This is a genomic window from Isoptericola sp. NPDC056578 (genome assembly GCF_042793275.1).
In the GTDB taxonomy this organism is placed as follows: Bacteria; Actinomycetota; Actinomycetes; order Actinomycetales; family Cellulomonadaceae; genus Isoptericola.
In genome coordinates this window covers 1-53,881 of sequence record NZ_JBHTVC010000032.1, presented here as the reverse complement: position 1 = coordinate 53,881, position 53,881 = coordinate 1, and the positions used below count along the sequence as shown (strand labels likewise).

Genomic DNA, 53,881 nt, shown 5'->3' with positions numbered 1-53,881 from the left:
TGGGCGTGCTGGTCGCTCATCGCGACCACCCTCGCCGAACGCGGGCGGCGGCGCCACCGTCCTCGCCGGTGGCGCCGCCGTCGCGGGTGTGACACCGCCCTCACGGACGGCGTCGGGCGTCAGGAGCGCACGGCGCGCAGCGTCGTCAGCGCGATCCCCGCGGCGACGAGCACCGCGACGAAGCCGATCGCGGACGTCACGACGACGCCGCTGCCGAACGCCGCGTGCGCGGAGTCCAGCAGCGCCTGCGCCTGGCCGGCCGGCAGGTCGGCCGCCACGCTCGTCGCGCCGCCGAGGGTCTCGGCGGCCGACGCCGCGTCCGCGGCGGGCACGCCCGACGGCACCACGACGTTCGCGTGGTACGACCCGGTGAGGATCCCGCCGAGGACGGCGGTGCCCAGCACCGCGCCGACCTCGTACGCGGTCTCGGAGATCGCCGAGGCGGCGCCCGCCCTGGCGGCGGGGACCGTCGAGACGATGAGGTCGTTGGAGACGGTCTCGGCCGACCCCACGCCGATCGCCAGGACGACGAACGCGAGCCCGAGCCAGCCGGCCTCGCCGCGCCCGGCGACGAGCGCCGTGACGAGGTAGCCGACGGCGGACAGCGCCAGCCCGGCCGCGACGACGTGCGACGGTCGCACGCGGCGCACGACCTTCACCACGGCCAGGCCGGCGACGACCATCGCCACGGTGCCCGGCAGCAGCACGAGCCCCGCCTGCACGGGCGAGAGCCCGATGACGAGCTGCAGGTCCTGCGACACGAAGAACAGGAAGCCGACCAGCGAGAACACCGACAGCAGGTTCACCAGCACGCTGCCGGTGAAGGCGGGCACCGCGAAGAGGCGCACGTCGAGCATCGGGTTCCGGCGGCGCAGCTGCCGGCGCACGAAGAGCACGCCCATGAGCAGCCCGACCGCGATCGACGCGAGGCCCAGGGAGGGCAGCGCGCCCTTGGCGAGCGTCTTGATGCCGAACACGACCGGGGTCATCGCCGCCATGACCAGGACGATCGAGACCGGGTCGACCGGGCCCGGGGCCGGGTCGCGCGACTCGGGCACGAAGACCGGCGCGAGCACGAGCAGCAGGGCCAGCACCGGCACGGCGAGGAGGAACACGGAGCCCCACCAGAAGTGCTCGAGCAGCAGGCCGCCGACGATCGGTCCCACGGCCGAGCCCGCCGCGAAGCCCGCGGCCCAGATCGCGATGGCGAGGCGACGCTCGTCGCGGTCGGTGAACACGTTGCGCAGCAGCGACAGCGTGGACGGCATGAGCATCGCACCGAAGAAGCCGAGGCCCGCGCGGCCGGCGATCAGCGCGCCCGCGGTCGGCGCGAAGGCCGCGACGGCGGACACGACGGCGAAGCCGACGGCCCCGATCAGGAGCAGGCGGCGGCGGCCGACGCGGTCGGCGACGGAGCCCATCGGCACGAGGAGGCCGGCGAGCACGAGCGGGTAGACGTCGACGATCCACAGCAGCTGCGTGCCGCCCGGGGCGAGTGCCTCCGAGATCTGCGGCAGGGCGAAGCTGAGGACCGTGTTGTCGATCGAGACGAGCAGCACCGGCAGCATCAGCACGGCGAGGGCCGCCCAGCGACGCCCGGCGCCGGCGGGGCGCGCGGGGGCGAGGCGGCTCGTGGCCGAGGGAGTGGGGTGCGTCGTCACCTGGGTCTGAGCCATGAACCTGAGGTGCCTTTCACACGCTGCGGACGGCCGGGGCGACATGGTGATGCCGAACTTCCGCACCGTCCAGCCGGTACAGTAACACCTCGCCACTAGGCTGTCGACATGCCTCCCGCCCCCGCCGCCCGAGCCAAGGTCCTGCGCGCGTTCGCCGAGCTCCTCGTCGAGTCCGGGGAGCGAGCCGCGACGCTCGACGCGGTGGCCGAGCGGGCCGGCGTGTCCAAGGGCGGCCTGCTCTACCACTTCCCCTCCAAGGACGCCCTCGTCGAAGGGCTGCTCGACCACCTGGCCGTCCTCACCGCCGCCGACGTCGACGCCATGCGCACCGCCCCCGAGGGCGCGACCGACTACCTGCTGCGCACCTCGACCGTCATCGGCGGCGAGTTCGAGGTCGTGTACCTCGCCGCGTCCCGGGTCGCGCAGGGCGCCTCCCCGCGCGCCCGCGCCGTCCTCGACGACGCGCAGACCGCCTGGACGGCCGCCGTCCAGGACGAGCTGGGCGACCCCGTGCTCGCGCGGGCCGTCTCCCTCATGGGCGAGGGCCTCTACACCCTCGCCTCCGTCGGCGCGACCGGCCCGGACGACCACGAGATCGACGAGCTGCTGACGCTCGTGCGCGAGATCGCCGCCGCCCGCGCCCCCGCCCGGGGCGCCCCGGCGTGACAGGGCGGGCTCAGCCCGTCTTGCGCTCCGCCGTCTTCGTCGTGGGCGTCTTCTTCGCGGGCGCCTTCTTGGCCGGGGCCTTCTTCGCGGGCGCCTTCTTCGCGGGCGCCTTCTTCGCCGCAGGCTTCGTCGCCGGGGCCTTCTTCTTCGCGGGGGCCTTCTCCTCCGCCTCGCCCTTCGACCCGCCCTTCGACCCGCCCTTCGACCCGCCCTTCGAACCCGAGACGCTCCGGCGCAGCGCCTCCATGAGGTCGATGACGTCCGCGTCCTCCTTCTCGGGCTGCTCGCCGAACGTCTCGGAGGTGTCGAGCGCGTCGCCCTGCTCGATCTTGGCGTCGATGAGCTGGCGCAGCTGCACCTGGTACTCGTCCTCGTACTCCTCGGGCGCGAAGTCGGCCTCGTAGCTCGCGACGAGCTGGCCGGACATCGCCAGCTCCTTGTCGGACACCGTCACGGACCCGTCGAGCGAGGGGAACGCGGCCTCGCGCACCTCGTCCGCCCACAGCAGGGTCTGCATCACCAGCACCTCGTCGCGCACGCGCATCGCCGCCAGCCGGGTGCGCTGGCGCAGCGCGAACTTCACGATCGCCGTGCGGTCCGTCTCCTCGAGCGTCCGGCGCAGCAGCACGTACGCCTTCGGGCTCTTGGAGTCCGGCTCGAGGTAGTAGGTGCGGTCGAGCATGATCGGGTCGATCTGGTCGCTCGGCACGAACTCGACGACCTCGATCTCCCGGTTCGCCTCCGCCGGCAGCGCCGCGAAGTCGTCCTTCGTGAGCACCACGGTCCGCTCGCCGTCGTCGTAGGCGCGGTCGATGTGCTGGTACGGCACCTCCTCGCCGTCCAGCTCGCACACCCGCCGGTAGCGGATGCGCCCTCCGTCCTCGTCGTGCACCTGGTGCAGCGGCACGTCGTGGTCCTCGGTCGCGCTGTACAGCTTGACCGGCACGTTGACCAGGCCGAAGGTCACAGCGCCCTTCCAGATCGCCCTCATGCGACCATCGTCACGCGAGCCGCCGGACCCCGCCAGCGTGCGCCGGCGCCGGCCGGGCGGATGTCGGACGCCGCGCCTACGGTCTCGCCATGGACACCGCCACGACGCGCGAGGTCGCGCACGCCTACGCCGCGACGCTGGAGCGCCGCGACTGGGCCGCCTTCGGCGCACTCCTCGACCCCGACGTCGTCTACGAGATGCCGCAGAGCCGCGAGCGGATCCGCGGCCGCGACGCGTACCTCCGTTTCAACCAGGAGTACCCCGGCGACTGGCACCTGACCGTGCGGCACGTGGTCGCGGACGGCGCCCGGGCCGCCCTGTGGCTCGACGCGCGCGTGGGCGACGAGCGGATGATCGCGAACGTCTGGCTCGACGTCTCCGACGACGGCCTGGTCCGGCGCGTCACCGACATCTGGCCCGAGCCGTCCGAGCCGCCGGCCGGGCGCGAGCACCTGGTCGAGCGGTACGACGCCGGCTGACGGGCCGGTCCGACCGGCCGGGGCGTCAGCCGACGAGGCCGAGCACGCCCACGACGCCCACCAGCAGGGCGAGCAGCATCGAGACGCCCACCAGCACGGCGTGCACGGTGAAGAACCGGGTAGGGCGACCGGCGTCGTCGCGGGCGCGGGGGTCCTTGGTCACGCGGCGCCAGAACGAGGGCCACACCGCCAGGTTCCACAGGGCGGCGACGAGCAGGACGACGGACCAGACGACGGGGATCTCCACGGTGTCGAGTATCGGCCACGACCCGTCCGGCGAGGAAACCCTCAGGCGAGCAGGCCGCCCTGCAGCGCCAGGAGCACCGCCCGGGTGCGGTCCTTGGCGCCGAGCTTGAGCAGCACGTTGGACACGTGGTTCTTCACGGTGCCTTCCGCGAGGTAGAGGGCGTCCGCGATCTCGCGGTTCGACCACCCCTGGGCCATGAGGCGCAGCACCTCCCGCTCCCGCCCGGTGAGCTCCGCCGGCGCGACGTCGGCCGGCGCGGGCCCGGAGCGGACCGCCCGCAGCAGGCGCGCCGTCACCGCGGGCTGCACCAGGGTGTCGCCCGCGGCCAGGGTCCGCACCGCGTCCGCGAGCTGCTCCAGCGTCACGTCCTTGAGCAGGTAGCCCCGCGCCCCCGCCTGCAGCGCACGCAGCACGAGAGCGTCGTCGTCGAACGTCGTCAGGACGAGGACCGCGACCTCCGGCCCGGCGGCGCGCAGCGTCTCCAGCGCCCAGATCCCGTCGCGGCCGGGCATCCGCAGGTCGAGCAGCAGCACGTCGGGCTCGTGCTCCCGGACCGCGTCGACCGCCGTCGCGCCGTCCTCGGCCTCCGCGACCACGTCGATGCCGCCCGCGATCTCCAGCAGGCTGCGGATGCCGTGCCGCACGAGCGTCTGGTCGTCGGCGAGCACGAGGCGCACGCGGTCGCGCGGCCCCCCGGGCGCGGGGCCCGCCGTCACGACGCCGCCCGCGCGGCGAGGCGTGCCCGCACCGTGAACCCCGCCGACGCGTCGAACGTCGCGCCCCCGCCCAGGGCCTCGGCCCGTTCGACGATGCCCGCGAGCCCGTGCCCGATCCGGACCGGCTCCGAGCCGAGGCCGTCGTCGCGGGCGACGAGGGTGAGGGCGCCGTCGTCGTCCGCCGCGACCTCGATCCGCAGCACCGTCGCCATCTCCGCGTGCCGCACGGCGTTGGTCACGACCTCCTGGGTGACGCGGACCAGGGCCGCCGTCTGTTCCTCGTCCGCGACGACGTCCTCGGCGACGTCGACCTCGACCCGCGGGGACGGCACGGCGGAGGCGACGGCGGCGAGGGCCTCGCGCAGGTCCGGCGCGCGGCGGCGCAGCTCGCCCACCGTGGCACGGACGTCGCCGAGGAGCTCGCGCGCCACGGTGCGGGCCCGCTCCACGTGCTCCGCCGCGCGCTCGGGCGGCAGGTGCGCCGCGGACTCGAGCTCCAGCGTCAGCACCGTGAGCTGGTGCCCGATGAGGTCGTGCAGCTCGCGGGAGATGCGCAGGCGCTCGGACGCGCGGGTCGCCTCCTCGCCCAGCACCGCCGCCGCGGCGAGCTCCGCGTGGGCGACGGTCAGCTCGGTGCGCATCCGTTGCTCGCGCTGCAGCGCCACGCTCACCGCCGCGCTGGCCACCTGCAGCAGGAGGTAGAGCCCGAGCGACAGCACGATCTCGAAGGGCCGCGCGTCCCCCGGGGCGAGCAGGAAGGCGACGAGCAGGGCCAGCGTGTTCGCCACGATCACGGCGACGACCACGCGCGTCGGACCGACGTACGTGCTCAGCGCGGCACCGAAGACCAGCAGGATGGGCAGCCAGCCGATCCCGGGCACCGTGATCACGAGGGCCGCGGTCAGCAGCGCCTGTGCCGCGAGACCGGCGTAGGCGGCGCGGGTGCGGGGCGGCCGCAGGACGACGACGACCGTCGCGGCGAGCCACGCGAGCGCCAGCAGCACCCAGACGGCGAGCGGCACGAGCATCCGGTCCGGCTCCGCCACGAAGGGCACGGGCACGACGACCGCCAGGCAGACGACGAGGATCGTCAGCCCGGACGTCTCCTCGGGTCCCAGCCGGCGCACGGTCCCCACGCTATCCGGCGAGGCGGGACGACGAGGAGTGCCGGAAGTCATGGGCGCAGGTCGTGACCGGCGGCACGCGCGACGGCGCCGGCCGCGTCCGTAGCGTCGCCGCCATGACCGCACTCGTGGCGCAGCACCTGCGCAAGACCTATCGCACCCGGGGCCGCGGCCGCCCACCGGTGGTCGCCCTCGACGACGTGAGCCTCTCCGTGGGACCGGGCGAGGTGGCCGGCGTGCTCGGCCGCAACGGCGCCGGCAAGTCCACCACCGTGGAGCTCCTGGCCGGCGCCCGGTCCCCGGACTCCGGGCGGGTGCGGGTGCTCGGGCTCGACCCGCGCACGGACCGCGGCCGGGTGCGCGGCGTGCTCGGCGTCCAGCTGCAGGGCGCGTACCTCCACGGCGCGCTGACGGTCCTCGAGCTCGTGCGCCTGTACCGGTCCTTCTACCCGCGCGGCCTGGACCCCGACCTGCTCGTCGAGCGCGTCGGCCTGGGCGCCTCGCGCGACGTCCGCTTCGAGAAGCTGTCGGGCGGGCAGCAGCAGCGGGTCTCGGTCGCGCTGGCCCTCGTGGGCGCGCCGCGGGCCGTCATCCTCGACGAGCTCACCACCGGCCTGGACCCCGAGGCGCGGCGCAGCATGTGGTCGCTGGTCGAGGACCTGCGGGCCGACGGCGTCACCGTCCTGCTCGTCAGCCACCTCATGGAGGAGGTGGAGCGGCTCTGCGACCACGTGACGATCCTCGACGCCGGCCGTGTCGTGGCGCGCGGCACCGCCGCCGAGCTGATCGACCTGGCCGGCCTGCGGCCCACCGTCACCCTGCGCACCGACGACCCCGGCGCCGCCGACCTCCTGACCCGGCTGCCCGTCGTCGAGCACGTCGACGCGACCGGCCCGCGGCTCGTCGTCGCCGGCGCCGCGGCGGCGGGGACGACGGCGGCGGACGATCCGTCCCGCGGCGACCTGCTGCACGCGGTGGGCGCAGCGCTCGCCGCCGCGGGCGTGGTCGCGACCGAGACGCAGCTGCGCCGGCCCACCCTCGACGACGCGTTCCTCGCCCTCACCGGAAGCCCCCTGGAGGCATCATGACCACCGCCCGCCATCCCACCACCCCCCGCGTGCTGGAGCTGCCCGAGCCGGGCGCTCCCTCGCGCCCGGTGCGGCCCGGTGCGGGGGCGTGGCTCGCGCTCACGGTCGCCGAGGCTCGGATGGTGGCCCGCGACACGGCCGGGCTCGTGATCCCGCTCGGGATGCCGTTGCTCATCCTCGTGATGAACGGGCTGGCGCCGGGCCTGGACCAGGTCGTCCCCGGGACGGGCGGGCGCACGCCGCTGGACGTCTACGTGATCCCGCTGACGCTGACGATGGTGGTCGCGACGGTCGGCGTGATCAACATGCCGAGCTTCCTCGCCTACTACCGCCGCTCCGGGATCCTCAAGCGCCTCGGCGTCACCCCGGCGTCCCCGGCGATGGTGCTCGGCGCGCAGGCCTTCGTCGGGGTGGTGCAGATCCTGCTGGGCATCGCCATCGCCCTCGGCGTCGCGTTCGTGTGGCTGGGCGCCTCGCCGCCGGCCGACCCGTGGGTGGCGGCGGGCGTGCTGGCGCTGGCGATCGCCGCGATGTACGCGGTCGGGATGTTCGTGGCCGCCGTCGCGCCGACGCCGGGTTCCGCGGTGGCGATCGGCCTCGTCGCGTTCTTCGGCCTCGCGGCGCTCGGCGGGATGTTCGGGTCGCGGGAGAACCTGCCCGACGCGCTCGCCACGCTGGGCGGCTGGCTCCCCTTCGGCGCCTCCGTCGACGCGCTCGGCGCGGCGTGGGCCGGCGTCGCGTTGCCGGGGTCCGCCCTCGTCGGGTTGGGGGCGACCACCGTCGTCGCGGGCGGCGCGGCGGCCGCGTGGTTCCGCTGGGAGTGACGGCCCCGGGCGGCGCACGCGCGGCCCGGGGCCGGTGGCCTCAGAGGCCGACCGCGTCCAGCTTCGCGGAGAGCTCGGCGTCCGTGGGCTCGACGAAGAACTCGCCGTCGGGGAAGACGACCACGGGGATGTTCTTGCGGCCGCTGATCGCCTCGGCGTCGTCGGCCCGCGTGGGGTCGGCGACGAGGTCCACGTTCACGTACTCGACGCCGCGGGTGTCGAGCACGCGCTTGGCGCGGCGGCAGTCGCCGCACCACGTGGCCCCGTACATCGTGAGGGTCGCGGGGCGGCGGAGGTCGGTCGTGGTGTCGTCGGTCATGCGCAGCACCATACCCCCATGGGGTTAGTGAGCGGAGAATCCGCCGTCCACGAACAGTGACTGTCCGGTCACATAGCCGGACGCCGGGCCGGCGAGGAAGACGGCGGCGCCGGCGAAGTCGTCGGGCAGCCCGTTGCGGCCCACCATCGTGCGGGCCGCGAGCGCCTCGACCCGCGCCGGGTCGGACTGCAGCCGGGCGTTCAGCGGCGTGAGGACGAAGCCGGGCACCAGCGTGTTGGCGGTGACGCCCCGGGACGACCAGGCCTCGGCCTGCGAGCGGGCCAGCGACTCCAGGCCGCCCTTGGACACCCCGTAGACGCCGGACTGCACGAAGGCACGGTGCGCCTGCTGGGAGGACACGTGGATCAGCCGGCCGAACCCGCGCTCCGCCATGCCGGGCCCGAAGCGCTGCCCCAGCAGGTAGGGCGCCTCGAGGTTGACGGCCATGGTCGCGTCCCAGGTGGCGTCGTCCGTCTCCCCCAGCGGCGGCCGCAGGTTGATGCCCGCAGAGCTGACCACGACGTCCGGCTCGCCGAAGACGGCGGCCGCCTCCTCGGCCGCCGCCCGCACGCCGGCCCGGGTGCTCAGGTCCGCGCTGACGCGGTCGACGGTGCAGCCGTCCGCCCGCAGCTCCGCGACCGTGTCGTCCAGCTCCGCCTCCCGCCGGGCCAGGACGACGACGCGCGCTCCGGCCCGGGCGAGCGCGCCCGCGATCGCACGCCCGATGCCGGAGCTGCCGCCGGTCACCAGAGCGGTCCGGCCGTCGAGGGAGAACAGGGAGGAGAGATAGGCGTCCGACACGGGGGAAACTCTGCCATCCCGCCGACCGTGGGCACGGCGACGGGCGTCAGCCGTCCATCGCGGCCGCCGACCACAGGAGCCAGGCGAGCTCGACCCGGTTGCGCACGCCCGCACGGTCGATCGCCGCGCTCACGTAGGCCTTGACCGTGGACTCGGCCAGGTGGAGCCGCCCGGCGATCTCGGCGTTGGTGGCGCCCTCCGCCAGCGCCTCGACGACGTCACGCTCGCGCGGTGTGAGGGCACCGAGTCGTCGTGCGGCGTCCTCGCCGGCCTGGCGCCGGGCGCGGCCTCGCCTGAGCTCCGCGGCCGCCATGTGTGCGACACCGGGCGAGAGGTAGGTCTCCGCGTCGGACCGCCCGTGGACCGCACGCAGCAGGTCGTGGGGGTCGCCCGACTTGAGGAGGAACCCGTCCACACCCAGTTCGATGGCGTCACGGACGTACTCGGACTCCCCGAAGCTGGTCAGGATCAGTACCCGGGGGGTGTCCCGTCGAGTTCGGAGCCGGCGGAGGGTCGCGATGCCGTCCAGGACCGGCATGCGCACGTCCAGGACGACGACCTCCGCGGCCCAGCGGTCGAGCAGCGCCAGCGCCTCGCGGCCGTCAGCCGCCTCGCCGACGACGGAGACGCCCGCGTCGCTGGCCAGGATCTCGCGCAGGGTCTGCCGGACCCGGGGGTCGTCGTCGACGATGGCGACCCGGACGGTGCGGGCCTCGGCAGCAGCGGTCGTCGCAGGCACAGAAGTCACAGGAGCGGCATCTCGCTCAGGTCGGTCACGCGCACGACGGTCCCGCCGTTCGTGCACACCTCGAGCGTGGCCATCGCGAGCGGCACGTTGCCGTCGGTGTACTGCCGGCAGTCCCACCCGGGCCCGGGTCCCGGCGCGCGGGCGAGCCTGACCGGCGCCTCCCGTTCGGGCAGGCGTTCCGCCGCCTCGGCGGCGGGCATGCCGACCCGGAGGGCGGCCGCGTCCACCGGTTCGACGGTGGCGTCGTGCGACGCCCACGTCCAGTAGCCGGCCCCGCCCAGCAGCACGAGGACCGCGGGAAGCACGAGCGGCCCGACGAGCGCCGCGAGCGGCCGGCGGGCGGAGCGAGGACCGGAGAACTCGGGCGCGGCCCCGGCCTCAGGTTCTGCCCCGAGCACGGCGCGTGCCGGCAGCCGCGCGACGACCCGGTGCCCGTCCGCCCGCGTGGCCACCTCCCAGGCGCCACCGATCGCCTGGACACGGCGGTGCAGGGACTCCAGACCGCCGCCCCCGCCGCCCCGCGGGTCGTCGCGGTCGACGGCGGGCGAGGGATCGCCGGACCCGTGCGTCCGGACCTCGAGGGTCACCATGTCGTCCGCGCCGCGGACCACGACGGTCACCGCGTCCCCGGGAGCGTGCCGGGCCGCGTTCGTCAGTGCCTCGCGCACCACCCGGTGCGCGGTGACGCGCGTCGACACCGACGCCCTGGTCAGCACGTCCGGGTCGCCGACGAGGTGCACGTCCGCGCCCGCGCGGCGGAACCGCTCGATCACCGCGGCGACGTCGGCCTCGGCCGGGTCGGTCCAGGGCGTGCGGTGCAGCGTGGCCACCGTCTCGTGCAGCATCACGACGGCCCGCTCCGCGTCGCTGCGCACCTGGCCGGCCAGCACCGACTCGTCCCCGGTGGTGCGGAGCTGCAGCAGGGCGGCCCGCATCCCGATCACGCTCAGCTCGTGGCCGACCAGGTCGTGCACCTCGTCGGCGAGCTGCCGGCGCTCGGCGAGCCGTCGCGCCGCCTCCCGCTCGCGGCGGTAGCGGTCCCGGAGGTCGCGGTAGCGGACCACGCCGTACAGGCCCGTGCCACCGATCAGCAGGGCGAGCTCGCCGAACGCGAGCAGGATCCAGCTCCGGGACTGCCAGGCCAACGCGCCCACGACGACCTGGGCCGCGACCAGGAGCACCGGCAGCCAGCGTGCTGCACCGGACCGAGCCATCGGGACGAGGTTAGGCGTCACGCCGCTCCACGCTCACCACGGCCGCGCCGACGCTCGCGACGACCCAGGCGAGGAGCACCAGCAGGGCCGCCCACCGGGCGTACGGGTCACCGGTGCCGGAGACGAGCGCACTGCCCGCCACCCCCGGGAACACCTTGCCCGTCGCCGCCGGGGCCGCCAGGGTGAGGACCAGCAGCACGAAGGCCGCGCTCAGCGCGGCCACCCCGCTCCGCGTGAGGAACCCGAGGGCCACGGCGACCATCGCCGCGCACGCGAACACGCCCGCCGTCACGACGGCCGCCTCCGCCGCCGGGACCGTGGCCCGTGGCGCGCCGCCCAGGGCGAGGTCTGTCGCCGCGAGGCCCAGGGGGCCGGTCAGCAGGCCGGTGAACCCGCCGAGGAGCCCCGCGACGGCGGCCTTGGTGAGCACCACCACCCACCGGCGTGGGTGGGACAGGAACGTGGTGGCGATCTGGCCGCTGGCGTACTCGGGCGTCACGAGCTGGAGGGCCGCCAGCACGACGACCAGCTGCGCGAACACGGCGGACGACGCCAGGATCTCCGGGACGGGCACCAGGGTGCCGGCGGGGAGCTCCCCGGTCTGCATCGCGCGGACCTGGTCGTTCGCCAGGGTGAACGCCGTGGCCACGGCGAGCAGCACCGCCCCCGCGAGGCAGGCGGCCGGCGCGCGCACCGACCACGCCTTCCCCCACTCCGAGCGGACCAGGTCGACCACGGCCGACGTCGCGGCTCCCACCTCGACGGTGGCGTTCCTCCCGGACATCAGCGGGCCTCCACGCCGGTGACCTGCTGACCCCGGTCGCCGACCAGCGTCAGGTACCCCGCCTCGAGGTCCGCCGTCTCCCGCGCCAGGTGCAGCACCGTGAGATCGGCGCCGCGGGCCGCGAGCCCCACCTCCCGCTCGGTCGCGCCGGTGACCCGCCACGCCCCGTCGTCGCCCTGGTCGTCGACGGGCCGGATCGTGGCGGCGGGCAGCAGCGCCCGCAGCCGATCGCCCGCGCCGTGCTCCGCCGTCCGCAGGACCACCTCGTCGCGAGCCCGACCCGCGAGCTCGGCGACCGTCGTGTCGGCGAGCAGGCGCCCGCCGCCGAGCACGACGACCCGGTCCGCCACCAGCTGCACCTCGCTCATCAGATGGCTGGAGACCAGCACGGTGCGTCCCTGGTCGGCGAGCTGCCGCAACAGCTCCCGGATCCACCGGACGCCGTCGGTGTCCAGCCCGTTCACCGGTTCGTCCAGGACGAGGGCCGCCGGGTCGCCCAGCAGCGCGCCGGCGAGGCCCAGCCGCTGGCCCATGCCCAGGGAGAAGCCGCCCGCCGCGCGGTGCCCGACCTCCGCGAGCCCGGTCAGCTCCAGCACCTCGTCGACGCGCGCCCGCGGCAGGCCGTGGGTCTGCGCCACGCTCCTCAGGTGGGCACGGGCCGACCGACGGCGGTGCACCGGGCGGCCGCCCAGGTGGGTGCCGATCACCCGCAGCGGCCGGCGCAGGTCCCGGTAGCGGTGGCCGGCCACGGTCGCGGACCCGCCGGTGGGACGGTCCAGACCTACCAGGAGCCGCAGGAGCGTCGACTTGCCCGCCCCGTTGGGCCCGAGGAGCCCGGTCACCGTCCCTTCCTCGACGCCGAAGGACACGTGGTCCAGTGCCGTCACCGGTCCGTAGCGTTTGCTGATCCCTGCGAACTGAAGCATGGGCCACACGATGGCCGCTCCGCCCTCGCGCCCGGTACCGACGAAAGTACGGAACGCCGGCCGGGCCCTCTCACTCGTCGCCGCGGACCAGACGGACGTCGGGGAGCACCTCGACGAGCCGAACGTGCTGTAGTCGAGCGAGTAGAGCCTGCCGTCCTCCACCCAGAGCTCGAGGACACCGAGACCGTCGTCCCCGTCGAGCACCTCGAGAGAGGCGATCGGGCCGCCGTCGTGCGGAGGGATCCTCGGCAGACCCGGTACGGCCGGGACGCCGAGGAGGAAGCACGCGTCGCCCTCGTGGTCCTTGCCGCCCCACCGCGCGTGCGCGAGCTGTGCCCTGGCCTCCGCGGCACCGCGCCACGGCCCCGCGCAGACCCGCTCCAGGAGCGCGCGCTCGTGGGCCGTCAGCGCCGTTCCCGGTGCGCGGGGTGCCTCGACGGGCGGGGCGTCGATGCCGGACATCGTGGCAGACCGGGACGGCCCGCGTCCGCCGGGCAGGAGGGTGCGTGCCGCCCGTCCCCCGGCGTGAGGCGACCACCGGGGCACGTCGCTAGTGTCGCCCCATGTTCGACGGCTTCCGGCAGGACAGGGTTGACCTTCCCGAGGTGACGGTGCGGGTGCGGCACGGCGGCACGGGAACGCCGGTGGTGCTGCTGCACGGGCACCCCCGGACCCACACGACGTGGCACGCCGTCGCGCCTCTGCTCACGCAGCAGCACACCGTGGTCTGCCCCGACCTCCGCGGCTACGGGAGGTCGACCCTGCCGCCCGACGCGCCCGACCACGCGCAGTCCAGCAAGCGGGCGATGGCCCGGGACGTCGTCGACCTGATGTCCGCCCTGGGCCACGACAGCTTCGCCGTGGTGGGCCACGACCGCGGGTCGCTGGTCGCCTTCCGCACCGCCATGGACCACCCGCAGCGGGTCACGCACCTCGTCGTCATGGACGGGCTGCCCGTCGTCGAGCACCTGGAGCGGACGGACGCGCGGTTCGCCCGCGCCTGGTGGCACTGGTGGTTCCTCGCCCAGGACGAGAAGCCCGCCGAGCGCGTCATCGACGCCGACCCCGACGCCTGGTACCGCACGCCACCGCCGGAGGTCATCGGGCCCGGGAACCATGCCGACGTGTGGGACGCGCTGCGGGACCCCGCCGTCGTGCACGGGATGTGCGAGGACTATCGCGCGGGGCTCGGCATCGACCGACGCCACGACGAGGACGACCGCGCGGCGGGGCGACGGGTGGGATGCCCGACGCTCCTGCTCGAGTCGACCGAGGACGACCTGGACATCCACGGCGACCCCGCCGCCATCTGGGAGCCGTGGCTCGACCGGCCGCTGCGGCACCGCCTCATCCGGTCCGGCCACCACCAGGCCGAGGAGGCTCCCGGCGAGGTGGCCGCCGCCCTGCGGGAGTTCCTCGCCCCCGCGTGACCCGGCGGTCGCCCTGGCGCCTCCTGATGGTCGGCGTCCCCGCCCGAGGCGCGCGCATCGACCCCTCGCGCGACGATGTCCGCATGGCACGCGCGTCGTCGAGCAAGCCGCAGACCGTCACGGTCGACGACCGCCGCCTGCAGCTGACGAACCTGGACAAGGTGTACTACCCGGCCACGGGGACGACGAAGGGCGAGGTGTTGCAGTACCTCGCCCAGGTGGCACCGGCGCTGCTGCGGCACGCGGCGTACCGCCCGGCGACGCGCAAGCGGTGGCCGGACGGCGTCGCCGGGCAGATGTTCTTCCAAAAGAACCTGGACGCGTCGACGCCGTCGTGGGTGCCGCGGCGCTCGATCAAGCACCGCACGTCGACCAACGACTACGTGCTGGTCAACGACCTCGCCACGCTGACGTGGCTGGGTCAGACGGCCACCCTCGAGATCCACGTGCCGCAGTGGCGGTTCGGCCGCACGGGCACGCCGATGCCCCCGGACCGCCTGGTCCTCGACCTCGACCCGGGGCCGGGCGCGGGCCTGGCCGAGTGCGCCGAGGTCGCGCGGCTGGCGCGCGACATCCTGCGCGGCATGGACCTCGACCCGCTGCCCGTGACGAGCGGCTCCAAGGGCATCCACCTGTACGCGGCGCTGGTCGGTCACGACGACTCCCTCACCGCGGACGCCGTCTCGGCGGTGGCGCACGAGCTCGCGCGCCACCTGGAGTCGGAGCACCCGGACCTCGTCGTCAGCGACATGAAGAAGTCGCTGCGCGCGGGCAAGGTGCTCGTCGACTGGTCGCAGAACAACGGCGCCAAGACCACCATCGCGCCGTACTCGCTGCGGGGCCGCGACGAGCCGACCGTCGCCGCGCCGCGCACCTGGGACGAGCTCGACGACCCCGACCTGCGCCACCTCACCTTCACGGAGGTGGTCGAGCGCCTGGAGCGCGACGGCGACCTCCTGGAGCCCCTGGCGGCCGGGCACCTGGCCCAGCTCGAGCCCACGCCGGAGCGCATGGCGACGTTCGAGCGCACGCCGGCCGAGAAGCTCGAGACGTATCGCGCCAAGCGCGACCCCGAGAAGACCCCGGAGCCGTTCGGCCCCGAGAGCCCGGACCCCCGCGACGGCGCGCCGACCTTCGTCGTCCAGGAGCACCACGCCCGCCGCCTGCACTGGGACTTCCGGCTGGAGCACGAGGGCGTCCTGGTGAGCTGGGCCCTGCCGAAGGGCGAGCCCACCGACCCGAAGCAGAACCACCTGGCCGTGCAGACCGAGGACCACCCGCTCGAGTACGGCGCGTTCGAGGGCAGCATCCCCGCGGGCGAGTACGGCGGCGGCGAGGTGACGATCTGGGACGCCGGCACCTACGACCTGGAGAAGTGGCGCGAGGACGAGGTGATCGCCGTCCTGCACAGCGAGCGGCGCGGCTCACGACGTCTCGCCCTCATCCGCACCGGCGGGCGCGGGGGCGACGACCAGAACTCGTGGCTGATCCACCGCACGAAGGCACAGCCCGGGGACGAGGACGACGGCGCGGGCGACGGCGCGGACGACGGTGGAGGCGACGGCGGTGACGCGGACGACGCCCCCGCGGGACGGTCGCCGGCCCCCGACCGTGCGCCTGACGACCACGCGCCGCCCGAGACGCCGCGCCCGATGCTCGCGACGACGGCGCCACCGGGCGAGCTCGCGCGGCTGGACCCGGACGACTGGGCGTTCGAGGTCAAGTGGGACGGCTTCCGCGCGGTGGTCGAGGTGCTGCATGGCGGCACGGACGGCGACGACGAGCGTGCCGTGCGGCTCACGTCCCGCTCGGGGCAGGACCTCACGGTGACGTTCCCGGAGCTGCGGGCGGTCGCGGAGATGGTCGCGGACGACGACCTGCCGCTGGTGCTGGACGGCGAGATCGTCGCCCTCGACGCGGACGGGCGCCCGTCGTTCCGCCGCCTCCAGCAGCGGGCGGGCCTCTCCCGGCCGCGCGACGTCGAGAAGGCGCGCCGCGCGGTCGGGGTCGACCTGGTGCTGTTCGACGTGCTGGTCGTAGGCGGGCGCGCGGTGACCGACCGGCCGTACACCGAGCGCCGCGCGGAGCTGGCGCGGGTCGTGACGCCGCGCCGCCCGGTGCACGTGCCCGACGCCCTGGACGGCACGCTCGACGAGGCGCTGGAGACCAGCCGTCTCATGCGGCTCGAAGGCGTGGTGGCCAAGCGACGCCGGTCGTCGTACACGCCGGGCCGCCGCTCGCGCGACTGGCTCAAGATCAAGCACGCCCGCACCCAGGAGGTGGTGGTCGTGGGCTGGCGCCCGCTGCATGCCGGGACGGGTCGGGAGGACGCGCGGGTAGCCGGGTCGCTGCTGCTGGCGGTGCCGGACGACGGCGGCGTGCTGCGGTACGTGGGCAAGGTCGGCACGGGGTTCAAGGAGGCGGAGCGGCGCGAGGTGGTCCGACGCCTGCGGCCCGTGGACGACGCGCCGCTCGACGGCGTGCCCCGCACCGAGGCGGTGCACGCGCGGTGGGCCGCGCCCGAGCGGGTGGCCGAGGTGACGTACGGCGACTGGACGAGCGACCCCGCCGACCTCGGCGCGACCGACGGCGCGGACGACGAGGGTCCGCGGCTGCGGCACTCGGTGTGGCGCGGGTGGCGCGACGACAAGCGCCCGGACCAGGTCGGCGTCGAGAGCTGACTCGTCAGCGCACCGTCTGTCCCCGCAGCGCGTGCGCGACGGCGGCCGCCCGCGACTCGACGCCGAGCTTGGCGTACACGTGCGCGAGGTGGGTCTTGACGGTCGCCTCGGAGATGAACAGCCGGCGGCCGAGCTCGCGGTTGCTCAGCCCCTGGGCGAGCAGCGTGAGCAGCTCCGCCTCCCGCGGGGTGAGCGCGCTGCCGGGGTTCTGCGCCTGCTGCATCAGCCGGGACGCGACGGGCGGGGAGAGCACGCTGCGCCCGACGACGGCGCCGCGCACGGCGGCGAAGATCTCGGCGGGCGGGGCGTCCTTGAGCACGTAGCCGATGGCGCCGGCGTCGACGACGCGCACCACGTCGGCGTCGGTGTCGTAGGCGCTGAACACGAGCACCGGGACGTCGGGGTGGGCGGCCCTGATGCGGCGGGTGGCGGCCACGCCGTCCTCCGCCGCGCCGAGCTCGAGGTCCATGACGACGAGCGCGGGCGCGAGCCGTGCCACGGCGTCGAGGGCCTCGTCGGCCGTGCCCGCCTCGCCCACGACGGTGAGGTCCGGCTGCGAGTCGAGCAGGGCGCGCAGCCCGGCGCGCACCACGTGGTGGTCGTCCACGAGCAGCACGGTGATCGGGTCGCTCATGCGTCCTCCTGGTCGTCCGGTCCGGTCGCCGGCGGCCCTCCCGCGACGGGCAGCTGCACCCCGACGACGGTCCCCTCGCCCGGCGCGCTCTCCACCGTGATCGTGCCACCGAGCTGCTCCACCCGCTGGCGCATGGCGCGCAGCCCGAACCCGCCGTCCGGCCCGGCGGCGCGGGAGCTCACCGCGGCGACGTCGAAGCCGCGACCGTCGTCGAACACGTCGAGCGCGACGGCGTCGGGCAGGTAGGTGAGGGTGAGCCCGAGTCGCGCGGGGCCGGCGTGCCGGTGCACGTTCGCGACCGCGCTCTGGGCGATCCGCGCGAGCGCGTGCGCGACCTCCGGCCCCACCGGCACGCGGTCACCGACCACCGTGAGCTCGGCGTCGGGGACGTGCCGCCGGGCCGCGGTCCGGACCGCCGCCTCCACGTCGGCGGGCGCGACCCCGCCGGTCGCCGGGGACGGGTCGACGAGGTCGTGCACGAGGTCGCGCGTCTGGCCGAGGCTGGCGCGCACGGCGACGGCGGCCTGCCGGGCGTCGTCGCGGGCGGCGTCGGGGTCGGCGTCCCAGCGCTGGTCGGCGGCCTCGAGGCGCAGCACCGCCGACGACAGCGACTGGGCCACGGTGTCGTGGATCTCCCGCGCCACGCGCTCGCGCTCGGCCAGGACGGCGACCTCGTGCTGGAGCCGCACGCGCTCGCCCGCCTGCCGCACAATCGCGTCGTAGGCGAGGCTGAGCAGCACCGCCACGACGAGCGGAGCCACGGCGGCCGCCCAGTCGCTGCGGCCGGACAGGTCGAAGAGCGCCACGCCCGTGACGACCGCGACCGCGCCGACGAGGACGTGCGCCGCGGGCACCGGCACGAGGCTGCGGCACACGAAGAACAAGGGGATCGCCGACCACGCGAAGCTCGGAGCGACCAGCACCAGCGCGGACCACGCCACGAGCAGCACGGCCAGCACGCCGTGGACGACGGCGCCCGGCCCGACCCCGCCGGACCGGCGGGCGAGCAGCACGAGGCCCGCGTACGCGACGGCGACCGCCAGCAGCAGCGCGACCACGAGCCACCACTGGCCGTCGAGGCCGTGGTTGGTGAGGTAGCGCGCCGCCGACGTCACGACGAGCGCGGCGAAGGCGAGGTGCACCCCGCGGGTGAGGGATCCGGGCACGGACGACCACGCTAGCCGCGCACGATGCGTCCGCACCTCATCCGTTCGGACGATCCCCCGCGCCCCGGACGCCCGATGCGGCGGCGCGACGCGGCCGACGAGCCTGGGCCGATGACCTCACCCCCGACCTCGCCCACGGCGCCGACGACGACACCGACGACGAGGCCGACATCGACGGCGTCAGGCCCGGCGCTCCTGGGTCGCGGCGCGGCTGGTGGCGAGGTGCTCGCGCGCCAGCCGGGCCGCGGTCTCGCCGTCGCCGTCCCGGACGGCGTCGAGGAGCTCGCGGTGCTCGTCGGCGATCGCCTGCAGGTCGAGGTGCTGTCCGAGCAGCCAGCGCACCCGGCTGGCGATCACGAGGTGCAGCTCGACGAGCACCGGGTTCCCGGCGGCCACGACGACGCGCTCGTGGAAGTCCGCCCCGGCGCGCCGGGCCGTGGGGCCGTCGCCCGCGCGGGCGGCGGCGTCCTCCCGCTGCCACGCCTCGGTCAGGCCGGCGAGCTGCTCCACCGACCGGCGCGTCGCCGCGAGCCGGAAGTGCAGCGGGTCCGTGGCCTCCCGCACCTCGTGCAGGTGGTCCACGTCGGCGTCGCTGAACTCGCGGACCACCGCCCACGTGCGCGGCCGCGGCGTGACCAGCCCCTCCGCGACGAGCGTGCGCAGCGCGTCCCGCACGGGGATGCGGCTCACGCCCAGCTCGGCGGCCAGGTCGCGCTCGACCAGCCGGCTGCCGGGCTCCCGGGACCCCTCCACGATCTGCTCGCGGACGACGCGCGCCACCCGCACGGACTCGGGCTCGAAGGGGGCCGAGAGCTCGGAGGACATGCGCACATCCTGCCAGCCAGCCGGAGGAGAATATGGCATACCATCTGATCGTGACCCCCGCCCGCCGCACGCGCCGCCCGGCCCGTGCCGCAGGGGCCCTCGCGGTCGCCACCACCCTGCTCGCCCTCGGCGCCTGCGCGGCTCCGCAGCCGCCCGCGGGCACGACGACACCGGGCCCGCCACAGAGCCCGCCACAGAGCCCGCCACAGAGCCCGAGCACGTCGGCCGCACCGACGCCGTCGGCCGAGGCCGCCCCAACCCAGCTGCTGCTGGCCACGCAGGCCGAGCGCGACACGCTCGCGGTGGTCGACCCGGCCGTCCGCCGGGGCAGCGCCGTCGTCGACGAGATCACCGTCGGCACCGCGCCGTGGGACGTCGCCGTGGACGAGGGCTCCCGCCGCGCCTTCGTCTCCACCGCCGAGGGGGTCGCGGTCGTGGACCTCGACACCCGCGAGCGCACGGACCTGTTCGCGTACGAGCACGCGACCACGCGCCTCGCCTACGGCGAGTACCGTCGCGGCGGCCTCGGGCTGGCGGTGTCCCCCGACGGCGAGCGCGTGCACGTCGCGGTGAGCACGGGGGACGCGGCGTTTCTCGAGACGCTCGACGCCGACACGGGCGAGGCCGTCTCCTCCGTGCCGGTGGGCCTGCGCCCGTTCGACGTCCTCGTGGGCGACGACGGCGACGAGGTGTACACGGTCGACCACGACGGGTTCACCGTCACGGTCGTCGACCCGGAGCGCGAGCGCGCCCGCGCGATCGAGGTGGCGCCGTTCGGCCGCGAGGGCGGCCTCGCGTCGTTCGAGAAGCCGCACTACGCCGTCCTCGACGACGACGGCGACCTGCTGCTGCCGTACCAGGGCCGGGCCCTGGCGCGCGTCGATCCCGGCACCGGCGACGTCACGACCACCGACCTGACCGCCGACTCCCACCAGCACGGCGTGGCCCGCGCCGACGACGGCACCCTCGTGATCGCCGGCAACGGCCCGTTCGGCAACGCCGGGTCGGGCCCGAGCATCGAGGTGGTCGGGCCGGACGGCGCCGACGTCGTGCTCCCGACCGACCGCCGGCACGAGACGGTCACCGTGTGGCGCGGACCCGACGGGGAGGCGTACGGCGTGCTCGCCGGCGGCTACACCCAGCAGGAGGCCTGGGACGGCGCGACCGTCGTCCCGCTCGCGGCGGCGCTCGACGGCGCCGACGAGAGCTACGAGATCACCATCCCCGGACGACCGCAGGCGGTCGTCCCCTTCGAGGAGGACCGCCCATGACCAGCAGCCCCGACGTCACCGTGATCCGCAACGTGCGCCCCTGGGGCGGCGACGCCGCCGACCTGCACGTGGCGGACGGCGCGATCACCGCCGTCGCGCCGCACGACGCGACCGCGGCGCCCGCCGAGGGCGCGATGGCCGGGGAGGTCGACGGTCGCGGCCTGCTGGCCCTGCCAGGGCTGGTCAACGCGCACGCGCACGTCGACAAGTCGTGGTGGGGCAAGCCGTGGGTGAGCTACGGCGGCGAGCCGGGCGTCCGCGCGCGCATCGCGCACGAGCGCGCGCACCGCGACGAGCTCGGCATCCCCGGCGTGGACGTCACGCTGGCGGTGCTGCGCGAGTCGGTCCGCACCGGCACGACGGCGGTGCGCACGCACGTGGACGTCGACCTCGGCGTGGGCCTGCGCGGCATCGAGGTGGTGCGCGAGGCGGTCGCGGCGCTCGGCGGCGCCGTGCACGCGGAGATCGTCGCCTTCCCGCAGGACGGCGTGCTGCGGCGCCCCGGGGTCCTGGAGCTGCTGGACCGGGCGGCGGCCGCGGGCGCCGAGCACGTCGGCGGCCTCGACCCCGCGTCGATCGACCGCGACCCGGTGGGGCAGCTCGACGGGCTGTTCGCGATCGCCGAGGAGCGCGGCGTCGGCGTCGACGTGCACCTGCACGACGGGGGCGAGCTCGGCGCGTTCCAGATCGAGCTGATGATCGACCGCACCCTGCGGGCCGGGCTGCAGGGCAGGGTCAACGTGGCGCACGGCTTCGCCGTCGGCCAGCTCGCCGGGTCGCGCCAGGCCGACCTGGTCGCGGCCATGGCCGAGGCCGGGATCACCATGACCACGGTGGCGCCGATCGGCGCCGCTCCCCTGCCGCTGCTGGCGCTGCGCGACGCCGGTGTCCCCGTCGGCCTGGGCACCGACGGCATCCGCGACCTGTGGTCCCCGTACGGCACGGGCGACCTGCTCGCGCTGACCACGCAGCTCGCCCGGCTGTCGGGCCTGCGGTACGACGAGGAGCTCGTCACCGCCGCCCGCGTCGCGTCCGCGGACGCCGCCCGGTTCGTGGGCCGCGAGGTCCACGACCTCGTGGCGGGCGCGCCGGCCGACGTGGTGCTCGTCGACGCCGAGAACGTGCCCGACGCCGTGGTGCGCGCGCCGGCCCGGGCGCTCGTCGTCGCGGGCGGCCGGGTGGTCGCCCGCGACGGCGAGGTGCTCGTCTGACCGGCTCGCGTCAGGCGGCCGCGGCCTGGCCGGTGAGGTCGTCGGCGGTCGCCACGACGACGCCGTACGCGTCGGCGACCGTCGCGAGCGCGGCCCGGTGGAGCTGTTCCGCGGGCACCGGCGCGACGGCGCTGGCGAGCGACCGGGTGGCGCAGGCCTCCGCGACCACGGTGGGCCGGTTGCCCCGCAGCGCCGCTCCCTGGGACGTGAACGCGACGCACATGTGCGTCATGAAGCCCACCACCACGACGTCGACATGGCCGGCCGCGTCCACCAGGTCGCCGAGCCCGGTGCCGCGGAACGAGTCCGGGGCGGTCTTCGTCACCACGGCCTCGCCCGGCGCGGGCGCGACCCGCGGGTGGATCTGGCCCAGGTCGGTGGCGAGGTCGTACGGCGAGCCGGCGCCGCCGTCGTGCTGCACGTGGATCACCGTGGCACCCGCCGCGCGGGCGCGGGCCAGCAGGTCCGCGGCGGCGTCGAGGGCCGGCGCCCAGCCGTCCAGCTCCATGACGCCGCGCGTGTAGGTGTTCTGGTAGTCGACCAGGATCACGGTCGCCTCGGCGAGGTCCGCAGGGGTCGGGTCGGCGCCGCTGAGCTCGCGCAGGGTGGTGCTGGTCATGGTGTCCTTCCGCAGGAGGTCGAGGGATCGGGCGCCGAGGTGGCGGCACGCTCCCCACGCTACGAACCGGCGTACGGTGTCGGCAATGTCATGCAACCCGCAGATTCGGACATCCCCATAATCGAACGGCTCGTCGTGGTCACCCTCTTCGACGGTGTCGACCTGCTCGACGTCACCGGACCGGCCGAGGTCTTCGCGCTACTGGCGCGCGAGCTCGACGGCCCGACCGGCTACGAGGTCGTGCTCGCCGCGGAGACCACCGACCCCGTGACCACGTCGGCGGGCGTCCGCGTGCTGCCCGACGCCACGTTCGACGACCTGGCCGGCCGGCGGGTCGACACCCTGGTCGTGCCGGGCGCGGTCCGGGTCGACGCCGAGCGGCACGTCCGCGCCGTCGTGGACCCCGCGCTCGTGCCGCGCGTGCAGGCGCTGGCCGACGGCGCCCGCCGGGTGGCGTCGGTCTGCGTGGGGGCGCACGTCCTCGCCGAGGCGGGCCTGCTGGAGGGCCGCCGGGTCACGACGCACTGGTCCACGGCGCGGCAGCTCGCCGCCGAGCACCCGGGCGTCCGGGTCGACGCCGACCCGATCTTCGTGCGCGACGGCGACGTGTGGACCGGCGCCGGGCTCACGGCGTGCCTCGACCTGACGCTGGCGCTGGTCGCCGACGACCACGGCCAGGAGCTCGCGCTGCGCGTGGCCCGGCAGCTCGTGATGTTCCTCAAGCGGCCGGGCGGGCAGAGCCAGTTCTCGGTCGCCACGGACCCCCGCGCGACCACCCGGCGCGTGGACGACCTGCGTCATCACGTCCTGCGGGACGTCGCCGCCCCGCTGACCGTCGCGGAGCTCGCCGAGCGGGCGCACGTCAGCGCGCGGCAGCTCACCCGGCTGTTCAAGACCGAGCTGGGCACCACGCCGGCGGCCTACGTCGAGTCGGTCCGCGTCGAGGCGGCGCGGCAGCGGCTCGAGACCACCGACGACACCCTGGAGCGCGTGGCGACCGCCTGCGGCTTCGGCACGACCGACACGCTGACCCGCGCGTTCCGGCGCCGGCTCGACACCACGCCCGCGCAGTACCGGGCCCGGTTCCGCCTCGCGGGCTGACGCCCCCGGCGGCCGCCGACAGCCGCGTCAGCGCCATCGCTCGAGCAGCCGGGCGACCGTCTCCCCCGCGCGGTCCAGCACTCGGTCCGTGCCCGACGAGGCCGCGGTGAGGAGGGCGGCGTCGACCAGGTGCGCCACGAGGTCGACGTCGCGCGGGTCCTCGCACGCCCCCTCGAACCCCGAGGCCTGCAGCACCGTACGGGCGGCGCCGAGCAAGCGGGGTCGCGAGCGCCGCATGATCGGCTGCAGCGCCGGGTCGCGCATCGCGGTCATCATCGGGTCGAGCCGGCGGGCCACGACGGTGTCGTCGACGTGGGGCGCGTACAGGACCTCGATCAGGAGCCGCGCCGCCGTCGCCGCGGACCGCCGCCGGTGCGGCAGCGCCTCGGCCGCGGCCTGAGCCGCGGCGCCGCGGACGTCCTCGGCGGCCTCCACCGCGGCCGCGACGAGCGCCGCGCTGGTCGGGAAGTAGTACGACGCCGAGCCCTGCGGCAGGCGGGCGGCCTCGGCGACGCGGCGGTGCGTGACGGCGTCGAACCCCTCGTCGATGAGCAGCGTCGCCGCGGCCTCGACCATCCGGCGCTGCTTGTCGGCGCCACGCCCCTGGACCATGCGGCGCCGCCGCGGCCGGTCGTCCTCCGTCACGCCGCCCATCGTAGGCGCGGCACGGTGACGGCGCCGGAATAACCTATACGCGCGTATGGTTTAGCCGATCGACAGACCGCCGCCGGGCGGCCCGGACCGAGGAGATGAACGAGCAGTGAACCTGATGGCCGCGGATGGCCTCGTGATCGACTGGGCGCAGATGCCCACCTACAACACCGTGATGTCCGTCGCCGTGGGCGCCGGCCTGATCCTGCTCGTGCGGCTCGGCCGTGACCTGCTGCGCGCGCCCGGGAAGGTCGTGGCCGAAGGCTGGTCGCTCGCGTTCGGCGTGCTCGGCCTGATCCTCACGGCCACCGGGCTGCACATGACGCTCACCTGGCCGCTGGCGGCCGGCGGCTTCCCCTTCGACAACATCATCTTCGGCGAGACCAGCCTCGCGTTCGGCGTGCTGCTGCTCGCCGCGGCCTTCTACCTGTGGACGCGCGGCAAGGAGGCGCTGGCCCGCGAGGACGCCACCGACCACCTGCGCGCCGTCGCCCGCCCGGTCTCCGTGTTCGTGCTCGGCATGGGCCTCGGCCTGGTCGCCATCGCGATCGCCGGCGTCACGTACCAGCTCTTCGCCGCCCCGCCCCAGGAGCCGATCTCGGGCGCCTTCGCCGCCTACCCGCTCGTCGAGGCGATCTTCATGTCCGGCCTCATCGCGCTCGTCGGACTCGGCGCGATCCTCTTCCCGCTCGCCCTGCGCGACGGCGCCGGTCGCGGCCTGCGCGTCGTCATCGGCTGGGCCTGGGGCCTCGCCGGGCTCGCGTTCCTGCTGTTCGGCGCGATGAACTTCTTCACCCACATCGGGCTGATCGTCAACACCATGGGCTGACGCCGTCGCAGCACGGCAGGGCCGGCACGGGCCGGGTCGCGGGAAGTCTCGCGGCCCGGCCTCTGTTGTGCCGGGCATGCGAGCCATCACCTACTCCCGCTTCGGCGGTGCCGACGTCCTCGAGCTCACCGACCAGCCCGACCCGCACCCCGGGGCGGACGTTGTCGTCGTGCGGGTGCGCGCCGCCTCCGTCAACCCCGTCGACTGGAAGGTCCGCCAGGGCTACCTGGACGGCCTGTTCGACACCCAGTTCCCCGTCGTCCCGGGCTGGGACGTGGCGGGCGTCGTCGAACAGGTGGGCCTCGACACCCCCGAGTACCAGGTGGGCGACGAGGTGTACGGGTACGTCCGCAAGGACTGGGTGCACGGCGGCACGTTCGCCGAGCTCGTCGCCGCGCCCGTGCGCACGCTGGCGCGCAAGCCCGCGTCGCTGACGTTCGAGGAGGCGGCGGCCGTGCCGCTCGCGGGGCTCTCGGCCTACCAGTCGGTCCTGCGGTCCGGCGTGCGGGAGGGCCAGACGGTGCTGGTGCACGCGGCGGCCGGCGGCGTCGGCGCCTTCGCCGTGCAGATCGCGCGCAGCCTCGGCGCACGCGTCATCGGCACCGCGAGCGAGGCCAACCACGACTTCCTGCGCGACCTGGGCGCCGAGCCCGTCACGTACGGCGACGGGCTCGCCGAGCGCGTCCGCGCCCTCGCCCCGGACGGCGTCGACGTCGCCCTCGACTACGTGGGCGGCGACGCCGTCGCGACCAGCGCCGCGGTGCTCGTCCCGGGCGGCACGATCACGTCCATCACGGACGCGACGGCGCGCACGGAGCACGGCGGGCACTACGTGTGGGTGCGCCCGTCCAGCGCCGACCTCGAGGCGCTCGGGGCGCTGATCGACGCCGGCAAGGTCGCGGTCGAGGTCGGTCAGGTCTTCGACCTCGCCGACGCCGCCGACGCCCACCGCGCCTCCGAGACCGGGCACGGTCGCGGCAAGATCGTGGTGCGCGTCTGACCGTGCGCCCGAGCGCGCGCCCGACCGTGGTGCAGGCCGGGGCCGCACGCGGCACGCTGGGCAGATGACGCCCTTCTCCCCCGCCGTGCACGCCGACCGCCGCCGCCGGGCCGCCGCCCAGGCCGCCGCCGCCGGCCTCGCCGGAGTGCTGGTGACGCCCGGCCCCGACCTGCGCTACTTCCTCGGGTACACGCCCGCCGCCGAGCTCGAGCGACTCACGCTGCTTGTGCTGCCCGTGGACGGGGACCCGGTCGCGGTGGTGCCGAAGCTCGAGGCCCACGACCTCGAGGTCGGCGCGGTCGGCGGCATCGAGGCCGTGGCCTGGGTGGACGGCGAGGACGAGCACGCGGTCGCCGCCCGGCTGCTGCGCCCGGACGGGCGGTACGCGATCAGCGACACGGCGTGGGCGCTGCACGTGCTGGGCCTGCAGCGCACCCTGCCCGCGTCGTCGTACGCAGCGGTCACGACCGTGCTGCCCATGCTGCGGGCCGCGAAGTCGCCCGAGGAGGTGGCCCGTCTCGCCGCGGCGGGCGCCGGGGCGGACGCCGTGTTCGCCGAGATCGTCACCCGCCGGTTCGCGGGGCGCGCCGAGCGCGAGGTGTCCGACGACCTGGACGCGCTGCTGCGCTCCCACGGGCACGAGCAGGTCGACTTCACCCTGGTGTGCGCGGGCGAGAACGGCGCCGACCCGCACCACGAGGCCGGCGACCGCGTGATCCGCGAGGGCGACATGGTGGTCATGGACTTCGGCGGGCTCGCCGACGGCTACGGCTCCGACACCACCCGCACCGTGCACGTCGGCGCGCTCACCGACCGCGAGCAGGAGGTGCACGACGTGGTGCGCGCCGCGCAGCAGGCGGGTGTCGACGCCGTCCGCCCCGGAGCGACGTGCCAGGACGTCGACCGCGCGTCTCGTGCCGTCATCGCCGACGCCGGGTTCGGCGAGTTCTTCGTCCACCGCACCGGCCACGGCATCGGCCTGACGACGCACGAGCCGCCGTACATGGTGGAGGGCGAGGAGACCCCGGTCGAGGCCGGGATGTGCTTCTCCGTCGAGCCGGGGATCTACCTGCCGGGCGAGTTCGGCGTGCGCATCGAGGACATCGTCGTCGCGTTCCCTGCCGGCGTCCCCGGCGTCGCCGACGCCCCGGACGCCGCCGTGCGGCTCAACACCTCGCCGCACGAGGTCGTCGTCGTCGAGTAGCGCACGAACGACCTTCCAGCGAGAGACCACCCGGTGGAAGGCAGGTCAGCTGGGCGACGCCTTGCCGTGCCGCCAGTAGCCGACGAAGTCGACCGCCGCCTTCGGCCACTGCCGCTCGTTCACCAGGTGCCGCCGCACGCCGGCCGCGAGCGCCTGCTCGCCGGCGACGAGCGCGTACCCGCTGCCCGCGGGGAGCTCGGCGCCGCGCACGACCTCGAGCGCGGCCCGGCCGGGCACCTCCCCGAGGACCGGGTCGTCGGCCGCGGCGCGGTCGCGCTCGACCCACCGCAGGTCGACGCCGGCCGGCACCCGGAAGTCCTGGCGGTCGTCGGCGGTGGGGACCTCGACGACGGCGACGCCGCGCGCGTCGTCGGGCAGCGCCTCGCAGATGCCGGCGACGGCGGGCAGGCCGCTCTCGTCGGCGACGAGCAGCCGCCAGTCGCACGCGGCCTGCCGGTGGTGGTAGGTGCCCTGGTCGAGGATTCCGACCCGGTCCCCGGGTCGCGCGGACAGCGCGAAACCCGCGCCCGGGCCGAGCGGCTCGTGCCCGCCCTCCGGCCCCGCGGGCGCCGCGCCGTCGTGGCCGTGCAGCACGAAGTCCACGTCGATCTCCCGCAGCTCGGGCCGCGCCGCGCGGATCGTGTAGTTGCGCACCAGCGGGCGGCGGGCGCGCGGCGTCGCCAGGTACTGCGCGTACCAGCCGAGGTTCGACGTGCGCGTCGGGAGCTTCAGCGTGTCCTGGCCCGGGCGCGGCAGGAACAGCCGGAACCACTGGTCGTCGCCCACGAGGGTGAGGCGATCGATGTCGTCGATGCCGAGCGTGACCCGTTGCAGGTGCGGGCCCAGGCGCTTCGTCGTCACGACCTCGGCGACGAGGACGTGCGGGTCGACCGGCTTCGACAGCGTTCGCGTGCTCACGTCGGTAAGGTTAGGCGAACCTCACCCGGATGACCAGGGTCCGGTCGGGTGTCGCGACGGGCCCCGTGCCCGAGACTGAGGGCGTGCACTCCCTCCTCCGGTCGCGAGCGCTCCCCGGCCTCACTGCCCTCGTCACGCTCCTCGCCCTCGGTGCCTGCTCGCCGTCGACGCCCGCGCCGACGGAGACGCCGAGCACGGTGACGACGCCGGGACCGACCGCGACCCCCGAGCAGCCCCTGCGGATCGAGGTGACGGCCGGCGACGTCACGCTGGAGGTGTCGGTGCCCGGCGCGGCGCTCGACGACCCTCCCGTGCACGTCACCCCCGACCCGAGGGCGGGCACGTCGACCGTGACCCTCGAGCGGTCCATGGTCGACGACGCCGACGACACCGACGATCCGGTGACGCTCGCGCTGGCCTCGGGCGGCGCGTTCGAGACCCGCGCCGACGGCAGCGTCGCGGTGCGCGCCGGCGGCACGACGGTCGGCGGGCTGTCCGCCCCCCGGGGCGCGCGCCTCGTCGCCGCGGACGACACGCACCTGGAGGTCCGGCCCCTCGCGGACGGCGCGTCGGGACCCGAGGACGACGACGTCACGACCACCCTCGGCACCACCGCCGTCGAGGGGACCGACTGGGGCGACCGCGAGGGCGGTCCGTCCCTCGCCGTCGTCCCGACGGACTGGGCGCGGGAGGCGGGGCAGGCGGGCACCGACCTCGTGTGGGCCGAGCTGGTGACGGCGGACCCCGACGTCGACACCGCGACGATGCACGACCAGCTCGAGTGCCACGCGATCGGCGCGCCCGACAAGGACTCGTGGAACCTGGAGCCGTGGCGGCCCGACGTCGGCCTGGTCGCGACGATGGCCGCGCGCTGCAACCCGACCTCCTGAACCCTCTTGACATATTCCGATATAGGCATAGGTTGGTCGTATGGCACGCGCGGCGACGACGACGGATGCGTTCAACGCGGTGGCCGAGCCCCGGCGCCGCGAGATCCTCGACGCCCTGGCGCAGCAGGAGCGCGGCGTCGGCGAGCTCGCCGAGCTGCTCCACGTCGCCCAGCCCGTGGTCTCCAAGCACCTCAGGGTGCTGCGCGAGGTCGGGCTGGTCGAGGTCCGCGACGACGGCCGTCGTCGCCTCTACCGCACGGACGCCCGGCCCCTGCAGGAGATCCACGCGTGGGTCGGCCGGTACGAGCGGCTGTGGGAGGAGCGGTTCGAGCTCATCGACGAGCTGCTCGACACCCTGGAGACCCCGCCGGGCGTCCACCCGGACCAGCCCCCGGAGCACCGAGGAGAACGATCATGACCAGCACCACCACCGGCACCGCCGTCCTGACGCTGCCGAACGACACCGACATCCAGGTCGTGCGCCGGTTCGCCGCCCCCGCGGCCGCCGTCTGGCGCGTGTTCACCGAGCCCGAGCTGATCGCCCGCTGGTGGGCCGGCAAGCGCGGCACCGTCACGAGCGTCGAGATCGACCCGCGCCCTGGCGGCACCTACCGCTACGTCATGCAGGCCGACGGCGGTTTCGAGGTCGCGTTCCACGGCGAGTTCACCGAGGTGGTGCCCCCGGAGCGCCTGGTGCACACGGAGGTCTTCGAGGGCATGCCCGACGGTGACGCCGCGGCGACCCTGAACACCTACACGTTCGCCGAGGAGGACGGCGTCACCACCCTCACGCTCGTCACCCGCGCGCCCAGCCGCGAGGTCCGCGACGCGATCGTCGAGTCGGGCATGGAGGGCGGGCTGCAGGAGGGCTTCGACCTCGTCGACGAGCTCGCCGCCGGCCTCGCGGCCTGATCGGCGCCGAGATCGAGGTGAGGGCACGAGGTCGAGGTCACGGACCTCGACCTCGTGCCCCTGGCCTCGACCTCGTGCCCCTGGCCTCGACCTCGGCGCTCGAGCGTCAGACGGCGGTGTAGCCGCCGTCGACCAGCCAGTACGCGCCGGTGACGAACGACGCGTCGTCGGACAGCAGGAAGCGCACGACGGTCGCGACCTCCGTGGGGTCGCCGAGGCGGCCCAGCACGTGCTTGCCCTCGAGGGCCTCGCGCGCCTCGGCCGGCAGGCTCGACTCGACCAGCGGCGTCTTGATGTAGCCCGGGCCCACGGCGTTGATGCGCAGCCCCTGCGCGCCGTACTCGGCGGCGGCGTTCTTCGTGATGCCCACGACGCCGTGCTTCGCGGCCGTGTAGGCGCCGTTGCCGATGGCGGCGACCGTGCCGTGGATCGACGCCATGTTGACGATCGCGCTCTGGCCGGCGCCCTGCTCGAGCATCGCGGGGATCTGCGCCCGCATGCCGTAGAGCACGCCGTTGAGGTTGATGTCGATGACGCGGTCCCAGTCGTCCAGGTCGGTCTCGCCCGCCGGCGCCTGCTTGCCGCCGATGCCGGCGTTGTTGACGGCGTAGTTCAGGCCCCCGAAGGTGGCCTTCGCGAACTCGACGGCCTTGGCCGAGTCCTCCTTGACCGCCGTGTTCTGCTCGAACGCGGCCGCCTCCCCGCCGGCGGCGGTGATCTCGTCGACCACGCGCTGCGCCGCGTCGAGGCGGATGTCCGTCACCACGACCTTCGCGCCGAGGCCCGCGAGCTCCTTGCTGATCGCCTCGCCGAGGCCCGACCCGCCGCCCGTCACGAGCGCGACCCTGCCCTCGAAGCTGCCGACTGCCGTCATGTCCGTCTCCTTCGCACCACGCCCCCGCGGGCGGGCGCACGGGTCACGCGCGGTGACGGCCCGGGGGACGAACGTCCGCCCCGGAGGCCCTCGTGAGGGTCGGGGCGCTGATCCTTCGACCGTAACCCCGCGCGCCGGGCGGACCGCGCCCCCGACGGGTCTGACACGTCACACCGCCACGTCAGGAACCCTGGGCCCCGGTGCCCCCGCGGAGCCCGGCCAGCACGGCCGCCTCCTCCCCCGCGGTCAGGCCGGTGACCGCAGCGGCCGGGGCTTCCCGCAGCCACGCGAGCGTGTCGCGCGCGGTCTCCTCCACCGGCCGCGGCGACAGGCCCGCGGCCCGCGCCGGCGCGGCGTCGTGCGCCGGCATGCCGTCGTACTCGGGCCGCGGCAGCCACAGCGGCAGCGACCGCTCCCCCGACCACGGCCGGACGTCGGCCGCCGCCAGGGCGGCGTCGTCCGCCCATGCCCAGCGCGGCGCGGCGCCGACCCCGCGCGCCACCGCGGCCAGCAGGTCGCCGACCGGGGTCACCGGCCCGACGGCGTCGAAGGTCCCGCGGGTGCGGCGCTCGGCCAGGTCGACGAGCCAGGCCGCGAGGTCGCGCACGTCGATCACCTGCACCGGGTCGACCGGGTCGCCCGGCGCCAGGACGTCGGCGCCGTCGTCGAGCACCCGGGCCAGGCGCGCCGGCCAGTACGCGAACCGACCGCTCGGGTCCCCCGGACCGACGATCAGGCCCGGACGCACCACCGCGGCGCTCGCCGCGCCCTCGCGGACGAGCTCCTCGCACGCCACCTTCATCGCCCCGTACGCCTCCGGGTCCTGCGCCCCGTCGACGTCGTCGACCAGCGGCTCGCGCAGCCGCCCGACGCCGGGCCCGCCCGGGTCGGCGTCGTCGGCGTACACGTTGACCGTCGAGACGAACACCCAGTGCGCGTCCGGCAGCGCGGCCACCGCGCGTCGCACGTGCGACGGGGTGCGCGACACGTCCACGACGGCGTCGAACCCCTCCACGGCCAGGGCGTCCGGGAACGGGTCGGCCCGGTCCAGCGCCACGTGCCGCACGCCACCCGGCACCGGTCCCGACGAGCCACGGTTCGCGGCCACCACCTCGTGCCCTCGCGCCACGGCGTCCGCCGCGACCGCCCTCGACAGGAACACCGACCCACCCAGCACCAGAAGCCTCATGAGCACCACCCTGACGCACCCGCACGCCCCGCGCCCTGCCTTCTGCCGCCGGCAGAAGGCGCCGCCGGGCTAGTGTCCGACGACATGACCCCAGCCCTTCCGGACGACCTTCCCCGCACCGCGCCCGTGACCGCCGCGTTCGAGGTGCTCGTCCGCTTCTCCCCCGCGGCGCTCGTGCACCATGCCGTACGGTCCACGCTGCTGGCGGTCGACCTCGGCCGGCAGCTGGCCCTCCCCGTCGACGACGAGGTGCTCGCCGTCGCGGGCCTCCTGCACGACGCCGGCCTCACGGCCGGGTTCGACGCGCACGCCGAGCCGTTCGAGGTCGCGGGCGGCAACGTGGCCTGGGCGGTCACCGCGGGCGCCGGCTGGAGCACGCAGCGCCGTGACCGCGCGGTGCGGGCGGTCGTCGACCACATGCTCGACGACGCCGACGTCCCGCCGGGCGAGCGCCCGGAGGGGTATCTCCTCGCCCGGTCCACCGGCGCCGACGTCAGCGGCCGCGGGCTCGAGCACTGGCCCACGGCCTTCCGCGCGGACCTCGAGGCCCGGTGGCCCCGGCTCGACTTCCGCGACACGTTCAGCGCCTGCCTCCGGGACCAGGCCGCGCGCAAGCCCGCGTCCGTCGTGGCCGCCTACGTCGCCGCGGGCGGAGCCGACCGGGTGCGCTGACGGCGCGGTCGCCGACGACGCTGCGACGCTCACCAGCGCTGCGCGACGTCCTCCGCCCAGCCGTCGAGGCCGTCGACGTCGAGGCGCACGCCGGCGTCGGTCGTGACCCAGCCCGACCAGGTGCCGAAGCACTGGTGGGTGGACGACGCCACGACCCCGAGCTGGGTGCGGCTCACGCGGTCGTGGGCGGGCACGAAGGCGAGGTCCAGCCGTTCGCCGCGCACCCGCCACGGCGCGGTGTACGCGCGGCGGTCGAACGTCCAGTCGAGCTCGTCGTGGAGCTTGTGCAGGCGGCCGTCGACGAGCACCCCGTTCTCCGTGGTCGCGCCGGCGCGCGTCCACGTCCCGCCGAGCTGCAGCGCCACCTCGTGCCCCGCGCCGTCGGCGTCCACGCCCCGGCCGAACCCCACGCCCCACTGCCAGGCGGCGCGGTAGGGCCAGCGGCCCCGCCCGTGGTCGAGCACGGCCCACGCCCCCGTTGCGACCGGGTGCTCGACGCCGTCGAGCCGGAGCCGGCCGGTGGCGGGCCGACCCACGTCCTTCACGGTGTACTGGAACCGCCGGTCCGACCAGGGCACCACGACCCCGAGCAGCTCCCGGCCCGCCGGCCGGGACACCGTCACGTCGAGGTCCACGCGCGGCGTCCGGGCACGCAGGCGCGTGCCGCCGGGCCCCTCGTCGACGGCGATCGCCACCGGGCGCGTGCGCGACCGGACGGGGCCGGCGCCGAGGCGGCCGGGCAGCGTCGCCGACCGGTTCAGCGGCGCGATCGCGACGGCGTCGACCTCCTCGCCGGTCGCCCGGTCCAGCACCCACACCTGGTGCAGCGCGGCGTAGTCCAGCGCGGACGTGGTGAGCGCGACGACGTGGTCCGCGGTGACGATCGCCCAATACTCCCACCGCTTGTTCCGGCCCAGCCCGCGCAGGCCGCGTCCGATGCCGGACGTGTCGTGCAGGGGCACGCGCGACCAGCCGACGGCGTCGGGGTCCAGGCGCCCGTCGGGGAGGCAGAGGGGCAGGTCGGCGACGATCTCGCGCTCGGTCACGGGGCGAGGCTAGCGCCGCCTGCTAACGTCCGGGCGTGCCCGACTCCCCCGCCGCCGCCGTCACCTTCCGCCTCGCGACCCGCGACGACCTGCCGCGTGTCGTCGAGCTCATCGCCGACGACGCCGTCGCCGCCTCCCGCACGGGCGTGTTCGGGCCCGCGCACGTAGCGGGCTTCGAGGCGGTCGAGGCCAGCCCGAACGACGAGCTCGTCGTCGCCGAGCTGGACGGCGCGGTGGTCGGCGTCATGCAGCTGACGTTCGTGCCCGGGCTCTCCCGCAACGGCGCCACGCGCCTGCTCGTCGAGGCGGTGCGCGTCGACGCCGCGCTGCGCGGCCAGGGGCTGGGCCGCGCGCTCATGGAGCACGCGCACGAGCGCGGCCGCGAGCGCGGCTGCGTGCTGGCCCAGCTCACGTCGGACAAGCAGCGGCCCGACGCGCACCGGTTCTACCGGTCGCTCGGCTACGCGCAGTCGCACGAGGGCTTCAAGCTCCCGCTGTGACGCCGGGGCCCGGCTCGCCCTCCGCGGCCTCCGGACGGCGCACATCGCGGATGCCGACCATGCTCACCAGCCCGCCGAGCACGAGCAGCCCCGCGGTGACCAGCAGGGCGCGGTGGAACGACGCGACGTCGAGCACCCCGCCGAGGATGACGCCGGCGAACGCGACGGTCAGCAGCCCGGCCACGCGCGAGACGGCGTTGTTCACCGCCGAGGCGATGCCGGCGTCGGCGGCCGGGGCGGCGCCCAGGATCGCGGCGGTCAGCGGCGCGACGGTGATGGACAGCCCCAGGCCGAACACCAGCAGCCCCGGCAGCACCTGCGTCACGTAGGTCGCGTCCGCGTCCATCGTGAGCAGCAGCAGGTAGCCGGCGCCCGCGACCACCGGCCCGATCGTCATGAACCACCGCGCCCCGTACCGGGCCGCCAGGGTGCCGAACCGCGTCGACAGCGCGAGCATCGCGAGGGTCGACGGCAGCTGCGCGACGCCGGCGGCGGTGGCCGACCAGCCCGCCACCTGCTGCAGGAACAGGCCGAGCACGAACCCGCCGAGCGAGAGCGCGCCGTAGACGGCGAAGGTCGCGACGTTGCCCCACGCGAAGTTGCGCGCGGCGAACAGGCGCGGCGGCATCATCGGGTCCCGCGCGCGCCGCTCGTAGACCACGAACGCGACCAGGAGCACCACCCCGACCGCGACGGCGGCCCACGTCCGCTCGATGAGCCCGTACACGCCCGCCGCGAGGCCGGTCGCGGCAAGCACGGCGCCCGGCACGTCGAGCCGGCGGCCGGTGGTCTGCCGCACCTCCGGCACCGGCCGCAGCAGCACGAGCGTGACGACGACGACCGGCAGGTTGATCCAGAACACCCACCGCCACGACAGCAGGTCCACCAGGCCGCCGCCGACGAACGGGCCGACGATCATCGCCGTGCCGGTCCACGCCGTCCACCGCCCGATGGCGCGGCCCTGCGCCTCGCCGTCGAACGTCGAGATGATGAGCGCCAGCGAGCTCGGCACCAGCAGCGCCCCGGCCACCCCCTGCAGCAGGCGGGCGCCCACGAGCACCGGGCCGGTCGGCGCGAGCGCGCACAGCACCGACGCCGCGGCGAACCCCACGAGTCCCGCGACGAGCACCCGGCGCCGCCCGTACAGGTCCGACAGCGACCCGGCGAGCAGGATGAGCGAGCCGAGGGTGACCAGGTAACCGTCCACCACCCACTGCTGCAGGCTGAGCCGCGCCTCGCCCGAGCCGCCGAGCTCGTCGCCGATGGCGGGCAGCGCCACGTTCACGACCGTGCCGTCGAGGAACGACACGAACGACGCCAGGATCGCGACCACCAGGACGCGGCTGCGCAGCCGGGCCTGCGCCGTGTCGGGCACGGACGGTGTGCTCACCGGATCACGGTACGGCGCAATGGCGGTGACGCGCCGGTCGTGGGGCGCTAGCGTCGCCGGCGTGACCCTCGAGTTCCGGCGCACCGCCATCACCGACGTCCCCGCATCGCGGCGCCTCGGCGCCGAGGCCTTCGGCGTCCCGTCCACGCCCGCACCCGATCCCGACCCGGCGGCCTGGCCGCTGCCGAACATCCGGCCCTGGGTCGCGACCGACGACGGCGAGGTGGTCGCGGGGCTGGGCGTCCGGTCGTTCACGTCCTGGTTCCACGGCGTCCGGCTGCCGACCGCGGGCTTCGCCGGTGTCACCGTCGCCGCCGAGCGCCGGGGCTCCGGCCTGCTCCGCCCGCTGATGGAGGCCGCGCTCGCGGAGGCCCGTGACCTGGGTGACGTCGTCTCGACGCTGTACCCGTCGTCGGCGGGCATCTACCGCGGGCTGGGCTACGAGGTGGTGGGCGCGTTCGCGGACGTGCGGATCCCGATGGCGGCCCTCGCGGCCGTGCCCCGGCCCGCCGAGGACGTGCGTGCCCGGCGGGCCACCGCTGCCGACGTCCCCGCCGTCCGGCGGGTGTACGAGGCGTGGGCCTCCGCGCAGAACGGCCCGCTCTCCCGTGCCGAGACCCCGTTCACGATGGAGGCCGACGACATGCTGGGCCCCGACGCCGACTACACGGGCGTCAGCCTCGCCGTGCGCGGCACGGGGGCGGCCGAGGAGGTGCTCGGCTTCGCGAGCTGGTCGCGCGGCCCGGGCTACGACCGCACCAACACCATCGAGGTCGACGACCTGGTCGCGCTCACCCCCGACGCGGCCCGCGTCCTGTGGCGGGTGCTCGCCTCGTTCGCGTCCGTCGCGGGCTGGGTGCAGGTCGGCACGTCGGGCGGCTGGTCGGGGGTCGACGTCTCGCGCCTGGTGCTGCCCGACCACGCGGCGACCTCGGCGCCTCGCCCGTACATGCTGCGCCTGCTCGACGTGCCCGGCGCACTCGGCGCCGCCCGGGTGGCGCCGGTGCCGGCCCGCGTGCCGTTCGCCGTCGTCGACCCGCGGACGCCGGACCTCGAGGGCGCGTGGACCCTCGAGGCCGCCGACGGCGCGGTGCGCGTCACGCCCGACGACGACGCCGCCCCGGGCGACCGCCTCACGTTCACGTCCGCCGGGCTGGCCGCGACGTGGGCGGGCGCGCAGTCGACGGTGAACGCCCGGCTCGCGGGCGGCGCGTCGGGGCCCGCCGCGCACGACGCCGTCTGGGACGCCCTGTGGGGCGGCCGCCAGGTGCACGTGCGCGACTACTTCTGAGGCCCGGCCCCGGATGCCCGGCCCCGCCCGCTCCCCCGCCGCCGTGACCCGCGCGCTGGCGCCCCGGCTCGCGCTGCTCCTGCTCGCGCTCGTCGTCGCGCGACTCGGGCGCCTGGCCGAGCACCGGCTGCCCGAGCCGGTCGGCGGCCCCCTCGGTGACGTCCTGGCGGCGGCCCTCGTCGCGGTCCTCGTCCTGGTCGTGCGCCCGCGGGCGCGGACGCTCACGGCCGGGCTGGTCGGGTTCGCGCTCTGCGCGGCGGTCGAGCTGCTGCGGCTGACGTCGCTGCCGCAGGCCCTCGCCGAGCGGTGGCCGCCCCTGGCACCGGTGCTCGGCACCGCCTTCTCCCCGGCGGGCCTGCTCTGGTGCGCGGCGGGCGCGGTCCTCGGCGCGGTCGCGGGCGTCGCCGTCGCGCGCGCCGTCTCCCGGGGCCGGCGCGCGGGGACGGAGTGACAGGGGTAGCCACCATACCTAGAGGTAGGTATGGTGGCGGCATGAGCACGCCGACCGATGCGCGCGACCGGCTCGTCGCCGCCGCGCAGGAGATGTTCGCCGCCCAGGGCGTGGGCGCCACCAGCCCTCGCCAGGTCCTGGCCGCCAGCGGGGTGGGGCAGGGCAGCCTCTACCACCACTTCCCCACGAAGCACGACCTCGCCGCGGCCGCCGTCGGCGCCACCGTCGAGGCCGCGCTCACCGCGGCGCGCCGCGACCTGGAGGGCACGACGCCGGCCCTGGACCGCGTCGTCGCGTACCTCGAGCGCCCCCGCGACGCGCTCGCGGGCTGCAAGGTCGGCCGCCTCACCAGCGACCAGGCCGTCATGGACGACGACGGACTGCGCGACGTCGTCACCGCCTACTTCGTCCGCCTGCTCGACGTCGTCGCCACGACCCTGCGCGAGACCGGACTGCCGGACGACACCGCCCGCGACCGTGCGCACGCCGCCGTCGCGATCGTGCAGGGCGGCTACGTGCTCGCCCGCGCCACCGGCGACCCCGACGCGATGCGAGCCGCCGTGCGCGGCTTCGTCTCGATCCTCACCCCGGAGAACACGAAGGAGACCGCGTGACCTTCCGCGAGCGCCTGCGCGCCCTGCCGACCTTCCCGCCCGGCCTGCCGCCGTTCGGCGTCGACCTGGACGACCTCACCACCGCCCCGGCCACGCCGCAGGAGCTGTTCGCGCAGTGGTTCGACGACGCGCTCGCCGCCGGCGTCGGCGCCCCGCACGCGGCGACCCTCTCGACGGCGGACGCCGCGGGCCGCGTGCACGCGCGCACCCTGGTGATCAAGGACGTCACCGCCGACGGCTGGTGGTTCGCGGGGCACGCGACGAGCCCCAAGGGCCGCGACCTGGGGGAGAACCCGCACGCGGCGCTCACCGTCTTCTGGCGCGACCTCGGCCGGCAGGTCCGCGTCAGCGGGCGCGCCTCCTCCGCCGGGCCCGACGCCGGAGCCTCGGACTTCCGCGCCCGCCCGGACGGCTCGCGCGCCGCCGGGCTCGTCGGCCACCAGAGCGAGGCGCTCGGCTCCCGGCAGGAGTACTGGGACGCCTTCGCGGGCCGCCTGGACGAGGCGCGCGAGCACCCCGACGCCGTCGCCCCGGCGTGGACCGCCTGGGTGCTCGCCCCCGTCACCGTCGAGTTCTGGGCGGCCAGCGACGACAAGGGCCAGTCCCGCCTCCGCTACCGCACCGACGCGCCGCCAGCCCGCACCGAGACCGCCTGGACCAAGGAGCTGTTGTGGCCGTGAGCCCCACCGACACCGACGCGCGCACCCCCGACCTCGCGCACGCCCTCGCCGACGCCGACGCCGCCCTCGCCGCCCTGATCGACGTCGTGCGCGGCCTGCCGGAGGGCGCGGGCGCCGACCCGTCCCCCCTCGACGGGTGGACCCGCGGGCACGTGCTGTCGCACGTGACGAACGTGGCCGCCGCCCTCGCACGCCAGGCGGAGTACGCCGCGCGCGGCGAGACGGTCGCCCCGTACGACGGGGGTCCGGCCGGGCGGAACGCCGACATCGAGGCGGGCGCCGGGCGCAGCGCCGCGGAGCACGCGGCCGCGCTGGAGGTGGCACGGGCCCGGCTCCTGGCGGCCTGGCCCGCGCCGGACGACGCACTGTGGGCCGCACCCGTGGCGTACCGGGACGGCGTCCTCGCGGACGCGCTGCTCGCCTGGTGGCGCGAGGCCCGCATCCACGCGGTCGACGCGACCGCCGGCTTCGGCGCGGCGGTGGGGTACGGCTCCTGGGACGACGCGTTCTGCGCGCACCTGCGCGACTTCCTCGCCGTGCGCCTGCCGGAGCCCGAGGGCGCCGACGGCGCGGGGCTGGAGCTCGCCGGCGACCCGCGCGACGTCGCCGCGTGGCTCGCCGGGCGCACCCCCTCAGGCCCCGTCTCAGCGCTCCGGGACGGCGCCGCCGTGCCGCTGCCCGACCTCGGCCCGTGGCCGTCGTCGGCGACCCCGAAGCCCTGACCTGCGGCGGCGCCCGCCACGGGTGTGACCCACGTCACTGCAGGTCAGAGGCTCGTGTGAGGTTGCTCTCATTCTTTGTGACAGTTTTCACGCGCGGCGTATGGTGACCCGGTGACTTCGAGTGCTACGACTGCTGGGGCCCCCACAGGGGCCGACGTCGACGTCGTCCTCATCGGCGGCGGAATCATGAGCGCCACGCTCGGCACGCTGCTCCAGCAGCTCGAGCCGTCGTGGTCCATCCGGATCTACGAGCGCCTGGACGACGTGGCGCAGGAGTCCTCCAACCCGTGGAACAACGCGGGCACGGGGCACGCCGCGCTCTGCGAGCTCAACTACACGCCCGAGCGCAAGGACGGCTCGATCGACATCACCAAGGCGGTGGCGATCAACGAGCAGTTCGAGATCTCGCGCGAGCTGTGGCAGCACCTGCTCGCCACGGGCCGCATCAAGGACGACTCGTTCCTCAGCAAGACCCCCCACATGACGTTCGTGCGCGGCGAGAAGAACGTGGACTACCTGCGCCGCCGCTACGAGACGCTGCACGTGCATCCCCTGTTCCGCGACCTCGAGTACAGCACCGACCGCGCCACCATCGGCCGCTGGGCGCCGCTGCTCACCACCGACCGCGACGCCGACGAGCCGATCGCCGCGACCCGCGCGACCTCGGGCACCGACGTCGACTTCGGCAACCTCACCCGCCAGCTCGTCGACGGGCTCGTCGCGAACGGCGCCGAGCTCAAGCTCCAGCACGAGGTGAAGAGCCTCAAGCGCACCAAGGACGGCCGCTGGCGCCTGCGCGTCAAGGACCGCTCGTGGAACGCGCGGAACCGCACCAGCACCGTCACCGCGAAGTTCGTCTTCGTCGGCGCCGGCGGCGGCGCGCTCCCCCTGCTCCAGTCGGCCGGCATCCCCGAGATCAAGGGCTTCGGCGGCTTCCCCATCTCCGGCGAGTTCCTGCGCACGGACGACCCGGAGCTCGTCGCGCAGCACCAGGCGAAGGTCTACGGCAAGGCCGACGTCGGCGCCCCGCCGATGTCCGTGCCCCACCTCGACACCCGCGTGGTCGACGGCAAGACGTACCTCATGTTCGGCCCCTACGCCGGCTTCAGCCCCAAGTACCTCAAGAAGGGCAAGTACCTGGGCCTGATCACGTCGCTGCGCGCCAACAACGTGACGTCGATGCTCGGCGCCGGCCTCAAGAACCTCGACCTCACGCAGTACCTCGTCGGCCAGCTCCTGGCCGCGCCCGAGACGAAGTTCCAGGCGCTCCAGCAGTTCATGCCGACCGCTCACCCCAAGGACTGGGAGAAGCTGACGGCGGGGCAGCGCGTGCAGGTCATCAAGCGCGACGCCGACGGCAAGGGCGTGCTCCAGTTCGGCACCGAGATCGTCACGGGCGCCGAGGGCTCCATCGCCGGCCTGCTGGGCGCCTCGCCGGGCGCCTCGACCGCGGCCTCCGCGATGGTCGACCTGCTCGAGCGGTGCTTCCCGTTCCGGTTCACCAAGTGGCGCCCCGAGCTCGCCTCGGTCATGCCCAGCCTGGACGGCGTGCCCGCCGACGCCAGCACGATCGACGCGACGCCGGTCCCCGACTCGCCGTCGTACCTGCACGCCGACGGCGTCCTGGACGCGGCGGTCTACGAGTCGCAGGCGGACTCCCGCCTCTGAGCGCCTGAGCGCTCCCCCTCCTCGGCGGCGTCAGAGAGCCTGGACGATCTTGTCCACCTGCTCCCTGGCGTCGCCGAAGAGCATCCGGGTGTTCTCCCGGAAGAACAGCGGGTTCTGCACGCCCGCGTAGCCGGTCGCGAGCGACCGCTTGAAGACCACGACGTCGCGCGCCTTCCACGCCTCGATGACGGGCATGCCCGCGATGGGTGACGACGGGTCGTCCTGCGCCGCCGGGTTCACGGTGTCGTTGGCGCCGATGACGAGCACGACGTCGGTGCCGGGCAGGTCCGGGTTGACCTCGTCCATCTCGAGCACGACGTCGTAGGGCACGCGCGCCTCCGCCAGCAGCACGTTCATGTGGCCGGGCAGCCGCCCCGCCACGGGGTGCACGCCGAACCGGACGGTCACGCCGCGCGCCCGCAGCCGCTCGGCGAGGTCCGCCACCGGGTGCTGCGCCTTGGCCACCGCCATCCCGTACCCGGGCACGACGACGACCGACCGCGCCGCGGTGAGCAGCGCGGCCACCTCGTCGGGCGACGTCCCGCGTACCTCCCCCGCCTCCTGCGTGCCGCCACCGGGGCCGCCCGTCGTTTCGCCAGGAGCGCCCGCGCCGAAGCCGCCGAGCACGACGGACCAGAACGACCGGTTCATCGCCCGGCACATGAGGTAGCTGAGGATCGCGCCGGAGGCCCCGACCAGGGCGCCGGTGACGATGAGCAGGTCGTTGCCGAGGGTGAACCCGGCGGCCGCGGCGGCCCAGCCGGAGTACGAGTTGAGCATCGACACCACGACCGGCATGTCCCCGCCGCCGATCGCGGCGACGAGGTGCCACCCGAGCGCGAACGCGACGAGCGTCATGAGCAGCAGGGGCAGGAGCGCGGACCCGACGTCGTCGGCGGTGACGAACCAGGCCAGCAGGCCGGCGGACGCGACCAGCGCCAGCAGGTTGAGCGCGTGCCGCCCGGGCAGCGTGAGCGGCGCCGAGGGCAGCCGCCCCGACAGCTTGCCGAACGCCACGACCGACCCCGTGAACGTCACCGCGCCGATGAGCACGCCGAGGAACACCTCGACGCGGTGCACGGTGTCGCCGCCCGCGGCCGCCGCACCCGCGGGCTCGGCGAGGAACGAGCCGTAGCCGACCAGCACGGCCGACAGCCCGACGAACGAGTGCAGCAGCGCGATGAGCTCCGGCATCTGCGTCATCTCGACGCGCCGGGCCCGCCACGACCCCACGGCCGCGCCCACGACCAGCACCAGCAGGATCAGGCCGGCCGTCACGGGCCACGGGCGCTGCGACCGGTCGAGCGCCAGCGCGACGGTGGCGACGATCGCGAGCCCCATGCCGAGCATCCCGAGCACCGTGCCGCGCCGCGCGGACTCCTGCGCCGACAGCCCCGCCAGCGACAGCACGAACAGCAGCGCCGCGATCACGTACGCGGCCTGCGCGACCGACGTCACCGTCATGGCGCCTCCCGCCGGAACATGCCCAGCATCCGGTTCGTCACGAGGAACCCGCCGAACACGTTGACGCTCGCGAGCGCCGCGGCCACGACGGCGAGCGTCGTGACCAGGGGCGAGGAGTCGCCGATCTGCAGCAGCGCGCCGACCATGATGATGCCGCTGATCGCGTTGGTCTGGGCCATGAGCGGCGTGTGCAGGGCGTGCGTGACGTTCGAGATCACGTAGAAGCCGACCACCACCGCGAGCGCGAACACCGTGTAGTGCCCGACGGCGTCCGGCGGCGAGGCGGCGATCAGCAGGCCCGCGGCGACGGCGCCGAGGGCGCCCAGCACCGTGCGGCGCGTCGCACGGCGACGACGCTCCGCCCCGGGGTCGACGGCGGCCGGCTCGGGTGGTGCGGGCGTCGGGGCGGGCGGGGGTGCCGCGGACACCGCGACGGGCGGGGGCGGCCAGGTCACCTGGCCCTCGTGCGTCACGGTCATCCCGCGGACCACGGGGTCGTCGAGGTCGAGGACGAGGCGCCCGTCCTTGCCCGGCGTCAGGAGCGTGAGCAGGTTGACCACCACGGTGCCGAGCAGCCGCGAGCTGTGCTGCGGCAGGCGCGCGGCCAGGTCGGTGTACCCGAGCACGACGACGCCGCGGCCGGTGACCACCCGCTGCCCCGGCACCGTCGCCTCGCAGTTGCCGCCGCCGGGCGCGGCCAGGTCCACGACCACCGACCCGGGGCGCATCGCGTCGAGCATCGCGCGCGTGATCGTCGTCGGCGCCGTGCCGCGCACGAGGGCGGTCGTGACGACGACGTCCGCCTGCGCGGACTGCTCCGCGTACGCGCGCAGGGCGGCCGCCTCCTGGTCGGCGCTCTGCGCGCTCGCGTACCCGTCGGCGCTGACCTGCTGGACGGCGTCGTCCGCGCGCACGACGCGGGCGCCGAGCGACTCGATCTGCTCGGCCGCCTCGGGCCGCACGTCGAAGGCGTGCACCTCGGCGCCCAGGCTCACGGCGGTGCCGATCGCCGCCAGCCCCGCCACGCCGGCGCCGATGACGAACACCCGCGCGGGCGGGGTGCTGCCCGCGGCCGTCACCTGGCCGGCGAACATGCCGCCGAACTCCTCGGCCGCCTCGACCACCGCGCGGTACCCGGCCACGTTGGACAGCGCCGACAGCACGTCGAGGGCCTGCGCGCGCGAGATCCGAGGCACCGCGTCGAGGGCCAGCGCGGTCACGCCGCGCGCGGCGATCGCGTCCAGCAGGTCGGGGCTCGCCGCGGGCGCGAGCTGGGCGACGAGCGTCGCGCCCGGCCGCATCAGGTCGAGCTCCGCGAGGCCCGGCGGGTGCAGGGTGACCACGACGTCGGCCGACCACACGTCGGCCCGGTCGGCGACGCGGGCGCCCGCCGCGACGTAGTCGTGCGCGGGCAGGCGCGCGCCGTCCCCGACCCCGGGCTCGACCACGACGTCGTGCCCGAGGCCGACGAGGCGGCGGGCGGCGTCCGGGGTGACGGCGACGAGGCGCGGGTCCGCGCCGGTCGCGCGAGGAGCACCGATACGCATGGCCGTCTCCCTCAGCGGGCGGTGTCCGACGAGGTGTCGAGAGCGCCGCGCAGGCTGCCCCACGCCGTCCAGCGGTCGACCTCGACGACGGCGGTCACGCGGGCACGGTCGCGCACCTTGTACGGGTCGCCGGTGTAGTGGCGCGCGATGCGGTCGGTGTCGGCGAGGTCGACGTCGTCGCGCCACGCGGTGACGCGGCCGAGCAGCGTGGCGTGCGTGTACCAGTCGTCGTCCAGCACGGTGAGGCTCACGTGCGGGTTCGCGTGCAGGTGCTGCACCCGCTTGCGCGTCGCGTCGAGGTTCACCAGCACGTGCCAGCCGTCCGCGCCGTCCTCCTCGAGCAGGTACCACGTCGCCGCGGTGACGGGGCTGCCGTCGGGCCGGACGACGCCGATCACGGCGGGCTGGGGGCGGCGCAGCAGGTCGAGCACGGGGGCCGGGAACGGCGGACGGGGCATCGTTGACTCCTCGCGGACTTCGTGACGCACGGCACTTGCGGTCGCTCGGCGCCGACGCTACGCCCTGGACGTGCGCGGATGCACGCGGTCTTGTCGTCCGTGCCGCCGCTAGGGTGACCGGCAAGCGCTTGCCCGCTCCGCCCCAGCCCACCCCGGAGGACCCGCATGCCCCGCACCGTCCACCTCGCCGGCGACTCCACCGCCGGCCCGAAGAGCCGTGCCGCCGCCCCCGAGACCGGCTGGGGGATGGCCCTGCCGTACTACCTCGACGACGCCGTCGCCGTCGCCAACCACGCGCGCAACGGCCGCAGCACCCGCAGCTTCGTCACCCAGGGGCGGCTCGACGCCGTGGCCCGCGACCTGCGGGCGGGCGACGTCCTGGTGATCCAGTTCGGCCACAACGACGCGAAGGTCGAGGACCCCGAGCGGCACACCGAGCCGTGGACGTCCTACACCGATCACCTCGCCCGGTTCGTCGACGTCGCGCGCGCCGCGGGCGCGCGGCCCGTGCTCGCGACGTCGGTCGAGCGGCGCCGTTTCGACGACGCGGGCCGCGCGGTGCCCGCCCACGGCGAGTACCCCGACGCGATGCGCGCCCTCGCCGCGCGCGAGGACGTGCCGCTCGTGGACGTCCAGCGCGACTCGCTCGCGCTGTGGCACGACCTCGGGCCCGAGCGCACGCTGCACTACTTCTTCCACGCCGACGACGGGCGCCGCGACGACACGCACTTCAACCCGCCGGGAGCGGGGGCCGTCGCCCGGCTCGTCGCCACCGGCCTCCTCACCGCGGGCGTGCTCGCCGCCGGCGAGGTGCGCCGGCTGGACGAGGACGTGCCCGACGCCTGGTTCCGCTGGCACGACGACGAGCCGGCCTGACCCCGCGGGTACCCGGAGGGTCGGGCAGCAGGTAGGCTGTGGAACGGACTGGAACCGGTTCCAGCCCGTGCTCCACCGTCGACGGCGTGCAGGGAGGTCCGCGTGGTCACGCTCCGCGACGTCGCGCGCGCCGCAGGCGTCTCGCTCGCCACCGCCTCGCGCGCGATGAGCGACGCACCCCACGTGTCGGCGACCAACCGCGCACAGGTGGCCCGGGCCGCGGAGTCGCTCGGCTACCGGCCCCACCCCGCGGCCCGCGCGCTGACCACCGGGAGCACCGGCACGGTCGGCCTGGTCGTGCCGGACCTCGCCAACCCGTTCTTCGCCGCGGTCGCCAAGGGCGTGCAGGCGCGGGCGCGGGAGACGGGCCGCGAGGTCCTCGTCGCCGACACCGACGAGGACGTCACCGTCGAGCCCGACGTCATCACCCGGCTCGGCGACCGGGTGGACGGCCTCGTGCTCTGCTCCCCCCGCCTGCCGCACGACCGCCTCGGCCCGCTCCTGGCGTCGGCGGGCGGGCCGGTCGCGCTCGTCAACCGCGAGGCGCCCGACACCCCCTCGGTCTCCTTCGACATCGCCGACGGGGTGCGCCAGGCGGTGGACCACCTGCGCGCGCTCGGGCACGACGTCGTCGCCTACGCCGGCGGCCCGCGCACCTCGTGGTCGGACGCCGAGCGCCGGACGGCGCTCGCCACGCTCTCGACGGGCACGCCCGGCGACGCGGTGCTCGACCTCGGCAGCTTCCGGCCCACGCACGGGGGCGGTGTCCAGGCCGCGGACCTCGCGCTCGCCGCCGGCGCCACGGCGGTGCTGTGCTTCAACGACCTCGTCGCGCTGGGCGTCCTGGCCCGGCTGCACGCGCGCGGGGTGGCCACGCCCGCCGACGTGTCGGTCGTCGGGTTCGACGACGTCGCCGCCGCGTCGCTCGTGACGCCCGCCCTGACCACCGTCGCCGTGCCCCTGGCCCGCGCCGGACGGGTCGCGGTCGACCTGCTGGCCGGCGGCAGGGTGCCGACGGAACGGGTCGTGCCCGAGCACCGCCGCCTGCCCGTCGAGCTCGTGGTGCGCGCGTCCACCGCGCCGGCGACATCCGTCACCCACGTCCCCCCTGGCACGGCTGCCCCCCTCCCCTCCACCACAGATCCCGAGGTCGCGATCCGATGAGCACCGCCCCGCACCACCCGCTGCTGCCGCTCGCGGCCACCCCCGCGCCCGGCGCGACGGCCGAGCCGCCCCTGCCCGGTGTCGTCGACCTCGCCGACGTCGCGCTGCTGCTGCGCCCGGCCGACGACGTCGCCGTCACGACGCGCCAGGTGCCCGCCGGCACCACCGTGCGCCTGCCCGACGGCGCCGAGGCGACCACCCGCTCGACCCTGCCGCGGGGCCACAAGCTCGCCGTCCGCCCCGTCGCGGCGGGCACGGAGGTGCGCAAGTACGGCCAGTCCATCGGTCGGGCGAAGAAGGACGTCGCGCCGGGCGACCACGTGCACACGCACAACCTGGGCATGGACGACGGCGCCCGCGAGTACGAGTTCGGCACGGCGCGCACCACGCTCCCCGAGCCCACGACGCGCCGCACGTTCCAGGGCTACCGCCGCTCGGACGGCCGCTGGGGCACCCGCAACTACGTCGGCATCCTCACGTCGGTGAACTGCTCGGCCTCGACCGCCCGGATGATCGCGGACCAGTTCCGCGGTCCGGTGCTCGACGCCTATCCCCACGTCGACGGCGTCGTCGCGCTCACGCACGACACCGGCTGCGGCCTGGTCCCGACGTCGGAGGGCGCGCAGGTCACCCTGCGCACGCTGCGCGGGTACGCGTCGCACGCGAACATGGCCGGGCTGCTGGTCGTCGGGCTCGGGTGCGAGATGCTGCCCGCCGCCTCCGTGCTCGACGGTCTGGAGCTGCGCGCGGACCTGCCCGTGCGCACGCTGACGATCCAGGACACCGGCGGCATCCGTGCCACCGTGCGCGCCGGAGTCGCCGCCGTCACCGAGATGCTGCCCACGATCGACGCGCTGCGGCGCGAGGAGGCACCGGCCTCGGAGCTGGTGCTGGGGCTCAACTGCGGCGGCTCCGACGGCTTCTCCGGGATCACGGCCAACCCGGCGCTCGGCCACGCCTCCGACCTGCTCGTCGCGCAGGGCGGCACGTCGATCCTCGCCGAGACGCCCGAGGTGTTCGGCGCGGAGCACCTGCTGCTGCGCCGCGCAGTCTCGCGCGAGGTGGGCCAGCGGCTGCTCGACCGCCTCGACTGGTGGCAGGGCTACGCGGCGGCCGGGGGCGGCACCCTCGACAACAACCCGTCGCCCGGCAACAAGGCGGGCGGACTGACGACCATCCTCGAGAAGTCGCTCGGCGCGGTCGCCAAGGCCGGCACCGCCGACCTCGTCGCCGTGCACGAGTACGCCGAACCCGTCACCGAGCGCGGCATGACCTTCATGGACACCCCCGGGTACGACCCGGTGTCCGTGACCGGCATCGTCGCGGGCGGCGCGAACGTCGTCGTCTTCACGACCGGCCGGGGGTCGGTGCTGGGCTGCAAGCCGTCCCCGTCGATCAAGGTCGCGACCAACTCCGACACCTACCGCCGCATGAGCGAGGACATGGACCTCGACGCCGGCCGGATCGTCGAGACCGGGCTGACCGTCGAGGAGGTGGGCGAGGAGCTGTTCGAGAAGATCCTCGCCGTCGCGTCCGGCGAGCAGACCGTCTCGGAGGAGCTCGACCTGGGGGCCGACGAGTTCGTGCCCTGGCAGCTCGGCGCGGTCACGTGACGCGGCGCTGACCGTCCCGATCCCTCAGGCCTCGATCCCCCGCAGCAGGCGGCGCAGCGCCGCCCACGCCTGGTCGAGGGCGCGGTCGCGGTCGGGCGAGGCGGCCACCCACAGGGCCGCCTCGTTCATGGCCCCGGACAGCAGGGCCGACGTGGCGGGGACCTCGGGGGCGCGCACGCGGCCGGCGTCCGCGAGCTCGCCGAGCACCTCGTCCAGCAGCCGTCCCGAGCTGGCGGCGTCGTCCTCGCGCCAGCGCGCCCACCCGAGCACGGCGGGCCCGTCGACCAGCACGACCTGCCGCGCGTCGTCGGCGACGACCGCCGCGAGGAACGCGCGGCAGCCCGCCTCGAGGCTCTCCCACGGGTCGCTCAGACCGTCGGTCGCGCGCTCGATCTCGGCGCCGACGCCGCGGGTCACGTCCGCGTGCACGGCGGCGAACAGCCCGGCGCGGCTGCCGTAGTGGTGGTAGACGGCGCCGCGGGTGACGCCGCACGCGGCGGCGACCTCCTCGACGGCCACGGCGGCGTACCCCCGCTCCGCGTACAGCCCGCGCGCGGCGGCGAGGATCGAGGCCGCCGTCGCCTCGCTCTCGGCCCTGGATCTCCTCGGCATGGTTGACAGGTTACCGACACCGTGAATGTATATATACGTACACGCCGAATGTATCTGCCCCGGGAGTCGTCATGATCACCAGCCTGTACCCCGTCCTCGCCGTCTCGGACGTCCCGAGCGCCGCGCGCTTCTACGCCGACCTGCTGGGGATGACCCCGACGTTCTCCTCGGACTGGTACGTCAGCCTGCGCTCCGGCGCTGCGGAGCTCGCCGTCGTCGACGCGGACCACGGGACCGTCCCCGAGCGGGCCCGCGGCACGCGAGCGGCGGGCGTGCTCGTCACCGTCGAGGTGGACGACGTCGACGCCGTGCACGCCCGCGTCCTCGCGACGGGCGGGCACGACGTGCTGCTGCCGCTGCGCGACGAGGAGTTCGGCCAGCGGCACTTCATCGTGGCCGGGCCCGACGGCGCGCTCGTCGACGTCGTCACCCCGATCCCGCCCTCGGGGGAGTTCGCCGCCCTCTACGCCGGGGCGGGCGCCGAGGACCCGGGCGCCTAGACCCGCTCGCGCACCCGCGGCAACCCCTCGCCCGTCAGCTGGTCGCAGAACGCCGGCCGGCCCGCCAGCGCCATCACGAGCGCCAGGGTGGTGCCGCGGACCACCGGTCCGTCGCCGTGCGCGAACGGCCCGTCGGTCGCCTCGAGCCGCAGCCCGCGCGCCACGGACCGGCCCGGGACGGTGAAGTCCCTGCCCACGAAGAAGCGGGCCACCGCGGTGGTCGCGGCGAGGGACGGAGTGCGCGGCAGGCCAAGCGGCGTGCGCACGTCCTGGCCGTGCACCACGACCTCGCCCAGCCACGCGGCCGTGTGCCCGCTCGGCGCGACGGTGCTGGTCGTGACGGCACGGAACCGTGCGAGGGTCTCGGCCGGCGTGGCCCCCCGGTGCTCCGCCAGCCGGCGGTCGTTGTGCACGCCGGCGTCGAAGCGCGCCCCGGCGATGCTGCGCAGCCACGCCCACCGGCCGGTGCTCGCGCCCGCCGTGAGGTGGGCGACGACGTCCTGCACGGACCACTCCCCGCACAGCGACGGCGCGGCCCACGCCGCGTCGTCGAGCCCTCCGAGCTCGTCGGCGAGCGCCGCACGTTCCGCGTGGATCATCGACCAGGTCCGGGCGCGCTCGGTGCTCGTCGTCACGTCTCCAGCCAACCACGGGGCACCCACGCCGCGGTTAGGCTCGACGGTGCCCACGACGACGCCGAAGACCTGGAGGACTGCACCCGTGTCGGGTTCGAAGAGTGACGGGGCGCGCGTGGCGTTCCTGGACGTGGACGGCACCTACGCGGACCACGGCACGGTGCCGCCCGCGCACGAGGAGGCCGTGCGCGCCGCACGGCGCGCCGGCCACCGGGTGCTGCTGTGCACGGGCCGCCCGGAGTCGATGCTGCCGCCGTCGCTCCTCGCGGCAGGGTTCGACGGCGTCGTGGCGACGGCGGGGGCGTTCGTCCGGCTCGACGGCGAGGTCGTGGCCGACCTCCGCTTCCCCGACGACCTCGCGACGCGCGTGCGGCACGTGCTCGACGCCCACGACGTCGCGTACCTGCTGGAGGCGCCGGAGGCCGTGTACGGCCCCGTCGGGCTCGACGCCCGGCTCGCGGTCCGCGGGGACGCGGCACCCCACGAGATCCTCGACGTGCTGCGGATGCCCGGCGACCTCGCGGGCGTCCGGTACGCGAAGATCAGCTACTTCGACTCCCGCGTGCCGATCGCGGCGCTGCGCGCCGAGCTCGGCCCCGAGGTCGGCATCCTCCCCTCGTCCTACGCGGACACGGGCGACAACGCCGGGGAGATCCACCTGGCCGGGGTGCACAAGGCCGTCGGGATGGCCGCCGTGATGGAGCACCTGGGGCTCACCGCCGCGCAGGCCGTCGGCGTCGGCGACGGGTACAACGACGTCGAGATGCTCCAGTACGCGGGCACGGCCGTCGCCGTCGAGGGCGCGCCGCAGGCGGTGCTCGCCGAGGCGGACCTCGTCGTGCCGGGCCCGGCACGCGGCGGCGTCGCGGAGGCGTTCGCCCGGCTGGGGCTCACGACCGCCCACGTCTGAGGTCGTCACCGCCCCGCGCCGCAAGGTCGTGTGCCGTCGCGACACGGGAAGGACATGAGGAGCACTGCACCGAGGACCCTGGCGCTCGTCGCACTGGCCACCGCCGTGCTGACGGGCGCGCTCGTGGCGTGCGCGCCGGGCGGGACGCCCGGCGCGCCGCCGTCGGGAGTCCCGTCCCCCACCGCGACGGCGACGCACGGACTGTGGCCCCCGGACGCCGAGGGGATCGAGCAGCCGCGGCCGTTCGAGGTGCGGTACGGCGACCGGGCGCTGCTGCTCCACCCGTTCACCTTCTGCGCCGACCAGGGCTGCGCCGACGGGTTCGACGAGCACCCGCCGGCGGTGGGCGACGCCACCGAGCTGTTCGTGCACGTCCCCCTCGACGGTGACGTCGAGCTCACGGTGACGGAGGTCGAGGGGGACGCGGTCCGCACCGTCGAGGGCGCGGTCGAGGCCTCGGCCGCAGAGCTCGGGGACGGCTGGTGGCGGGTGCGGTTGTCGGGCCCGGCCGGAGAGCACCTGATCAGCCTGTTCGCCGGCGGCGACGGGGCCGGCGACATGATCGCCGAGGTGCTCTGGACGGGCGGCGGCTGACCGCGCTCCCCGGGTACGGTGAGGTCGGCGGGCCCTGACGACGCGGTCCGCGTGCCGACCGACGGACGGAGCCCCTGATGGCCGACCTGGACGACCTCACCACGACCCACCTCGACAAGGCCCGCGCGGCCGAGAACGGACGCAGCGCCGAGGTCGTCGTGCACGACGGCCCGCTGCGACAGACGATCCTGGCGCTGGTCGAGGGGATCGAGCTGGGCGAGCACAACTCCCCGCCGGCCGCGTCCGTCCTGGTGCTGCACGGGCGCGTGCGCGTGACCGCGCTCGACGGGGACGACGAGGTGCGCGCCGGGCAGCTGCGGGTGCTGACGCACGAGCGGCACGCCGTCAGCGCGCTCGAGGACTCGGTCTTCCTGCTCACGACGGTCACGAGCATCCCCAAGCCCTGAGGCCCCGTCGTCACCCGTCCCATCTGGTGAGACCCGGGGGTGACGCGAGCAACCGGTTTCTGGCACCCTCGGTCGCGAACGGTGTGAATCGTCTCAACCGGAACGGAGCAATGATGCTGCCGACACTCCGCACGACCGCAGTCACCACCCTCACCGCCGCGGCGGGAGCGCTCTGCGCGCTCGCCCTCGCCGCCCCCGCCCTCGCCGCCGGGGACGCGCCGTCCGCCGCGGCGCCCACGACGCCGACCGCGTCCGCCGACGCGTCCCCCGGCGGCCGGGCGGTGATCAGCACGCCCACCGCCGACGGCAACCGCGTGAGCTGGCGCCTCCTGACGGCCGACCGTGACGACGCCGCGTTCCACGTCTACCGCGACGGCGTCCGGGTGCCCGGGCCGGCCGTCACCGGCGCGACGTCGTTCCTCGACCGCGGCGCCCCCGCCGACGCCCGCTACGCCGTGGTCGCCGTCGGCGACGGAGCGGCGCGCGCCGCGGCCGCACGGTCCGACGACCCGTCCGCCGAGGGAGCCGCCGGACAGGTCGCCGGCGAGTCCCTGACCCTCGCGCCCGTGGCGGGCGCGCAGGCGAGCTCGCTCGACGTCCCGCTCGACGTCCCACCCGCCGGCAGCGGCTACACCTACTCCGCGAACGACGCCTCGGTGGGCGACCTCGACGGCGACGGCGAGTACGAGATCGTCCTCAAGTGGGACCCGAGCAACGCCAAGGACAACTCGCAGTCCGGCGTCACGGGCAACGTCTACCTCGACGCGTACGAGCTCGACGGCGAACGGCTGTGGCGCGTCGACCTCGGCCGCAACATCCGCGCCGGGGCGCACTACACGCAGTTCCAGGTGTACGACTACGACGGCGACGGTGCCGCGGAGGTCGCGGTGAAGACCGGCGACGGCACCGTCTCCGGCACGGGCCAGGTGATCGGCGACGCCTCCGCCGACCACCGCAACTCGAGCGGCTACGTGCTCAGCGGCCCCGAGTTCCTGTCGGTCTTCCGGGGCACCGACGGCGCCGAGCTCGACACCGTCGACTTCCGCCCCGCCCGCGGCAACGTCGGCGACTGGGGCGACACGTACGGCAACCGGGTGGACCGCTTCCTCGCGGGCACCGCCTACCTCGACGGGTCCCGGCCGAGCATCGTCATGGGGCGCGGCTACTACGCCAAGACCGCCGTGTCCGCGTGGGACTTCCGCGACGGCGCGCTCACCCGCCGCTGGACGTTCGACTCGAGCTCGTCGACCAACGGGCCCGACTGGACGGGCCGCGGCAACCACCAGCTGTCGATCGCCGACGTGGACGACGACGGTCGCGACGAGATCCTCTACGGCTCGATGGCGATCGACGACAACGGGTACGGGCTGTGGCAGAACGGCACCCACCACGGCGACGCGTACCACGTGAGCGACCTGGTGCCGTCGAATCCCGGGCTCGAGGTGTTCAAGCCCTCGGAGTCGGGCAGCGACCCGGCGCACTGGGTGGCCGACGCCGCCACCGGCAGGATCCTCTCCAGCGCGCCGGCCGCCGGCTCCGACAACGGCCGCGGCGTGGCCGCGGACATCACCGCCGACAACCCCGGGGCGGAGGTGTGGTCGTCCAAGGTCTCCGGCCTGCGCAGCGCGACGGACGGCTCCGAGGTGGGTCGTAAGCCCGGCTCCACCAACTTCGTGATCTGGTGGGACGGCGACGGGCAGCGCGAGCTGCTGGACGACACCCACATCGACAAGTACGGCGCGAGCGGCGACACCCGCCTCCTCACGGGCGAGGGGGTCGCGTCGAACAACGGCACCAAGGCGACGCCGGCGCTCCAGGCCGACATCCTCGGCGACTGGCGCGAGGAGGTCGTCTTCCGCACGACCGACTCCAGCGCGCTGCGGATCTACTCCACGGACATCCCGACCGACATCGCCCACCCGTCCCTCATGGAGGACCGGCAGTACCGGCTGGCCGTCGCGTGGCAGAACACGGCGTACAACCAGCCGCCGCACCCCAGCTTCGCCACGGTGGACTGACGCGGTGACCGGTCGGCCCGCGCCAGGCCTCAGCCCTGGCG

General features: G+C 75.5%; 56 protein-coding genes and 1 pseudogene. 31 read left to right on the top strand and 26 right to left on the bottom strand.

Annotated elements, in window-relative coordinates:
• Window positions 1-119: 119 nt before the first annotated feature.
• Window positions 120-1,676, bottom strand: a complete 1,557-nt coding sequence (locus tag ACFQ80_RS13805; protein WP_430550108.1) for an MFS transporter — start codon at window positions 1,674-1,676, stop codon at window positions 120-122.
• A gap of 108 nt (window positions 1,677-1,784) precedes the next feature.
• On the opposite strand from ACFQ80_RS13805, the gene ACFQ80_RS13800 reads away from it, so the two are divergent.
• Complete coding sequence (locus ACFQ80_RS13800; RefSeq protein ID WP_430564049.1) at window positions 1,785-2,342, top strand: TetR/AcrR family transcriptional regulator; 558 nt, start codon at window positions 1,785-1,787, stop codon at window positions 2,340-2,342.
• A 10-nt stretch (window positions 2,343-2,352) separates the two neighbouring features.
• On the opposite strand, the gene ACFQ80_RS13795 is transcribed toward ACFQ80_RS13800, so the two are convergent.
• Window positions 2,353-3,333 (bottom strand): Ku protein, encoded by a 981-nt coding sequence (locus ACFQ80_RS13795; RefSeq protein ID WP_430564048.1) that lies wholly within the window; start codon window positions 3,331-3,333, stop codon window positions 2,353-2,355.
• A gap of 89 nt (window positions 3,334-3,422) precedes the next feature.
• Here ACFQ80_RS13795 and ACFQ80_RS13790 point away from each other — a divergent pair, with 89 nt between their 5' ends.
• Complete coding sequence (locus tag ACFQ80_RS13790) at window positions 3,423-3,812, top strand: nuclear transport factor 2 family protein (RefSeq protein WP_430550111.1); 390 nt, start codon at window positions 3,423-3,425, stop codon at window positions 3,810-3,812.
• Between the two features lie 25 nt (window positions 3,813-3,837).
• Here the strand turns inward: ACFQ80_RS13790 and ACFQ80_RS13785 are convergent, their stop codons facing one another.
• Genes ACFQ80_RS13785 through ACFQ80_RS13775 form a run of 3 tightly spaced genes read right to left on the bottom strand, consistent with a single transcriptional unit; the run spans window position 3,838 to window position 5,902 of the window.
• Window positions 3,838-4,059, bottom strand: coding sequence for an SCO4848 family membrane protein (locus tag ACFQ80_RS13785; protein WP_430550112.1), 222 nt, complete (start codon window positions 4,057-4,059; stop codon window positions 3,838-3,840).
• 41 nt (window positions 4,060-4,100) lie between these two features.
• Window positions 4,101-4,775 (bottom strand): response regulator, encoded by a 675-nt coding sequence (locus tag ACFQ80_RS13780; RefSeq protein WP_430564047.1) that lies wholly within the window; start codon window positions 4,773-4,775, stop codon window positions 4,101-4,103.
• A complete protein-coding gene (locus ACFQ80_RS13775) occupies window positions 4,772-5,902 on the bottom strand; it encodes a sensor histidine kinase (RefSeq protein ID WP_430564046.1) in 1,131 nt (376 codons plus the stop codon). The genes ACFQ80_RS13780 and ACFQ80_RS13775 overlap by 4 nt, the downstream gene beginning before the upstream one ends.
• Window positions 5,903-6,015: 113 nt before the next feature.
• Between ACFQ80_RS13775 and ACFQ80_RS13770 the strand changes: the two genes are divergently transcribed.
• Window positions 6,016-6,987, top strand: a complete 972-nt coding sequence (locus ACFQ80_RS13770) for an ABC transporter ATP-binding protein (protein ID WP_430550115.1) — start codon at window positions 6,016-6,018, stop codon at window positions 6,985-6,987.
• Window positions 6,984-7,811: an ABC transporter permease gene (locus ACFQ80_RS13765; protein WP_430564045.1), complete on the top strand. Its 828-nt coding sequence runs from the start codon at window positions 6,984-6,986 to the stop codon at window positions 7,809-7,811. The genes ACFQ80_RS13770 and ACFQ80_RS13765 overlap by 4 nt, the downstream gene beginning before the upstream one ends.
• A gap of 40 nt (window positions 7,812-7,851) precedes the next feature.
• On the opposite strand, the gene ACFQ80_RS13760 is transcribed toward ACFQ80_RS13765, so the two are convergent.
• From ACFQ80_RS13760 to ACFQ80_RS13735, 6 genes are read right to left on the bottom strand one after another with little or no spacing between them, the layout of a single operon-like run.
• On the bottom strand, window positions 7,852-8,130 hold the full coding sequence (locus ACFQ80_RS13760; RefSeq protein ID WP_430550117.1) for a glutaredoxin family protein: 279 nt from the start codon (window positions 8,128-8,130) through the stop codon (window positions 7,852-7,854).
• A gap of 24 nt (window positions 8,131-8,154) precedes the next feature.
• Entirely contained in the window at window positions 8,155-8,931 is a 777-nt protein-coding gene (locus ACFQ80_RS13755; protein WP_430564044.1) for an SDR family NAD(P)-dependent oxidoreductase, read from the bottom strand.
• A 46-nt stretch (window positions 8,932-8,977) separates the two neighbouring features.
• Complete coding sequence (locus ACFQ80_RS13750) at window positions 8,978-9,670, bottom strand: response regulator (RefSeq protein WP_430564043.1); 693 nt, start codon at window positions 9,668-9,670, stop codon at window positions 8,978-8,980.
• A gap of 5 nt (window positions 9,671-9,675) precedes the next feature.
• The gene (locus tag ACFQ80_RS13745) at window positions 9,676-10,893 is read right to left on the bottom strand and encodes a sensor histidine kinase (protein WP_430564042.1); all 1,218 of its coding nucleotides are present in this window, start codon (window positions 10,891-10,893) and stop codon (window positions 9,676-9,678) included.
• 10 nt (window positions 10,894-10,903) lie between these two features.
• A complete protein-coding gene (locus tag ACFQ80_RS13740; RefSeq protein WP_430564041.1) occupies window positions 10,904-11,677 on the bottom strand; it encodes a hypothetical protein in 774 nt (257 codons plus the stop codon).
• Window positions 11,677-13,065: an ABC transporter ATP-binding protein gene (locus ACFQ80_RS13735; protein WP_430564040.1), complete on the bottom strand. Its 1,389-nt coding sequence runs from the start codon at window positions 13,063-13,065 to the stop codon at window positions 11,677-11,679. Before ACFQ80_RS13735 ends, ACFQ80_RS13740 begins: the two co-directional genes overlap by 1 nt.
• Window positions 13,066-13,166: 101 nt before the next feature.
• Between ACFQ80_RS13735 and ACFQ80_RS13730 the strand changes: the two genes are divergently transcribed.
• Together ACFQ80_RS13730 and ACFQ80_RS13725 are read left to right on the top strand one after the other, a co-directional pair.
• Window positions 13,167-14,033 (top strand): alpha/beta fold hydrolase, encoded by an 867-nt coding sequence (locus ACFQ80_RS13730; protein ID WP_430564039.1) that lies wholly within the window; start codon window positions 13,167-13,169, stop codon window positions 14,031-14,033.
• Window positions 14,034-14,116: 83 nt separating this feature from the next.
• On the top strand, window positions 14,117-16,714 hold the full coding sequence (locus ACFQ80_RS13725) for an ATP-dependent DNA ligase (RefSeq protein WP_430564038.1): 2,598 nt from the start codon (window positions 14,117-14,119) through the stop codon (window positions 16,712-16,714).
• A gap of 4 nt (window positions 16,715-16,718) precedes the next feature.
• Here the strand turns inward: ACFQ80_RS13725 and ACFQ80_RS13720 are convergent, their stop codons facing one another.
• From ACFQ80_RS13720 to ACFQ80_RS13710, 3 genes are all read right to left on the bottom strand, one after another.
• A complete protein-coding gene (locus ACFQ80_RS13720; protein ID WP_430550122.1) occupies window positions 16,719-17,348 on the bottom strand; it encodes a response regulator in 630 nt (209 codons plus the stop codon).
• Window positions 17,345-18,514, bottom strand: a complete 1,170-nt coding sequence (locus tag ACFQ80_RS13715) for a sensor histidine kinase (RefSeq protein WP_430564037.1) — start codon at window positions 18,512-18,514, stop codon at window positions 17,345-17,347. Before ACFQ80_RS13715 ends, ACFQ80_RS13720 begins: the two co-directional genes overlap by 4 nt.
• A 180-nt stretch (window positions 18,515-18,694) precedes the next feature.
• The gene (locus ACFQ80_RS13710) at window positions 18,695-19,339 is read right to left on the bottom strand and encodes a GntR family transcriptional regulator (RefSeq protein ID WP_430550124.1); all 645 of its coding nucleotides are present in this window, start codon (window positions 19,337-19,339) and stop codon (window positions 18,695-18,697) included.
• A gap of 50 nt (window positions 19,340-19,389) precedes the next feature.
• Here ACFQ80_RS13710 and ACFQ80_RS13705 point away from each other — a divergent pair, with 50 nt between their 5' ends.
• Complete coding sequence (locus tag ACFQ80_RS13705; RefSeq protein WP_430564036.1) at window positions 19,390-20,610, top strand: YncE family protein; 1,221 nt, start codon at window positions 19,390-19,392, stop codon at window positions 20,608-20,610.
• Window positions 20,607-21,821: an amidohydrolase gene (locus ACFQ80_RS13700; protein ID WP_430564035.1), complete on the top strand. Its 1,215-nt coding sequence runs from the start codon at window positions 20,607-20,609 to the stop codon at window positions 21,819-21,821. Before ACFQ80_RS13705 ends, ACFQ80_RS13700 begins: the two co-directional genes overlap by 4 nt.
• 10 nt (window positions 21,822-21,831) lie before the next feature.
• Here ACFQ80_RS13700 and ACFQ80_RS13695 read toward each other — a convergent pair whose 3' ends face one another.
• Entirely contained in the window at window positions 21,832-22,440 is a 609-nt protein-coding gene (locus tag ACFQ80_RS13695) for an isochorismatase family protein (RefSeq protein ID WP_430564034.1), read from the bottom strand.
• A gap of 90 nt (window positions 22,441-22,530) precedes the next feature.
• Here ACFQ80_RS13695 and ACFQ80_RS13690 point away from each other — a divergent pair, with 90 nt between their 5' ends.
• Window positions 22,531-23,541 carry a GlxA family transcriptional regulator gene (locus ACFQ80_RS13690; protein ID WP_430564033.1) on the top strand — a complete coding sequence of 337 codons (1,011 nt, stop codon included), beginning with the start codon at window positions 22,531-22,533 and terminating at the stop codon, window positions 23,539-23,541.
• Between the two features lie 27 nt (window positions 23,542-23,568).
• On the opposite strand, the gene ACFQ80_RS13685 is transcribed toward ACFQ80_RS13690, so the two are convergent.
• The gene (locus ACFQ80_RS13685) at window positions 23,569-24,186 is read right to left on the bottom strand and encodes a TetR/AcrR family transcriptional regulator (RefSeq protein WP_430550129.1); all 618 of its coding nucleotides are present in this window, start codon (window positions 24,184-24,186) and stop codon (window positions 23,569-23,571) included.
• A 124-nt stretch (window positions 24,187-24,310) separates the two neighbouring features.
• On the opposite strand from ACFQ80_RS13685, the gene ACFQ80_RS13680 reads away from it, so the two are divergent.
• From ACFQ80_RS13680 to ACFQ80_RS13670, 3 genes are all read left to right on the top strand, one after another.
• Entirely contained in the window at window positions 24,311-25,021 is a 711-nt protein-coding gene (locus ACFQ80_RS13680; protein WP_430564032.1) for a DUF981 domain-containing protein, read from the top strand.
• 76 nt (window positions 25,022-25,097) lie between these two features.
• On the top strand, window positions 25,098-26,021 hold the full coding sequence (locus ACFQ80_RS13675; protein ID WP_430550131.1) for an NADP-dependent oxidoreductase: 924 nt from the start codon (window positions 25,098-25,100) through the stop codon (window positions 26,019-26,021).
• 64 nt (window positions 26,022-26,085) lie between these two features.
• The gene (locus ACFQ80_RS13670) at window positions 26,086-27,225 is read left to right on the top strand and encodes a M24 family metallopeptidase (RefSeq protein WP_430550132.1); all 1,140 of its coding nucleotides are present in this window, start codon (window positions 26,086-26,088) and stop codon (window positions 27,223-27,225) included.
• Between the two features lie 45 nt (window positions 27,226-27,270).
• Here ACFQ80_RS13670 and ACFQ80_RS13665 read toward each other — a convergent pair whose 3' ends face one another.
• Entirely contained in the window at window positions 27,271-28,143 is an 873-nt protein-coding gene (locus ACFQ80_RS13665) for a siderophore-interacting protein (RefSeq protein ID WP_430564031.1), read from the bottom strand.
• An 83-nt stretch (window positions 28,144-28,226) separates the two neighbouring features.
• On the opposite strand from ACFQ80_RS13665, the gene ACFQ80_RS13660 reads away from it, so the two are divergent.
• Genes ACFQ80_RS13660 through ACFQ80_RS13650 form a run of 3 tightly spaced genes read left to right on the top strand, consistent with a single transcriptional unit; the run spans window position 28,227 to window position 29,945 of the window.
• Window positions 28,227-29,033, top strand: a complete 807-nt coding sequence (locus ACFQ80_RS13660; protein ID WP_430564030.1) for a DUF2599 domain-containing protein — start codon at window positions 28,227-28,229, stop codon at window positions 29,031-29,033.
• Between the two features lie 40 nt (window positions 29,034-29,073).
• Window positions 29,074-29,451 (top strand): ArsR/SmtB family transcription factor, encoded by a 378-nt coding sequence (locus ACFQ80_RS13655; protein WP_430550135.1) that lies wholly within the window; start codon window positions 29,074-29,076, stop codon window positions 29,449-29,451.
• Window positions 29,448-29,945, top strand: a complete 498-nt coding sequence (locus tag ACFQ80_RS13650) for an SRPBCC family protein (protein WP_430564029.1) — start codon at window positions 29,448-29,450, stop codon at window positions 29,943-29,945. Before ACFQ80_RS13655 ends, ACFQ80_RS13650 begins: the two co-directional genes overlap by 4 nt.
• Before the next feature lie 106 nt (window positions 29,946-30,051).
• On the opposite strand, the gene ACFQ80_RS13645 is transcribed toward ACFQ80_RS13650, so the two are convergent.
• The gene (locus tag ACFQ80_RS13645; RefSeq protein WP_430564028.1) at window positions 30,052-30,819 is read right to left on the bottom strand and encodes an SDR family NAD(P)-dependent oxidoreductase; all 768 of its coding nucleotides are present in this window, start codon (window positions 30,817-30,819) and stop codon (window positions 30,052-30,054) included.
• Between the two features lie 181 nt (window positions 30,820-31,000).
• Complete coding sequence (locus ACFQ80_RS13640) at window positions 31,001-32,008, bottom strand: NAD-dependent epimerase/dehydratase family protein (protein WP_430564027.1); 1,008 nt, start codon at window positions 32,006-32,008, stop codon at window positions 31,001-31,003.
• An 84-nt stretch (window positions 32,009-32,092) separates the two neighbouring features.
• Between ACFQ80_RS13640 and ACFQ80_RS13635 the strand changes: the two genes are divergently transcribed.
• Complete coding sequence (locus ACFQ80_RS13635; protein ID WP_430564026.1) at window positions 32,093-32,680, top strand: HD domain-containing protein; 588 nt, start codon at window positions 32,093-32,095, stop codon at window positions 32,678-32,680.
• Window positions 32,681-32,709: 29 nt separating this feature from the next.
• On the opposite strand, the gene ACFQ80_RS13630 is transcribed toward ACFQ80_RS13635, so the two are convergent.
• Window positions 32,710-33,726, bottom strand: a complete 1,017-nt coding sequence (locus tag ACFQ80_RS13630) for a DUF2804 domain-containing protein (protein ID WP_430564025.1) — start codon at window positions 33,724-33,726, stop codon at window positions 32,710-32,712.
• Between the two features lie 35 nt (window positions 33,727-33,761).
• On the opposite strand from ACFQ80_RS13630, the gene ACFQ80_RS13625 reads away from it, so the two are divergent.
• The gene (locus tag ACFQ80_RS13625) at window positions 33,762-34,226 is read left to right on the top strand and encodes a GNAT family N-acetyltransferase (RefSeq protein WP_430564024.1); all 465 of its coding nucleotides are present in this window, start codon (window positions 33,762-33,764) and stop codon (window positions 34,224-34,226) included.
• On the opposite strand, the gene ACFQ80_RS13620 is transcribed toward ACFQ80_RS13625, so the two are convergent.
• Window positions 34,210-35,616: an MFS transporter gene (locus tag ACFQ80_RS13620; protein WP_430564023.1), complete on the bottom strand. Its 1,407-nt coding sequence runs from the start codon at window positions 35,614-35,616 to the stop codon at window positions 34,210-34,212. The two genes, ACFQ80_RS13625 and ACFQ80_RS13620, sit on opposite strands and share 17 nt — an antisense overlap.
• A 61-nt stretch (window positions 35,617-35,677) precedes the next feature.
• On the opposite strand from ACFQ80_RS13620, the gene eis reads away from it, so the two are divergent.
• From eis to mqo, 6 genes and pseudogenes are all read left to right on the top strand, one after another.
• Window positions 35,678-36,907, top strand: a complete 1,230-nt coding sequence (gene eis / locus ACFQ80_RS13615; protein ID WP_430564022.1) for an enhanced intracellular survival protein Eis — start codon at window positions 35,678-35,680, stop codon at window positions 36,905-36,907.
• A 13-nt stretch (window positions 36,908-36,920) separates the two neighbouring features.
• The gene (locus ACFQ80_RS13610) at window positions 36,921-37,358 is read left to right on the top strand and encodes a DUF2809 domain-containing protein (protein ID WP_430564021.1); all 438 of its coding nucleotides are present in this window, start codon (window positions 36,921-36,923) and stop codon (window positions 37,356-37,358) included.
• Between the two features lie 41 nt (window positions 37,359-37,399).
• Window positions 37,400-37,972: a TetR/AcrR family transcriptional regulator gene (locus ACFQ80_RS13605; RefSeq protein WP_430550145.1), complete on the top strand. Its 573-nt coding sequence runs from the start codon at window positions 37,400-37,402 to the stop codon at window positions 37,970-37,972.
• The gene (locus ACFQ80_RS13600; protein ID WP_430550146.1) at window positions 37,969-38,652 is read left to right on the top strand and encodes a pyridoxal 5'-phosphate synthase; all 684 of its coding nucleotides are present in this window, start codon (window positions 37,969-37,971) and stop codon (window positions 38,650-38,652) included. The genes ACFQ80_RS13605 and ACFQ80_RS13600 overlap by 4 nt, the downstream gene beginning before the upstream one ends.
• Complete coding sequence (locus tag ACFQ80_RS13595; RefSeq protein WP_430564020.1) at window positions 38,649-39,374, top strand: maleylpyruvate isomerase family mycothiol-dependent enzyme; 726 nt, start codon at window positions 38,649-38,651, stop codon at window positions 39,372-39,374. The genes ACFQ80_RS13600 and ACFQ80_RS13595 overlap by 4 nt, the downstream gene beginning before the upstream one ends.
• Window positions 39,375-39,482: 108 nt before the next feature.
• Window positions 39,483-41,042: pseudogene (gene mqo / locus ACFQ80_RS13590) on the top strand (malate dehydrogenase (quinone)); the annotation flags it as partial.
• A 30-nt stretch (window positions 41,043-41,072) separates the two neighbouring features.
• Here mqo and pntB read toward each other — a convergent pair.
• Genes pntB through ACFQ80_RS13575 form a run of 3 tightly spaced genes read right to left on the bottom strand, consistent with a single transcriptional unit; the run spans window position 41,073 to window position 44,511 of the window.
• A complete protein-coding gene (gene pntB / locus ACFQ80_RS13585; protein WP_430564019.1) occupies window positions 41,073-42,506 on the bottom strand; it encodes a Re/Si-specific NAD(P)(+) transhydrogenase subunit beta in 1,434 nt (477 codons plus the stop codon).
• Window positions 42,503-44,053 carry a Re/Si-specific NAD(P)(+) transhydrogenase subunit alpha gene (locus tag ACFQ80_RS13580; protein WP_430564018.1) on the bottom strand — a complete coding sequence of 517 codons (1,551 nt, stop codon included), beginning with the start codon at window positions 44,051-44,053 and terminating at the stop codon, window positions 42,503-42,505. Before ACFQ80_RS13580 ends, pntB begins: the two co-directional genes overlap by 4 nt.
• A gap of 11 nt (window positions 44,054-44,064) precedes the next feature.
• Entirely contained in the window at window positions 44,065-44,511 is a 447-nt protein-coding gene (locus ACFQ80_RS13575) for a pyridoxamine 5'-phosphate oxidase family protein (RefSeq protein ID WP_430550150.1), read from the bottom strand.
• A 165-nt stretch (window positions 44,512-44,676) separates the two neighbouring features.
• Between ACFQ80_RS13575 and ACFQ80_RS13570 the strand changes: the two genes are divergently transcribed.
• The 3 genes from ACFQ80_RS13570 (at window position 44,677) to ACFQ80_RS13560 (ending at window position 48,164) form a co-directional block, all read left to right on the top strand.
• Complete coding sequence (locus tag ACFQ80_RS13570) at window positions 44,677-45,387, top strand: rhamnogalacturonan acetylesterase (protein ID WP_430564017.1); 711 nt, start codon at window positions 44,677-44,679, stop codon at window positions 45,385-45,387.
• Between the two features lie 102 nt (window positions 45,388-45,489).
• Window positions 45,490-46,551 carry a LacI family DNA-binding transcriptional regulator gene (locus ACFQ80_RS13565; protein ID WP_430564016.1) on the top strand — a complete coding sequence of 354 codons (1,062 nt, stop codon included), beginning with the start codon at window positions 45,490-45,492 and terminating at the stop codon, window positions 46,549-46,551.
• Window positions 46,548-48,164 (top strand): UxaA family hydrolase, encoded by a 1,617-nt coding sequence (locus tag ACFQ80_RS13560; protein WP_430550153.1) that lies wholly within the window; start codon window positions 46,548-46,550, stop codon window positions 48,162-48,164. The genes ACFQ80_RS13565 and ACFQ80_RS13560 overlap by 4 nt, the downstream gene beginning before the upstream one ends.
• Before the next feature lie 24 nt (window positions 48,165-48,188).
• Here ACFQ80_RS13560 and ACFQ80_RS13555 read toward each other — a convergent pair whose 3' ends face one another.
• Complete coding sequence (locus ACFQ80_RS13555; RefSeq protein ID WP_430564015.1) at window positions 48,189-48,776, bottom strand: TetR/AcrR family transcriptional regulator; 588 nt, start codon at window positions 48,774-48,776, stop codon at window positions 48,189-48,191.
• A gap of 71 nt (window positions 48,777-48,847) precedes the next feature.
• Between ACFQ80_RS13555 and ACFQ80_RS13550 the strand changes: the two genes are divergently transcribed.
• Complete coding sequence (locus ACFQ80_RS13550) at window positions 48,848-49,276, top strand: VOC family protein (RefSeq protein ID WP_430550155.1); 429 nt, start codon at window positions 48,848-48,850, stop codon at window positions 49,274-49,276.
• On the opposite strand, the gene ACFQ80_RS13545 is transcribed toward ACFQ80_RS13550, so the two are convergent.
• Complete coding sequence (locus ACFQ80_RS13545; RefSeq protein WP_430564014.1) at window positions 49,273-49,911, bottom strand: maleylpyruvate isomerase family mycothiol-dependent enzyme; 639 nt, start codon at window positions 49,909-49,911, stop codon at window positions 49,273-49,275. The two genes, ACFQ80_RS13550 and ACFQ80_RS13545, sit on opposite strands and share 4 nt — an antisense overlap.
• 85 nt (window positions 49,912-49,996) lie before the next feature.
• Between ACFQ80_RS13545 and ACFQ80_RS13540 the strand changes: the two genes are divergently transcribed.
• From ACFQ80_RS13540 to ACFQ80_RS13525, 4 genes are all read left to right on the top strand, one after another.
• Entirely contained in the window at window positions 49,997-50,821 is an 825-nt protein-coding gene (locus ACFQ80_RS13540; protein WP_430564013.1) for an HAD hydrolase family protein, read from the top strand.
• A 54-nt stretch (window positions 50,822-50,875) separates the two neighbouring features.
• A complete protein-coding gene (locus tag ACFQ80_RS13535; RefSeq protein WP_430564012.1) occupies window positions 50,876-51,415 on the top strand; it encodes a hypothetical protein in 540 nt (179 codons plus the stop codon).
• Window positions 51,416-51,492: 77 nt separating this feature from the next.
• On the top strand, window positions 51,493-51,822 hold the full coding sequence (locus ACFQ80_RS13530) for a cupin (RefSeq protein ID WP_430550159.1): 330 nt from the start codon (window positions 51,493-51,495) through the stop codon (window positions 51,820-51,822).
• A gap of 113 nt (window positions 51,823-51,935) precedes the next feature.
• Window positions 51,936-53,840, top strand: coding sequence for a rhamnogalacturonan lyase (locus tag ACFQ80_RS13525; protein ID WP_430564011.1), 1,905 nt, complete (start codon window positions 51,936-51,938; stop codon window positions 53,838-53,840).
• Window positions 53,841-53,881: the final 41 nt, after the last annotated feature.

Coding starts and splice junctions, on each gene's coding strand:
- ACFQ80_RS13670 (WP_430550132.1), top strand. CDS start 26,086: ATGACGCCCTTCTCCCCCGCCGTGCACGCCGACCGCCGCCGCCGGGCC.
- pntB (WP_430564019.1), bottom strand. CDS start 42,506: ATGACGGTGACGTCGGTCGCGCAGGCCGCGTACGTGATCGCGGCGCTG.
- ACFQ80_RS13580 (WP_430564018.1), bottom strand. CDS start 44,053: ATGCGTATCGGTGCTCCTCGCGCGACCGGCGCGGACCCGCGCCTCGTC.
- ACFQ80_RS13550 (WP_430550155.1), top strand. CDS start 48,848: ATGATCACCAGCCTGTACCCCGTCCTCGCCGTCTCGGACGTCCCGAGC.
- ACFQ80_RS13795 (WP_430564048.1), bottom strand. CDS start 3,333: ATGAGGGCGATCTGGAAGGGCGCTGTGACCTTCGGCCTGGTCAACGTG.
- ACFQ80_RS13645 (WP_430564028.1), bottom strand. CDS start 30,819: ATGACGGCAGTCGGCAGCTTCGAGGGCAGGGTCGCGCTCGTGACGGGC.
- ACFQ80_RS13730 (WP_430564039.1), top strand. CDS start 13,167: ATGTTCGACGGCTTCCGGCAGGACAGGGTTGACCTTCCCGAGGTGACG.
- ACFQ80_RS13700 (WP_430564035.1), top strand. CDS start 20,607: ATGACCAGCAGCCCCGACGTCACCGTGATCCGCAACGTGCGCCCCTGG.
- ACFQ80_RS13765 (WP_430564045.1), top strand. CDS start 6,984: ATGACCACCGCCCGCCATCCCACCACCCCCCGCGTGCTGGAGCTGCCC.
- ACFQ80_RS13725 (WP_430564038.1), top strand. CDS start 14,117: ATGGCACGCGCGTCGTCGAGCAAGCCGCAGACCGTCACGGTCGACGAC.
- ACFQ80_RS13530 (WP_430550159.1), top strand. CDS start 51,493: ATGGCCGACCTGGACGACCTCACCACGACCCACCTCGACAAGGCCCGC.
- ACFQ80_RS13675 (WP_430550131.1), top strand. CDS start 25,098: ATGCGAGCCATCACCTACTCCCGCTTCGGCGGTGCCGACGTCCTCGAG.
- ACFQ80_RS13635 (WP_430564026.1), top strand. CDS start 32,093: ATGACCCCAGCCCTTCCGGACGACCTTCCCCGCACCGCGCCCGTGACC.
- ACFQ80_RS13770 (WP_430550115.1), top strand. CDS start 6,016: ATGACCGCACTCGTGGCGCAGCACCTGCGCAAGACCTATCGCACCCGG.
- ACFQ80_RS13805 (WP_430550108.1), bottom strand. CDS start 1,676: ATGGCTCAGACCCAGGTGACGACGCACCCCACTCCCTCGGCCACGAGC.
- ACFQ80_RS13570 (WP_430564017.1), top strand. CDS start 44,677: ATGCCCCGCACCGTCCACCTCGCCGGCGACTCCACCGCCGGCCCGAAG.
- ACFQ80_RS13560 (WP_430550153.1), top strand. CDS start 46,548: ATGAGCACCGCCCCGCACCACCCGCTGCTGCCGCTCGCGGCCACCCCC.
- ACFQ80_RS13535 (WP_430564012.1), top strand. CDS start 50,876: ATGAGGAGCACTGCACCGAGGACCCTGGCGCTCGTCGCACTGGCCACC.
- ACFQ80_RS13720 (WP_430550122.1), bottom strand. CDS start 17,348: ATGAGCGACCCGATCACCGTGCTGCTCGTGGACGACCACCACGTGGTG.
- ACFQ80_RS13735 (WP_430564040.1), bottom strand. CDS start 13,065: ATGTCCGGCATCGACGCCCCGCCCGTCGAGGCACCCCGCGCACCGGGA.
- ACFQ80_RS13650 (WP_430564029.1), top strand. CDS start 29,448: ATGACCAGCACCACCACCGGCACCGCCGTCCTGACGCTGCCGAACGAC.
- ACFQ80_RS13690 (WP_430564033.1), top strand. CDS start 22,531: ATGCAACCCGCAGATTCGGACATCCCCATAATCGAACGGCTCGTCGTG.
- ACFQ80_RS13800 (WP_430564049.1), top strand. CDS start 1,785: ATGCCTCCCGCCCCCGCCGCCCGAGCCAAGGTCCTGCGCGCGTTCGCC.
- ACFQ80_RS13760 (WP_430550117.1), bottom strand. CDS start 8,130: ATGACCGACGACACCACGACCGACCTCCGCCGCCCCGCGACCCTCACG.
- ACFQ80_RS13575 (WP_430550150.1), bottom strand. CDS start 44,511: ATGCCCCGTCCGCCGTTCCCGGCCCCCGTGCTCGACCTGCTGCGCCGC.
- ACFQ80_RS13740 (WP_430564041.1), bottom strand. CDS start 11,677: ATGTCCGGGAGGAACGCCACCGTCGAGGTGGGAGCCGCGACGTCGGCC.
- ACFQ80_RS13555 (WP_430564015.1), bottom strand. CDS start 48,776: ATGCCGAGGAGATCCAGGGCCGAGAGCGAGGCGACGGCGGCCTCGATC.
- ACFQ80_RS13610 (WP_430564021.1), top strand. CDS start 36,921: ATGCCCGGCCCCGCCCGCTCCCCCGCCGCCGTGACCCGCGCGCTGGCG.
- ACFQ80_RS13695 (WP_430564034.1), bottom strand. CDS start 22,440: ATGACCAGCACCACCCTGCGCGAGCTCAGCGGCGCCGACCCGACCCCT.
- ACFQ80_RS13525 (WP_430564011.1), top strand. CDS start 51,936: ATGCTGCCGACACTCCGCACGACCGCAGTCACCACCCTCACCGCCGCG.
- ACFQ80_RS13680 (WP_430564032.1), top strand. CDS start 24,311: ATGGCCGCGGATGGCCTCGTGATCGACTGGGCGCAGATGCCCACCTAC.
- ACFQ80_RS13710 (WP_430550124.1), bottom strand. CDS start 19,339: ATGTCCTCCGAGCTCTCGGCCCCCTTCGAGCCCGAGTCCGTGCGGGTG.
- ACFQ80_RS13745 (WP_430564042.1), bottom strand. CDS start 10,893: ATGGCTCGGTCCGGTGCAGCACGCTGGCTGCCGGTGCTCCTGGTCGCG.
- ACFQ80_RS13655 (WP_430550135.1), top strand. CDS start 29,074: ATGGCACGCGCGGCGACGACGACGGATGCGTTCAACGCGGTGGCCGAG.
- ACFQ80_RS13605 (WP_430550145.1), top strand. CDS start 37,400: ATGAGCACGCCGACCGATGCGCGCGACCGGCTCGTCGCCGCCGCGCAG.
- ACFQ80_RS13640 (WP_430564027.1), bottom strand. CDS start 32,008: ATGAGGCTTCTGGTGCTGGGTGGGTCGGTGTTCCTGTCGAGGGCGGTC.
- ACFQ80_RS13790 (WP_430550111.1), top strand. CDS start 3,423: ATGGACACCGCCACGACGCGCGAGGTCGCGCACGCCTACGCCGCGACG.